Source organism: Pseudomonas sp. SW-3, assembly GCF_016615645.1.
GTDB classification, from domain to species: domain Bacteria; phylum Pseudomonadota; class Gammaproteobacteria; order Pseudomonadales; family Pseudomonadaceae; genus Aquipseudomonas; species Aquipseudomonas mandelii.
Genome location: NZ_CP067098.1, coordinates 1657065 through 1713024 on the forward strand (window position 1 = coordinate 1657065; position 55960 = coordinate 1713024).

A 55960-nucleotide genomic window follows, 5' to 3' on the forward strand; every position below is an offset into this window, starting at 1 on the left:
GCGCGACGGTGGTCCGTGAAGAACTCGGCGGCCTGGATGGTATGGGCCGGCCATTGGCCAAAGGCGCGCCGTTGAGCTATCGCGGGAGTGCGCTGTTATTACTGCGGGAGTTACCGGCAGAACACCGGCCTAATTTCAAAGTCGATTCGCCACTGGATGTGGTCCTCGGCGCGCAGATCGGTGAGTTCAGCGGGCAGAGCCTGTTCGATGCGTTCAACAGCGTCTGGACCCTCGACAGCCGTGCCGATCGCATGGGCATTCGCTTGCTGGGAACGCCGTTGCAGTATCAGGGCCAGCCGATGATTTCCGAAGGCATCCCGCTAGGCGCGGTCCAGGTCCCGCCGGACGGGCAGCCGATTGTGTTGCTCAATGATCGGCAGACCATTGGCGGTTATCCGCGATTGGGGGCGTTGACGCCGTTGGCACTCGCGCGGCTGGCGCAGTGCTTGCCGGGGGTGAAAGTGCGGTTGCGGCCGGTGGTGCAGGAGGTGGCGCATCGCGAACAGGTCGAGTATTTGCAGCGATTTTCAAACCGCTAAAAGCTTCGCGGGCAAGCCTCGCTCCTACAGGGTTGGTGCACGATGCACGAACACAGAAACCTGTAGGAGCGAGGCTTGCCCGCGAAGACGTTTTCACAGACAACAAAAATCTCTATTTGGAAAGAAACCTCATCCCTTCCTCCAACCCCCGCAACGTCAACGGGTACATCTGGTCGTCAATCAAGTCCCGCACAATATTGGTCGACGACGTATACCCCCACGTATCTTTCGGATAGGGGTTGATCCAGATGACCTTCTTGTACTTCTCCATGAACCGCTGCATCCACACATAACCGGCTTCTTCGTTCCAGTGCTCGACGCTGCCGCCGGCCTGGGTGATTTCATACGGTGCCATCGCAGCGTCACCAATGAAGATCACTTTGTAGTCGGCGCCGTACTTGTGCAGCAGGTCCTGGGTCGACGTGCGCTCGGAAGTGCGGCGCATGTTGTTCTTCCACACAGACTCATAAATGAAGTTGTGGAAGTAGAAGTACTCCAGGTGCTTGAACTCGGTCTTGCAGGCCGAGAACAGTTCCTCGCAGATCTTCACATGGGCGTCCATCGAGCCGCCGATGTCGAATAGCAGCAACAGCTTGACGGTGTTACGCCGCTCCGGCCGCATCTGGATATTCAGCAGGCCGGCATCGCGCGCGGTGTGGTCGATAGTGCCGTCGATGTCCAGCTCTTCCGCCGCACCCTGACGGGCAAATTTGCGCAAGCGGCGCAGGGCGACCTTGATGTTGCGCGTGCCCAGTTCCACCGAATCGTCGAGGTTCTTGTACTCGCGCTGATCCCACACCTTGACCGCTTTGCCCTGGCGCTTGCCGGCATCGCCGACGCGAATGCCTTCCGGGTTGAAGCCGCCGGAGCCAAACGGACTGGTGCCGCCGGTGCCGATCCATTTGTTACCGCCGGCATGGCGTTCTTTCTGTTCTTCGAGGCGTTTCTTGAATTCTTCGATCAGCTTGTCCAGACCGCCGAGGGACTGGATCGCGGCCCGCTCTTCTTCGGTCAGGGAGCGTTCGAACTCCTTGCGCAACCAGTCTTCAGGAATCAACGCCTGAAGGTGATCGTCGAGTTTCTCCAGGCCATTGAAGTAGGCGCCGAACGCGCGGTCGAACTTGTCGAAATGCCGTTCGTCCTTCACCAGAATCGCCCGGGACAGGTAATAGAACTCGTCCATGTCGGCGAAGGTCACGCGTTGTTTCAGCGCATTGATCAGGTCCAGAAGCTCACGCACCGAGACCGGCACCTTGGCTGCGCGCATTTCATTGAACAGGTTGAGCAGCATGGCGATCAGCCTCTTAGCGGGTGCCGCGACGGCTCATGAACGCCAGGCGCTCAAGCAATTGAACATCCTGTTCGTTCTTCACCAGGGCGCCTGCCAAGGGTGGGATCGCTTTGGTCGGATCGCGTTCGCGCAGTACGGCTTCGCCGATGTTGTCGGCCATCAGCAGCTTCAGCCAGTCCACCAGTTCCGAGGTCGACGGCTTCTTCTTCAGGCCCGGCACCTTGCGCACGTCGAAGAACACGTCCAGCGCTTCGCTGACCAGGTCTTTCTTGATGTTCGGGTAGTGCACGTCGACGATTTTCTGCAGCGTCACGCGATCCGGGAACGCGATGTAGTGGAAGAAGCAGCGGCGCAGGAAGGCGTCCGGCAGCTCTTTCTCGTTGTTGGAGGTAATGATGATGATCGGGCGTTTCTTGGCCTTGATGGTCTCGTCGATCTCGTAAACGTAGAACTCCATCTTGTCGAGTTCTTGCAGCAGGTCGTTCGGGAACTCGATGTCGGCCTTGTCGATTTCGTCGATTAGCAGAATCACTCGCTCTTCCGACTCGAACGCTTCCCAGAGCTTGCCCTTTTTCAGGTAGTTGCGAACGTCGTGGACTTTTTCCGTGCCCAGTTGCGAGTCACGCAGGCGACTGACCGCGTCGTACTCGTACAGGCCCTGATGCGCCTTGGTGGTGGACTTGATGTGCCAGGTGATCAATTTCGCACCGAAGGACTCGGCCAATTGCTCGGCGAGCATGGTTTTGCCGGTGCCTGGCTCGCCCTTGACCAGCAGTGGACGCTCCAGGGTAATGGCGGCGTTGACCGCCAGCTTCAGGTCATCGGTGGCGACGTAGGCCTGGGTGCCTTCGAACTTCATCTGCTAATCCTCGAACGGTAAGCCGACCTGAATCAGGCAGGGCGGGGCGCAATAAGTGTAGTGCCCGACTATAACGCGCAGGCCGGTCGACTGTGAACGCAGACGGCTTATTCAGTCTCTGAATGGGGCGTCACTTGGTGACTTAACCCTGATCCGGTTTCGGCCGCTCATACCTGGCATTGAATGCCTGAACGAAACCATTGCGTAAAATCTGCAAAAACGCCTGGAACGCGCTGATATCTTGTCGATGCACGTTGCCGCTCAGTTCTACGCGAGTGGCAAACTGGTTCTTGCCCTGGTTTTTCAGCACGGTTTCGGAGCCGCCGACAATGGCCTCCCAGATGGACCGGAACAGCCCTTTGTCCTTGTTTTCCACGTCCTGCTGCCAGTTGAACACGTCCACGTCTTTGAGCAGCGGCTTGATATAGCCGGTCAATTGGGCTTTTTTGGCTTGCGCTTCAATGACCACATCGCCGTGACCGGCGTTGAAGTCGAATTTGCCATAGGCCGAGGCGAAGTCGTTCATGCGCTTGAGCTCGATATCCTTGGCGCGCAGACGGAATTCGAAGTCTTCGAAATTGCTCAAGGGGTCGAAGGTGGCCGTGGTTTCCAGTGGGGCGTGGCCCAGCAACAGGGCCTTGCCTTCAAAGCGCGCGTCGCGCTTGCCTTCGGTGTCGACCACGTTGGTCAGGTTATAGAGGCTGGCGTTGACCTGAGTGGCGTTCATGTTGACGGGGGGCTTGGAATTGAAGTTTCGAAAGTTGATCTTGCCGTCGTAGATGCGTATTTCGTTAAAGGTGAACGGCGCCAGTTTGCTCAACTGTGCGCGCCAGTCGGTGCCTTGACCGGTCTGGGAGTTTTGTTTGTTGGCGCCGCCGTCGACGAAGTTCACCTCAGGGTTGAAGAACTGCACTTCGGCCACCACAGCGCGGTCGGACCAGAGTGAGTGCCAACTGACAGACAGGTCGATTAGCGGTGCATTGACGAAAGGCACCGGGACCTTGCCGTCGACCTTGACGATTTTCAGCCCGTTGATCTTGTAGGCGCCGCGCCACAGCGCGAGGTCGACGTCGGTGACCTGGCCCCGGTAATCGCCCATGTCCGCCAGTTTCTCGTTCAAGTAATCGCGCACCAGGTAGGGCAGGGCGAAGTGCAGGGCAATCAGTAGCACAACGAGACCGGCGAGGGTCCACAGGGGCCAACGGTATCGACGTTTCATGGCGGCAAATCTCTGACGATGTAAAGCCATTGACTGCGGTGTTTACCGGACGTTCGACCTGACTGGACGACCACTGGCAACAGGCATACCTTTGGGGGCTTATTCAACGCTGTACAAGGACCCAGCCATGAGCCGTATATACGCTGACAACGCCCATTCCATCGGCAATACGCCGCTGGTGCAGATCAACCGCATTGCCCCGCGCGGTGTGACCATCCTGGCCAAGATCGAAGGGCGCAACCCGGGTTACTCGGTCAAGTGCCGGATCGGCGCGAGCATGATCTGGGACGCCGAAAGCTCCGGCAAACTCAAGCCTGGCATGACCATCGTCGAACCGACGTCGGGCAATACCGGCATTGGCCTGGCCTTTGTTGCCGCGGCCCGTGGTTACAAGTTGATGCTGACCATGCCGGCGTCGATGAGTATCGAGCGACGCAAAGTCCTCAAGGCACTGGGCGCCGAACTGGTGCTGACCGAACCGGCCAAAAGCATGAAAGGCGCCATTGAGAAGGCTGCCGAGATCCTGGCCAGCGATCCGGCCAAATACTTCATGCCGTCGCAGTTCGACAACCCGGCCAACCCGGCCATTCACGAGAAAACCACCGGTCCGGAAATCTGGAACGATACTGACGGCGCAGTCGATGTGCTGGTCGCGGGCGTTGGAACCGGCGGAACCATTACCGGTGTTTCGCGGTATATCAAGAATACCCAGGGCAAACCGATTATCTCGGTAGCCGTGGAGCCGGTGGTGTCGCCGGTGATTACCCAGGCGATAGCCGGTGAAGAGATCAAGCCGAGCCCGCACAAGATCCAGGGGATCGGTGCCGGTTTTGTCCCGAAGAATCTGGACTTGTCGATCGTCGATCGGGTTGAGTTGGTCACCGATGACGAATCGAAGGCCATGGCGCTGCGCCTGATGCAGGAAGAAGGGATTTTGTGCGGTATTTCCTGTGGCGCCGCGATGGCGGTGGCGGTGCGTCTGGCCGAAACACCGGAAATGCAGGGCAAGACCATCGTGGTGATCCTGCCGGACTCCGGTGAGCGCTACTTGTCGAGCATGTTGTTCAGCGACCTGTTTACCGAGCAGGAAAATCAGCAGTAGGCGCTGCCTGCGATGGTTTCATCTTTTGGTGAGAGGGCTGATTCAGGTCAGCCCCCGTTCAGGAACCTTATGTTAATAAGTGCTTTATTGCACAAACCTTAATACTGAATGTCGAGTTTTGCGGGTTTTTCCCGAGGCCGGTAGTGTTTATCATGGCCGGCTGCCACGTCGGGTAAATGGCGTTGTGCGAAGAGCCTAACCTCAAGGAGCCGTAGATGACCTTTTCCTTTGCCGCGAAAGCGTCAGTGTTGCTGCTATTCCTGGGCAGCACCCTCTATGTGCATTTGCGCGGGAAGGCGCGATTGCCGGTTCTGCGTCAATTCGTCAATCACTCGGCCTTGTTTGCGCCTTACAACGCCTTGATGTACCTGTTCTCCGGGGTGCCGTCCAAACCCTATCTGGACCGCAGCAAGTTTCCGGAACTGGACGTGCTCAAAGACAACTGGGAAGTCATCCGCGACGAAGCCATGCACCTGTTCGACGAGGGTTACATCCGCGCCGCCGAAAGACACAACGATGCGGGGTTTGGTTCGTTTTTCAAGAAAGGCTGGAAACGTTTCTACCTCAAGTGGTACGACAAACCCCTGCCATCCGCTGAAGCCTTGTGCCCGAAAACCGTGGCGCTGGTGAGCAGTATTCCCAACGTAAAGGGTGCAATGTTCGCGTTGCTGCCGGGTGGCAGCCACCTCAACCCGCACCGCGACCCGTTTGCCGGTTCGCTGCGCTATCACCTGGGGCTGTCGACGCCGAACTCCGACGATTGCCGTATCTTTGTCGACGGCCAGGTGTATGCCTGGCGTGATGGTGAAGATGTGATGTTTGATGAGACCTACGTGCATTGGGTCAAGAACGAATCCGAGAAAACCCGCGTCATTCTGTTCTGCGACATCGAACGACCGCTGAGCAACCGCGTCATGACCTTCATCAACCGCTGGCTCAGCGGCTTGCTCGGTCGCGCCACCGCACCTCAGAACCTTGATGATGAACGTGTCGGCGGGATTAACCAGGCGTATGCCTGGAGCAAGAATTCCAGCGACAAGGTCAGTGGTGTGGTCAAACGCTGGAAGCGTCGTAATCCCAAGGCGTACCGCGTGCTGCGGCCGGTGTTGGCGGTGGTGGTGCTGACGTTGTTGGGGTATTGGTTGTTTGCGTGACTGGATTCAAAAGAAAACCGCTCCTTGGGAGCGGTTTTTTTATGAGCAGAATTTAAATGGCGCGCCCGCGACGAGGTGTCGTGACTGGCCCTTTGTCCAAGTCATTGCAATCCATGTCCGCCGCTGGTTATAGTCGGCGCTCGGTGGTTCTCTTACCCACCGCCCACCCCATCAAAAAAGATCAGCCCATGCCAGCTTCCCTCATCAATGCGGTAGTCGATTCAGCGGTCAACGCTGGCGTCGTGCCGTGCGGGAATAAGCAGCCTGCGCAGATCAGTCATTACCCCCCACCTGTCAGTAGCACGCCGGTGTACGCAGTCGTATCACCGCCGGGCGTTGGCGTTTCGGGCTGATCAGCGTTCTTTGCTGTTCTGCGCGCCCGCCTGAAAAAAACTACTGAATTTCAGCTTCGGCTGAGTTGGCTTCTTGCCTGACTACAGGTGGTATCCATGTTTGTCCTGTCGAAAAAATCCGCGCTCGCGGCGGCGTCCACGAGCCTGTTCGTTCTGCTGTGGAGCAGCGGTGCGATCTTCTCCAAATGGGGCCTGGCCCACGCATCGCCCTTTGCCTTTCTGCTGATTCGCTTTGCCATCGCCTTGTGCGGATTGATGCTGCTGGTGCCGTTGCTCAAGCTGAAATTGCCCAAGGGTGGCAAAGCGATGTTGTATGCGATGGCCACGGGCGTGGTGTTGCTGGGGGCTTATCAGATTTTTTATCTGCTGGCCCTGGACCTCAAAGTCACACCGGGCGTTATGGCAACCATCATGGGTGTGCAGCCGATTCTCACGGTGGTGATCATGGAGCGTCAGCGCTCGGCCAGCCGGATGTTCGGTCTGGCGCTGGGCCTGGTCGGGTTGATCATGGTGGTTTACCAGGGCATCGGTCTGGCCGGCATGTCTTTGGCCGGGATGCTTTTTGGTTTGCTGGCGTTGGCGAGCATGACCTTTGGCTCGATCATGCAGAAGCGCATCACCGACAATCCCCTCGGCACACTGCCGGTGCAGTACCTCGCGGGGCTGCTGCTCTGCGGGATCTTCGTGCCGTTCCAGCCGTTTCATTTCGAACACGGCAGCGGGTTTATCGTGCCGGTGCTGTGGATGGGATTGGTGGTGTCGGTGCTGGCAACGTTGCTGCTGTACCGCTTGATCGCCCGGGGCAATCTGGTGAATGTCACCAGTCTGTTTTACCTGGTGCCGGCCGTGACGGCGGTGATGGACTACCTGATTTTCGGTAATCGGCTGGCGGTATTGAGCATGCTCGGCATGCTGCTGATCATCGTCGGGCTGGTATTTGTGTTCCGTAAAGCAGCGTAAAGCAGCGTGAAAATGAAAGGCCCGGAGCATTGGCTCCGGGCCTTTTTTATTTGGTCAGCGCGTGCTCGGCCCGCACCGAATTCATGAACGCCTGCATCGCTGACGATTGAATGCGGTGACGGCGGGTAATCAGCCCGTACGGCGGCAGCCGTGCTTCAAACTTGATCGGCAACACCGCCAGCAAATCACGGCCCGGGTAATCCTCCACCACCGACACCGGTGTGACGCCCAGCATGTCGGTCTGCTGGATCAAGGACAGCAAGGTCATGATCGAGGTGGTTTCGACGATGCTGCTGGGGATGTCGACCCGCGCATTGTGGAAGACCTGATTGATGATCGCGCGCATCGGGCTCGGTTGCTGTTGCAGTACCCAGGTCATGTTCTGCAACTCGGCCCAGCTCAGGTTTTTCTCTTTCGCCAACGGGTTCTGCGCGCCGGAGATGACGCACAAGGCTTCTTCGCCGAGGCTGTCGAACAGCAACTCTTCGGCCCGTGCGCCCGCTGGAATCCGGCCCAATACGATATCCAGCTGGTCCTGCAACAGCGCTTGCACCAGCACGTCGCTGGTGTCGACCTGAATGCTCATCGACAAGCGTGGATGGCTTTGCTTCAAGGTCGCGATGGTGCGGGTCAACAGCCCCGAGGCCAGCGCCGGAATCGCACCGACCGCAACCCGGCCAAGGTTGCCGGATTCGAGCGCGACCAGTTCTTCACGCATGCCGCTCAGTTCAGCAAACACCATGCGCGCGTAGTAGATGACGGTTTCCCCGAACGGGGTCGAGCGCATGCCCCGGGGCAGACGCTCGAAGAGTTCGACGCCGAGCAAGTCCTCGGCTTCGTGCAACATCTTGGTGGCTGCCGGCTGGGTCATGCCGATGTGGTCGGCGGCGCGGCGCAACGAGCCGAATTCCTGCAATGCCAGCATCAGCCGCAGTTGGCGCAGACGCAGTCGACTGTGGATCACATTGGCAGCAGGAATTCGGGTCATGGGCCGTGCTCGCAATTAGGACTGCGGCAAGCCTGACAACAAATGCCAGGCGTTGCCAGCATTGCCGTGTTACAGCACCGATTTAGGCTTGGCGACCTGGGGTTTGCGCAGCCCCGTCAGGGTGCCCAGCGCCTTGGAAATCAACGGCCAGAACAGCATCAGCAACGCCGCCGTGGTCAGGCAGCCCACTAACGGGTTGGACCAGAAAATCCCCACGTGGCCGTCGGAGAACAGCATCGACTGACGGAACGCATCTTCAGCCTTGTCGCCCAGTACCGCCGCCAGCACCAGCGGCGCAATCGGGTAACCGAGTTTCTTGAACAGATAACCCAGCGCGCCGAAGCCCAGCATCAACACCACGTCGACGAACGAGTTGTGCACCGAGTAGGCACCGATGGCGCAGACCATGATGATAATCGGCGCGATGATCGAGAACGGAATGCGCAGGATCGAAGCGAACAGCGGCACGGTGGCCAGCACCACGATCAGGCTGACCACGTTCCCGAGGTACATGCTGGCGATCAGGCCCCAGACGAAATCGTGCTGCTCGACGAACAACGTCGGGCCAGGATGCAGGCCCCAGATCATCAGACCGCCGAGCATGACCGCCGCAGTGGCCGAGCCGGGAATGCCGAGGGTCAGCATGGGCAGCAGGGCGCTGGTGCCTGCGGCGTGGTCGGCGGTTTCCGGGGCGATTACGCCTTCGAGTTCACCCTTGCCGAAGTTCTCGCGGTTCTTCGAAAAGCGCCGCGCCAGACTGTAGCTCATGAACGAGGCCGCCGTCGGGCCACCCGGTGTGATGCCCATCCAGCAACCGACCAGGGTGCTGCGCAGGATCGTCCACCAGTAACGCGGCAACTTGGCCCAGGTGCGCAGGATGACCATCGGCGTGATGCGCGCATGCTCGCCGCGAAACACCAGGCCTTCCTCGACGGTGCAGAGAATTTCGCCGATCCCGAACAAGCCGATCACGGCCACCTCGAAGCTGATGCCCGTCATCAACGCGGGCTGATCGAAGGTCAGGCGCAGGTTGCCGGAGACAGTGTCCATGCCCACGGCGGCCATGGCGAAACCAATCATCATCGCCACCACGGTTTTCAGCGGCGGATTCTTGCTCATGCCGATGAAGGTGCAGAACGCCAACAGGTACACCGCGAAGAACTCCGGCGAACTGAAAGACATGGCGAATGCGGCAATCTTGGTCGACAGGAAGGTCAGCAACAACACCCCGGCCAGCGCGCCGATCAGCGCCGAACTGAATGCGGCCGTCAACGCTTCGGCAGCGCGACCTTCGCGGGCCATCGGGTAACCGTCGAACGTGGTCGCCACCGATGAGGGCTCACCGGGGATGTTGAACAGAATCGAGGTGATCGAACCGCCGAACAGCGCGCCCCAATACATGCACGACAGCAAAATGATTGCCGACACCGGCGACATGGTGAAGGTCAGCGGCAGCAACAACGCCACGCCATTGGGGGCGCCGAGGCCGGGCAATACGCCGACCAGAATGCCCAGCAGCACGCCGATCACCATCAGGCCGATGTGGCCCGGGGTGAGGATCAGGTTCATGCCTTGCAGCAGGGAATCGAACTCGCTCATTTGAAACTTCTCCCGGCCAGTGCAATCCAGTCGCCCATCGGGCCGGCATCCAGCGGGACCTTGAACCACAACGCGAAAATCAGGTAGCTGGCCAGCACCGCGCCGAGGGACACGGTGCCGATCATCCATTTGCCGTAAGGCTTGGCGCGCACCTTGTCACGCCACATGAACCAGGCGATGAAGCAGGCCGAGGCCACATAAATGCCGGTGAACGGCATGGCGCCGACGAACAGCGCAATCGGGATGAACACCGACAGCACTTGCTTGAATGCGCTGCGGCTGACGAATGCAATGCTCAGGGCGTGCCAGCGCACCACGGTCAACACGCCGTTGCCCACGCTCGCGGCGCTCAACAGCAATCCGATGTAGAAGGGGAAGTAACCCGGCTCGGGGCCTGAATCGCCCCAGCCGATACCTTGTTCGAGACTGCCGAACATCACCACCGCGCCGATCAGCGTGGTGAAGAGTGTCAGGCCGAGTTCGACCCAGCGGGTACCGACCAGCGCCGGTGAATCCGAAGAATGGGACATGAAAGCACCTCCAGAGGTGACGGCCGTGCGCACGCGCACGGCCGTGAACAACTCAGTTTTTCAGCCAGCCGGCTTCTTTGAACACCGGGGTGACGCGGGCGGTGTCTTTCTCAATGTAGGCAGTCAGCGGCTCGCCTTCGAGGAACGTCGGCACCAGCGCGTTCTGCTTCACGTAGGCCTTGAACTCTGGAGTCTCGGTGACTTTGCGCATCAGCTCGACATAGAACGCCCGCTGTTCGGCGGTGACGTCGCCGGGCATGAACACGGTGCGCGGGAAGCGGTATTGATCGATACCCAGGCCTTGTTCGTGGCAGGTCGGAACGTCGGCCCAGGATTTATCACCCGCGACTTTCTCGGTGTAGCTCATGCGTTCCTTGCTGAACACGCAGAGCGGTTCGACCTGGTCGCCGCGCCATTGGCTGATGCTTTCGCTGGGGTTGTTGACGTTGGCGGCGATGTGTTTGCCGGCCAGTTGGGTCGCGGCTTCACTGCCGCTCTTGAACGGGATGTACACCAGTTTGCTGTTGTTGGTCTGGTTCAGCAGCAGGGTCAGGGTCTGGTCGACATCCTTGGACTGACTGCCGCCCATGCGCAGTTTCGACGGATCAGTCTTGGCCGCTTCGTAGAAGCCTTTGGCGTCTTTCCAGGGGGCATCCTTGTAGCTCCAGAGAATGAAGTCGTCCTCTGCAACGGCCGCCACGGGAGTCAGCTCCTGCCATTGATAGCCAAGCTTGGAAACCAGCGGCAACAGGTAGATGTTGTTGGTGCCGATCACCAGTTTTTCCGGGTCGCCCTTGTTCATTTTCAGGTCAAGGAACGCTTCGGCACCGTTGCCGCCGCCCTTGTTGAGGACGATGGTATTCACGTCGAGGAACTTGTGTGTGGTGATGATCGACTGGATCAGCCGACCGAGCTGGTCAGTACCGCCGCCGGGGCCGCCGGCAACGAGGATTTCGACGTTCTTGTCCGGCTGCCAGGCAGCGTTGGCGAGTGCGGGGAGGGCGCCGGCGGCGACCAGTGTGCAGCCAAGAAACAGACGGGATGTGCGACGGACGAATGCATTTCGCATGGAAGGGCCTCGTTTTTTGTAATTGTTATGAATGACTTGTCGGTGCTCAAAAGCTGCAAGCCTGGACTGAGTGTGGGAAGCCTCCGCTTCGGCGTCTAGTCAAAACAATACATACACCGATAGCCTGCGGTTATAGGTCATCAGGGGCAAATACGTGACGAGGGCTGGAAACTGTGTGCCAGAGCGTTTTGAGAGGAAAGTCAGTCATGGTGGCCGGCGATGAAAGCCCCCTGAAAGCGCGGTATGCCATAACCCGAGGCTATCGCCGTATCTCAATCATTGATTAGACGGTTATCACCGAGCCTTCGATATTGCTCATCAGCGCGGCGAACCGACCACGCACGGCATTCACAACAATAAGAAACGAGGTACGCACCATGGCTCGTCCCAGTGCTTCCCTGCATCTGCCTGGCGCAGCTGCCCAACCGATCAACGCGGCCACACCCCTGGCCGGCACCACCAAAGCCAGCAACGTGCGCTGGCGGATCTTTGCGATCGTCTTCGCGCTGACCATGGTCAACCTGATCGACCGGGTCTCGCTGTCGATCGCCATGCCGACCATTGCCCATGAATTTTCCCTGTCGCCAAGCATGCAAGGGCTGATCCTCAGCAGTTTCTTCTGGGCGTATGCGCTGTTGCAGATTCCCGGCGGCTGGCTGATCGATCGCTTCGGCCCGCATCGGGTCATCAGTTGGTCCACCGGGTTGTGGGGCACCTTTCAAGTGTTGGCGGCGTTTGCGACCGGCGGCTTGTCATTGCTGTTCGCCCGCGTTGCACTCGGGGCCGCCGAAGCGCCGTTGTTCCCGTCCGGTGGCAAGCTGATTTCCCTGTGGCTGGCGCCGAGCGAACGCAGTCGCGGCGCGGTGCTGATGGACAGCGGCAGCCCGTTGGGCGTGGCGCTGGGCGGGTTGATCATTGCTTACCTGATTGCATCCCTGGATTCGTGGCGCCTGGCCTTCGTGATTGCCGGTATCGCGACCCTGGTGCTGGCCTGGCTGGCCCGGCGTTATCTGCGCGATGACCCGGCCACTCACCCGCAAGTGAATGCCGAAGAACTGGAGAAGATCAACGCCGGGCGCGCGACGCCGGCTGCCGAAGCCGCCCGTGTGCCGGTCAAAGGCCTGGGCATCGCGGCCCGTTCCCTGAGCGGCTTGCTGATCGGCCGTGCCAGTTGGGCGATGGTGTATTTCGGTTTGCTGACCTGGGGCCCGAGCTATCTGGCCCAGGCTCGCGGCTTCGATATCAAAGGCATCGGCGCGGCCACCTTCGTGATTTTCGTGTGCGGGGCCCTGGGTTCGTTGACCGGTGGTTTTCTCTGCGACGGGCTGATCCGCAAGGGTGTCAGCCGTGGCGTGGCGGTCAAGAGCCTGCTGGCGTTTTCCGGTGTGGTCGCCCTCGGCGCCTTTCTGTTGTTGCCGACGCTGAGCAATCCGTTTGCCGCCGTGGCGTTGTTGGCCATGACCGCGTTTTTCCTGATGTGGGGCAGCCTCTACTGGAGCTTCCCGGCATTGCTGGCGGCACCGGCGCGGGTCGGGTTGATCGGCGGCGTAATGAACATGGCCGGCAGCACCGGCGGGATCGCGGTGCCGATCCTGGTGGGCATCATTGTGCAAATGACCGGAGGTTTTGCGCCGGTGCTGGGGTTCTTTGCCGTGTGCTCGGCAGTCTTTGTGCTGGCGACGTTGTTCATCAGTCTCGACGAGGTGCGCCATGGCTGAACACTTATCTGGCGAAGCATGGAACGGTCCGATCATCGATGCCCATCATCACTTCTGGGACCCAACGATCAATGACCATCCGTGGCTGGCGCCCGAAGCCAATATCCCGTTCCGCTACGGCGACTACAGTGCGATTAAACGGCGCTATTTTCCTGAGGACTATTTCGCTGACGCCGGCCCGCACCGTGTGGTGCAAACGGTGTACGTCGAGACCGAATGGGACCCGCAAGACCCGATTGGCGAAACCGTTTTTATCGAAAGTCTGACGGCCCGTTACGGCGTACCCAATGCGGTCGTGGCGCAGGCCTGGCTCGACCACCCGGACGCCCTCGCGGTACTGACCGAACAAGCGAGTTTCAAATGCGTGCGCAGCGTGCGTCACAAACCGGGTGGAGCGACTTCACCGGCGCAGGTTGGTCATGTGCGCAGCCTGATGAGCGACGAACACTGGCGGCGCAGTTTTGCCGCCCTCGAAGGGCTGGGGTTGCACTTCGATTTGCAGACCCCCTGGTGGAACCTGCACGAAGCCGAACGGCTGGCTCGGGACTTTCCCGGCACTACGCTGATTCTCAACCACGCAGGGTTGCCCAATGACCGCAGCGCCGAAGGCCTGGCCGGTTGGCGCCTGGCGATGGCTCGGCTGGCCAAATGGCCAAATGTGCAGGTGAAGATTTCCGGCCTTGGCCAGAGGGGCCAGGCATGGCGCGCCAAGGACAACGCCTGGATCGTGCGTGAAGTGATCGCCATGTTCGGCACTGACCGGGCAATGTTCGCCAGCAACTTCCCGGTGGACAGCCTGTGCGGCTCGTTCGACGACATCTACAGCGGTTTCAAATCCATCGTTGCTGATCTGCCGAGCGCCGATCAGGAGCGACTGTTCTACAGCAACGCGCAGCGGGTTTATCGCTGCGAGCCTTGCGCCGTTGATCGCCAATGGCCTGAACCCTTGAGGAGTGAAGCATGAACAAAACAACCATCGCGATGGTGCTGGGGGACCCGGCAGGCATCGGCCCGGAACTGATCGCACGCCTGCTTGCGGAGCCTGAAGTGCGCAGCCAGGCCAATGTGATCTTGATCGCCGACGAGGCCGAAATGCGTCGCGGCATGCGCATCGCCGGGACGGAGTTTCCTTACCGTCGCGTCGAGTCGCTGGATCAGTTGGAGTTTCATGATGACACGCCGCTGTTCTATGACTTTCGCGGAGACACCGTCGGTGAATTTCCACACAGTGAAGCCAGTGTCATCGGCGGTCGCTACAGCCTCGACACGCTGGAACAAGCCCTGCGCCTGACCGAGGCCGGGACCACCGACGCGGTGTTGTTCGGGCCGTTGAACAAGACCTCGCTGCACATGGCCGGCATGGCCCACAGCGATGAGCTGCACTGGTTCGCCGAGCTGCTGGATTTCCACGGGCCGTTCTGTGAATTCAACGTGCTCGACAACCTCTGGACCTCCCGCGTGACCTCCCACGTGGCATTAGCGCAAGTGCCAGGCATGCTGACCCAGACGCGGGTAGTGGAAGCGATCCAGTTGATCGACACCGCGCTCAAGCGCAACGGCCTGGAAAAACCGCGCATTGGCGTGTGTGGGCTGAACCCGCACAACGGCGACAACGGCTCGTTCGGACGCGAAGAACTGGACATCATCGGCCCGGCGGTTCGTTCGGCCCAGGCGCTGGGGATTGCGGCCGAAGGGCCATACCCGGCGGACACGATTTTCCTCAAGGTCCAGGGCGATGCCAGTGCCTTTGACGCGGTGGTGACGATGTATCACGACCAGGGGCAGATCGCGATCAAGTTGATGGGCTTCTCCCGAGGCGTGACGGTGCAGGGTGGCTTGCCGATCCCGATCACCACGCCGGCCCACGGCACCGCCTTCGACATCGCGGGGCAGGGCAAGGCCAACGTCGGCGCGATTCGTCAGGCCTTCGAAATCGCCTGCCGAATGGGCACCAACAACTACTGACACAACACTGATCCCCTGTGGGAGATTCTATGTTTGGGGGGAACACCCAAACATAGAATTTGGCTTGTATTCGGTTTGGTTTTTCATCAGGGCAAACATCACTCTGGCCAGCTTGCGTGCCAGGATAACCAAGGCCTGAGTGCCTTTTAGACCTCTGGCCAGATAGCGTTCGTAGTACGGCTTCCAGGTCGGCGAACGGCTGGCAGCCATAGCGCTATTGTGAAACAAGCGCCGGAACTCCGAGTCCCCTCGTTTAGAGAGTCGGCGCTTTTGATCCTTTTGTCCTGACTGCCTCACACGCGGATCCATGCCGAGGAAGGCGACGTACTCGTCGCTGTTGGCAAATTCCCCACGCATAAAAGCAGTGGCCGCTGCGGTGGCCGTCAGGAGCCCTACGCCCTCGATGGCCTGGCAACGCTTCACCTGATCATCAATCCCACCTTCCTCAGCAATTTCCTTGAGCGTTTTCTGAATCATCTTTTCGAACTGGGCAATGGCGGCCAGAAGCTGGTTGAAGTGCTCTTTCAGCAAGGATTCGTTTTTCCAGCTCTGCTTGAGTGCAACACAGGCCCGGACCAACTGAGCCCGACGGCGAAGCAGGCTTTTCATTTGTGTGTAAGCCTTCGGTGGCGGATTCCAGATCCTCAATCTGTCGGATTCGCGGCTCAAGTAACGGGCCAGCAGTTCGGCATCCAACGTATCTGTTTTCGCCCTCATGCCTATTCCATCGCGGTATTTGTTGAGGCGACTGCCATCGATGACGTAAACGTCATGGCCCATTTCATGGGCCATTTCCGTTGTATCAAGGTGATAGATATTGGTCGCTTCTAGCGCGATAGCGCTGTGCGCTGGCAGCGTCTTGAGCCATTGCTTCAAGGTTGATCGCTTGTTCGCGATATTTAGGGTCTTTTCCAGGTCGGATCGATAGATAACGATCTCGTCCTTCGCCACATCCACACCGACGACCACCTGCGAATCCAGGATTGTCATGGCACACCCTCCGAGCTAGGGTTTAGATACTTGACGGGGTTCACCGTTGCGCTGGCTTGTTTCTATCGTCGGTCCGAGCCGATGCATTCCTTATCGGCGCATTAGGTGAAGGGGTGGGACGAAGTCTCCCACGGTCTGTACTGGTCAGAGTCAGATGACGAGCTTTAGTCCCACCCACCCCTTCAAGTCTAAACATACAAGCGAGCCTGCTCGCGATAGCGGTCTGACAGTCACTAAAAAGGTGGCTGCACTACCGCTTTCGCGAGCAGGCTCCCACATTTGTTTTGTGTGTGGCTGATAACCCTATCCACTCACTATTCCATTTTTCCTATCACCGCAGGTTATCGCCGGATACGCATAAGTGATTATCCGCACCCCCGAGCGCTGGCTAAAGTCGCTCCATCGAATGCCGGAACTCGCCCCCCGTGCGGTTTTGTGCAGCGACCCGACAACTACAAAAAGCCGGCAGCGCAAGGAACTGTATTCATGAAAATAAAAGCCATCCGTACCCGCGTTTTTGAGTGGAAAGGCAAAGTCGTTCCGCCTCAAGCACACTTCTGCACCAACGCCAGCGACATCCTGTTCGAACGTGGCGACGCCATGGGCTCGTTCCGTTTCCATGGCTGGCTGGTGGTGGAAGTCGAGACCGATACCGGCCTCGTCGGCATCGGTAACTGTGCCCTGGCGCCGCGTGTGGCCAAGGAGATCATCGACACCTACCTGGCGCCGATTGCCATTGGCGAAGACCCGTTCGACAACGAATACATCTGGCAGAAGATGTACCGCCAGAGCCACGCCTGGGGCCGCAAAGGCATCGGCATGGCGGCGATCTCGGCGATCGACATCGCGATCTGGGACATCATGGGCAAAGCCGTGAACAAGCCGGTGTTCAAACTGCTCGGCGGCCGGACCAAGGAAAAGATCTGGACCTACGCCTCCAAGCTCTACGCCAATGACAACCTCGACCTGTTCCTCGAAGAGGCCCAGGGCTATCTGAACCAGGGTTTCACCGCGCTGAAAATGCGTTTCGGCTACGGCCCGAAAGACGGCCCGGCGGGCATGCGCAAGAACATCGAGCAAGTGCGTGCCCTGCGTAACCTGGCCGGTCCCGACATCGACATCATGCTCGAGTGCTACATGGGCTGGACCCTGGAATACGCCCGCCGCATGCTGCCCAAACTTGCTGAATTCGAACCACGCTGGCTGGAAGAGCCGGTGATTGCCGACGACATCGAAGGCTACATCGAGCTGAAGAAGATGGGGATCATGCCGATCTCCGGCGGCGAGCATGAGTTCACCTCCTACGGCTTCAAAGACCTGCTGGAACGCCGCGCCGTCGACGTGATCCAGTACGACACCAACCGCGTGGGCGGTATCACCGCAGCGCGGAAGATCAACGCCATGGCCGAAGCCTGGTCGGTGCCGGTGATCCCGCACGCCGGGCAGATGCACAACTACCACCTGACCATGTCCACCACCGCCTCGCCGATGGCCGAGTTCTTCCCGGTATTTGACGTCGAGGTCGGCAACGAACTCTTCTACTACGTGTTCAAGGGCGAGCCGCAACCGGTCAACGGCTACATCCAGCTCGACGATGACAAGCCCGGCCTGGGCCTGGAAATCTCCGATGAGTACTTGAGCGACTTCAACATCATCGAGTGATCCGGTGGTGAAGGGCGGTGCGACGTTTCGCTAATCCCCTCCCACACATCCACGACTTTCTGGAGGCCGTCATGCGCCTGATTCAATTTGAAAACACTGCCGGTGAACGCCAGGTGGGTCTCGTCGAGGGCTCGCAGGTAAAGGTGCTGCAAGGCACCCGTAGCACCCGTGAACTGGCCCTCGCGGCGATTCGTGCCCAACGCAGCCTGCAAGAAGAAGTCGCACTGCGCGGCACCGAACCGGGACCGGATTACGCCCAGCTGTTGCAGCAGGGCAAAGTCCTGCCACCGCTGGACCACGAAGACCCGGCCCATTGCCTGATCAGCGGCACCGGACTGACCCATTTGGGCAGCGCCTCGGCGCGGGACAAAATGCACCAGCAGGAGGGCGCGGTCGAAGCCGGCATGACCGACACCATGCGCATTTTCAAATGGGGCCTGGAGGGTGGTAAACCGGCGGCCGGGCAGGTCGGCGCGCAACCGGAATGGTTCTACAAAGGTGATGGCAGCATCGTCGTGCGCCCCGGCGCGGATTTCCCGGTGCCGCCGTTTGCCGAAGACGCCGGCGAGGAACCCGAGCTGACCGGCCTCTACGTGATCGGCGACGACGGCCAGCCGTACCGCGTCGGTTATGCCTTGGGCAACGAGTTCTCCGACCACGTGATGGAGCGGCGCAATTACCTGTATCTCGCCCATTCGAAACTGCGTTTCTGCGCCTACGGTCCGGAGCTGCGCGTCGGCGAGTTGCCCAAGCACCTTGCAGGCACCAGTCGGATCAAGCGCAACGGCGAAACGATCTGGGAAAAGGAGTTTCTCAGCGGCGAAGACAACATGTGCCACAGCCTCGCCAACCTCGAATTCCACCACTTCAAATACGCGCAGTTTTCGCGTCCCGGCGATGTCCACGTGCATTACTTCGGCACCGCAACGTTGTCGTTTGCCGACGGGATAAAAACCCAGCCGGGCGATCGCTTCCAGATCAGCCTCGATGAGTTCGGCGCGCCCCTGGAAAACGGCATCGGCGAAAGTGCCCAGCCGTTGGCCATCGGCCAGGTGCGCACGCTTTAAGTCTTCAATCACCGGCGTTGTCGGCCGGTCAAGGGATCACTCATGACCACGCTACTCGGACACAACTACATCGGCGGTCGCCGCAGCGCCAACGGTACGCAACAGCTGCAAAGCCTCGATGCCACGACGGGCGAAGCGCTGCCCGGCCGTTTTTTCCAGGCCACTGAAGCGGAAGTGGACGCGGCAGCCAGCGCTGCGGCCGCTGCCTACCCGGTTTACCGCAACCTCAGCGCGGAAAAACGTGCGCTGTTCCTCGACGCTATCGCCGATGAAATCGATGCTCTGGGCGATGACTTCGTCGCCACTGTGTGCCGCGAAACCGCGTTGCCGGCCGGGCGTATCCAGGGTGAGCGCGGGCGCACCAGCGGCCAGATGCGCTTGTTTGCCAAGGTCCTGCGTCGCGGCGATTTCTACGGCGCGCGCATTGATCGGGCACTGCCGGATCGCCAGCCGTTGCCACGTCCGGACCTGCGTCAGTACCGCATCGGCCTGGGGCCTGTCGCCGTGTTCGGTGCCAGCAACTTTCCGTTGGCATTTTCAACCGCCGGTGGCGATACCGCTTCGGCGCTGGCCGCCGGTTGCCCGGTGGTGTTCAAGGCGCACAGCGGGCACATGGCGACGGCCGAGTGGGTCGCGGACGCAATCATCCGCGCCGCCGAGCGCACCGAAATGCCGCCCGGCGTCTTCAACATGATCTACGGCGGGGGTGTCGGCGAATGGCTGGTCAAGCATCCGGCGATTCAAGCGGTGGGCTTCACCGGTTCGCTCAAGGGCGGCAATGCCTTGAGCCACATGGCCGCGACCCGGCCACAGCCGATTCCGGTGTTTGCCGAGATGTCGAGCATCAACCCGGTGTTCCTGCTGCCCGAAGCGCTCAAGGTTCGCGGTGAGCAAGTCGCTGCGCAACTGGCCGGGTCGGTGACCCTGGGCTGCGGGCAGTTCTGCACCAACCCGGGCCTGGTCATCGGTTTGCGTTCGCCGCAGTTCAGCCAGTTCCTGGAAACGTTTTGCGCCAGCATGAACCAGCAACCGGCCCAGACCATGCTCAATGCCGGCGCGCTGGTCAGTTACAGCCGAGGCCTTGGCGAGTTGCACGAACATCCGGGGCTGACGCACTTGGCGGGCAAGCCGCAACAGGGCAATCAGGCACAACCGCAGGTGTTCAAGGCTGACGTCAGTCTGTTGCTCAAGGGCGACGAGCTGCTTCAGGAAGAGGTGTTCGGACCGACCACCATCATCATCGAGCTTGAGGACCGGGCGCAGCTGGCGGCAGCGTTGCACGGTCTGCGCGGGCAATTGACGGCGACGCTGATTGGCGAGACGGACGAGTTGCTGGAGTACCGTTGGCTGGCGGAGTTGCTGCAGGAAAAGGTCGGGCGGATTCTGCTCAATGGCTACCCGACCGGGGTCGAGGTGTGTGAGGCGATGGTGCACGGCGGGCCGTATCCGGCGACGTCTGATTCACGCGGCACATCGGTTGGCACCTTGGCGATTGACCGGTTCCTGCGGCCGGTGTGCTTCCAGAATTACCCGGATGCGTTGTTGCCCGAGGCGTTGCAGAACGCCAATCCGCTGGGGATTCGACGGTTGGTGGATGGGGAGGTGAGTCAGGCAGCGTTGTAGTCTCTACCGCCTTCACGAGCAGGCTCCCACATTGGATTTGCGGTGAACACAAAATCCTGTGGGAGCTAGCCTGCTCGCGAAGGCGTCATCAGCCACACCGCCAAACTACTTGGCAGTCACCTCAGCCACTTTCACCACCGCCGGCTTCAACACCAGCCACAACGCCGCCGCAATCAACACCCCACCATAGATATGCGCCATCGACAACGGCTCATCCAGCAACAGCGCTCCCCACAACACCCCGAACGGCGGGATCAGGAAGGTCGTGGTCATCGACCTCACCGGCCCGATCGAGCTGAGCAGGCGGAAGTAAATGATGTACGCCAGTGCGGTACACATCAGTCCCAATCCAAGCAACGACAACCAGACGTTCCAGCCGCCCCAGCTTGCCGGTGGCTGGCTGATCACGCTGTAGCCGAACAACGGCAACAGGAACAGCGTCGCCCCGAGCATGCTGCCCAGCGCTGAAAGACGGCTGTCGAGACCGCCGGCGTGGTCAAGCCAGCGGCGGGCCAGGAACCCGGCAAAGCCATAGCAGGTGGTGGCGAGCAGGCAGGCGGCGGCGCCCATCAACAATTCCATGTCGAACGCCACCGGACCGGCACGGGTCAGCACGCCTACGCCAAACAGCCCGAGGAACACCCCGCCAAGCTTGGCCGCGGTGAGTTTTTCATGGAAGAACAGGCCGCCGATCAACACGCCCATCAGCGGCGTGGTGGCGTTGAAGATCGCTGAGTAACCGGCCGGCAGCACTTGGGCGGCCACGGAATAGAGGGTCGCCGGAATCCCGGAGTTGATCACCCCGAGCAGCATCACCGTCTTGAGTTTGCCTTTGAAGTCCCAGCTGATGCGCATCAGGCCGAGAATCACTAGCAAGCCGACGGCGGCAATCGACACGCGGAAAAAGGCCGTGGGGATGGTGCCAATCACCGGGGCGATGATGCGCATGAACAGAAAGCTCGCGCCCCAGATCGCGGCCAGCGACAGCAATCGGAAAATATCGACAGGACTCACGGTGCACTCCTTCCTTGATGGGGACGAGAGTGTTGCCGAGCGCCTTATCCATGGCAACCGAAAAACGAGCATTTAACTCGAGCCGAAAATTACGCTTCTCCTGCACCCGGTTCACTGGCTAAGCTCAGGGCTCACGAATTCCCGCAGAGGTCTCACCCATGCCGCAGCAATGGCCAGCCGCCGACATCGCCCGAATGATCCTCGATGGCTTTGACGATTACCGCGAGCATTTCCGCCAGATCACCGACGGCGCTCGGGCCCGCTTCGAGCAGGCCCAGTGGCAGGAGGCGCAGGTCGCGTCGGCCGCGCGGATCAATCTGTACGAAGAAAAAGTCAGCGAAACCGTGGAACGGCTGCGCGTCGCGTTTGACAGCGACACACTGGACGTCAGTTGCTGGCCTCTGGTCAAAAGCGCTTACATCACGCTGATCGACCTGCGTTTCGATGATGAACTGTCCGAGACTTGGTACAACTCGATTTTTTGCGGGCTGTTCAGCCATGACCTGATCAGCGACGGCTGCATGTTTATCCACACCACCCGGCCCAGCCTGCGCCGGGCCCGCGCCGCGCAAACCCGAACCTATAAGCCCCAGGGCCAGTTGTCCGGCATGCTCGCGAGCATTTTTGCCGATTACAGCTTCAGCGAGGATTACGCCGACCTGGCCGGCGACCTGCACCGCCTCGAAGCCCAACTGCGTGAGAACCTGCCGGATTGGGTGTGCAAGGACCCTGAACTGAGCGTCGAGCTGTTCTCCTCGGTGCTCTACCGCAACAAAGGCGCGTACCTGGTGGGGCGCATCTATACCCGGGACGAACAATGGCCGCTGGTGATTCCGCTGCTGCACCGTGAAGGCCGCGGGATTCAGATCGATGCGCTGATTACCGACGAAGCCGATGTGTCGATCATTTTTTCGTTCACCCGTTCGTATTTCATGGTGGATGTGCCGGTACCGGCGGAGTTCATCGGCTTCCTCAAGCGCATCCTGCCGGGCAAGCACGTCGCCGAGTTGTACACCTCCATCGGCTTCTACAAACACGGCAAGTCCGAGTTCTATCGGGCGCTGATCAATCACCTGGCCAACACCGACGACCAATTCATCATGGCTCCCGGCGTGCGCGGCATGGTGATGAGCGTGTTTACCCTGCCGGGTTTCAACACCGTGTTCAAAATCATCAAGGACCGTTTCTCGCCGTCGAAAAACGTCGACCGTGCCACGGTGATCGAAAAATACCGTTTGGTGAAAAGCGTCGATCGCGTCGGACGCATGGCCGATACCCAGGAGTTCGCCGATTTTCGCTTCCCGTTGAGCAAGTTCGACCCGGCGTGCCTGGAAGAGCTGCTTGAGGTGGCGGCGTCCACGGTGTCGGTGGAAGGCGACACCGTGCTGATCCGTCACTGCTGGACCGAGCGGCGGATGACGCCGCTGAACCTGTACCTGGAAAACGCCAACGAGGCGCAGGTCCACGAGGCCCTGGAAGATTACGGGCTGGCGATCAAGCAACTGGCGGCGGCGAACATCTTTCCCGGCGACATGCTGTTGAAGAACTTCGGCGTCACCCGGCACGGGCGGGTGGTGTTTTATGACTATGACGAGATTTGCTTCCTGACCGAAGCCAACTTCCGCCACATCCCGGAACCGCGTACGCCGGAAGACGAAATGGCCTCCGAGCCGTGGTATTCGATCGGGCCGCTGGATGTGTTTCCCGAGGAGTTTCCGCCGTTCCTGTTTGCCGATTCCGGGCAAAGGAAGCTGTTTGACCAGTTGCATGGCGAGCTATACAACGCCGATTACTGGAAAAGCCTGCAGGAAGCCATTCGTGCCGGCAAAATCATCGACGTGTTCCCTTATCGCCGCAAAGGCCTGGATAACGAATAAACCCCTGAGTGAACCCCCTGTGGCGAGGGAGCTTGCTCCCGCTGGGTCGCGAAGCGACCCCAAAACCATCCACCGTCGTGTTTCAGATACACCGCGATGACCGGATTACGACTGCCGCGCAGCCGAGCGGGAGCAAGCTCCCTCACCACAAAGGCAGGTTGAATTCGTCGCCGAGCCCCCAAATCTGCGACAATCCGGCCCCTGCGCCACTAGACGACTTTTGCGTACCTGATGACTGACGAATCGCCTTCCATCGACAAACTGCTGAAAAACCTCGATCACGCCATGCTCGCCGACCGCCACCGGCTGCGGCGGCAGTTGCTTGAGCTGCGCAAGAAACCTGACGAGGCCAAGCTGGCCCAGTGGGTCACGCGCATGCAGGCGTCCTGTGACCAGGTCCTGGCGCGGCGTGCCAGCCTGCCGGTGATTCGTTACGACGACAGTTTGCCGATCGCCGCCAAGCGCGACGAAATCAAGGAAGCGCTGCTCAAGCATCAGGTGCTGATCATCGCCGGCGAAACCGGCTCGGGTAAAACCACCCAGTTGCCGAAGATCTGCCTGGAAATCGGCCGCGGCCAGCATGGCTTGATCGGCCACACTCAACCGCGTCGAATCGCTGCGCGCAGCGTGGCCAGCCGGGTTGCCGAAGAACTGGCGACGCCATTGGGCGCGCTGGTCGGCTATCAGGTGCGGTTCGAGGATCAGAGCGACTCCAACACCCTGATCAAATTGATGACCGATGGCATCCTGCTGGCGGAAACCCAGAACGACCGTTACCTCGAACGCTACGACACGATCATCGTCGACGAAGCCCACGAACGCAGCCTCAACATCGACTTCCTGCTCGGTTACCTGAAAACCCTGCTGCCGCGTCGCCCGGACCTGAAAGTCATCATCACCTCGGCGACCATCGACCTGGAACGCTTCTCCAGGCATTTCGATGACGCACCCATCGTTGAAGTTTCGGGCCGGACTTTCCCGGTTGAAACCTGGTATCGCCCGCTGACGCTTGAGCAGGACGAGGAGGGCAACCGCGTCGAGGACGACTTGACCGTGGATCAGGCGATCCTCGCCACCCTCGACGAAATTGCCGCGTTCGAACGTAGCGAGCGCAAGAGCCCCGGCGACGTGTTGGTGTTCCTGCCCGGCGAGCGCGAGATTCGCGACGCCGCCGACATGCTGCGCAAGGCCCAGCTCAAGCACACCGAGATTCTGCCGCTGTACGCGCGCTTGTCGCCGGCCGAACAGCAGCGGATTTTCCAGTCGCACCCTGGCCGTCGCGTGGTGCTGGCGACCAACGTCGCTGAAACTTCGCTGACCGTGCCGGGCATCCGTTACGTGATCGACAGCGGCACCGCGCGCATCAGCCGTTACAGCTACCGCGCCAAGGTCCAGCGCCTGCCCATCGAAGCCATTTCCCAGGCCAGCGCCAACCAGCGTAAAGGTCGATGCGGTCGGGTCGAGCCGGGTATTTGCATTCGACTCTATGGCGAAGACGACTTCATCGGTCGCCCTGAATTTACCGACCCGGAAATTCTGCGCACCAACCTCGCCGCCGTGATTTTGCAGATGCTGCACTTGCGCCTCGGCGAGATCACCGACTTCCCGTTTATCGAACCGCCGGATGGCAAGGCGATCAGCGACGGGTTCAACCTGCTGCAAGAACTCTCGGCCGTGGATCGCAACAGCCAGCTGACCCCGCTCGGCCGCCAGTTGGCGCGCCTGCCGGTGGACCCGCGCATGGGCCGCATGCTGCTGGAAGCGGCGAAACTCGGCAGCTTGCAGGAAGTGTTGATCGTCGCCAGCGCCATGTCGATTCAAGACCCGCGCGAGCGTCCGCCGGAGCGCCAGCAAGCGGCGGATCAGGCCCACGCACAGTGGAAGGACGTGGACTCGGATTTCGCCGGGCTGGTCAATCTGTGGCGTGGTTTTGAAGAGCAGCGGCAGGCCCTGACCGCCAGCCCGCTGCGCAATTGGTGCCGCAAGAACTTCCTGAATTACCTGCGTCTGCGCGAATGGCGCGACTCGCACCGTCAGTTGAGCCTGATCTGCCGCGACATGCAGTTGAGCCTGAACAAAGAGCCGGCGGACTACCCGAAGCTGCACAAAGCCGTGCTCTCGGGCCTGCTCAGCCAGATCGGCCAGAAAACCGATGAAGGCGATTACCTCGGCGCCCGTCAGCGGCGTTTCTGGATTCACCCGTCCTCCGGGTTGGGCAAGAAGCGCCCGCAATGGCTGATGACCGCCGAACTGGTGGAAACCACCAAGCTCTATGCGCGGATGGTGGCCAAGATCGACTCGGACTGGATTGAGCCGCTGGCCGGGCACCTGATCAAGAAAAACCACTTCGAACCGCACTGGGAGAAAAAGCGCGGCCAGGTCGTGGCCTTCGAGCAGATCACGCTGTTCGGGCTGATCGTGGTGGGTCGTAGGCCGGTGCATTACGGGCCGATCGATCCCGTGGTTTCTCGTGAGTTCTTCATTCGCGAAGGCCTGGTACGCGGCGAGATTCAATCCAAGGCCAAGTGCCTGACGGCCAATGCGCAACTGCTGGAACAACTCGACGAGCTGGAAGCCAAGGCTCGGCGTCGCGACATTCTCGCTGACGAAGAAACCCTGTTCGCTTTCTACGATGCGCGATTGCCGGCGGAGATCCACCAGACCGCAACGTTCGACAGCTGGTACCGGGTCAACAGCCAGAAAGACCCGCAGCTGCTGATCATGCGCGAAGAAGACGTGCTGGCCCGTGAGGCCAGCGAAGTCACCGCCCTGCATTACCCGGACACCTTGCACATCGGCGATCTGGAACTGGCCCTGAGTTACCACTTCGAACCGAACCACCCCCGCGATGGCGTGACCCTGCGTGTGCCGGCGCCGCTGTTGCCGATGCTGCCGCCGGAACGTCTGGAATGGCTGGTGCCGGGCGTGATCGAGGCCAAGTGCATCGCGCTGGTGCGCAACCTGCCCAAGGCCCTGCGCAAGAATTTCGTGCCGGTGCCGGACTTCGTCAAAGCCGCGTTGCAGCGCATGACCTTCGCCGAGGGCTCGTTGCCGCAGGCGTTGGGCCGCGAGCTGCTGCGCATGACGGGCGCGCGGGTCAGCGATGAGGCGTGGGCGGAAGCTTCACAGCAAGTCGACAGTCATCTGCGCATGAACCTGGAAATCGTCGACGGCCAGGGCAAGTTCCTCGGCGAAGGGCGAGATCTGGCCGAGTTGACCGCACGCTTTGCCGAAGCCAGCCAAGCCGCGTTGGCCGTGCCGCAAACCGCGAAAAACCAACAGCCGGTGGAGCCGAAAGTCTTTGCCGCCGTCGCCGAGAAAACCCAGCAGAAGATCGCCGGGTTGTCGATGACGGTGTATCCGGCGCTGGTGGAAGAGAGCGGGACAGTCAAGGAAGGGCGTTTTTCGACCCCCGCCGAGGCCGAGTTCCAGCATCGCCGCGCCTTGCAGCGATTGCTGATGCAGCAGTTGGCCGAGCCGGCGAAGTTCCTGCGCGGCAAGCTGCCGGGGCTGACCGAGCTGGGGCTGATGTACCGTGAACTGGGGCGCATTGATGCGCTGGTGGAAGACATTCTGCTGGCCAGCCTCGACAGTTGCATTCTTGAGGGCGAAGACCCGTTGCCACGGGATGGCGCCGGGCTGGCCTCGTTGGCCGAGCGCAAGCGCGGTGGCTGGACCGAGCACGCCGAGCGCCTGGCCAAGTTGACGCTGGAGATTCTCAAGCACTGGCACGGCCTGCAAAAACGCTTCAAGGGCAAGATTGATCTGGCGCAAGCCGTGGCCCTGAACGACATCAAGCAGCAGCTCAGTCATCTGGTGTATCCGGGGTTTGTCCGGGAGACGCCGATGCAGTGGCTCAAGGAATTGCCGCGTTACCTGAAGGCTGTCGAGCAACGCTTCGAGAAGATTGGCGCACAGGTGCAGAGGGATCGGGTCTGGAGTGGCGAGCTGTCCGGTCTCTGGACCCAATACCAGACCCGCGCCAACAAACACGCCCAGGAAGGCAAGCGCGATCCGCAACTGGAGCTCTATCGCTGGTGGCTGGAGGAATACCGGGTTTCGCTGTTCGCCCAGCAACTGGGGACCAAAGTGCCGATCTCCGACAAGCGCCTGAACAAGCAATGGACCCAGGTCGAACCCTGACCCCGAGACTTGTGCAATACCTGTGGGAGCGAGCCTGCTCGCGATGGCGGCATCACAGTCGACATAGATGTTGGAGGTGATGGCCCCAAACATAGAATCTCCCACAGGTTTTTGTATTGCCTGGCAGGTGGGAGTCATCGAGCAAAATGGCGCCAAAACCCAATGTTTATGGCAAACTTCGCGCCTATAAACGCCGGTCCCGCAGTTTTGAGCCTCTCAAGGTTCGGGCGGTACGGAATAAAGCGATGCCAGGTGTGCTTTCCGTGACGGGAACAGACCCTTTGTGTGTTGGTACGTCGGTGCCAACGCTTTCTGCCTGAACAGATTAGAGAAACGACCATGCATAACGTCGTCATCAGCGGCACCGGCCTGTACACCCCGGCCAACAGCATCTCCAATGAAGAGCTGGTGCAGTCTTTCAACGCTTACGTCGCGCAATTCAACGCCGATAACGCCGACGCCATCGCCCGTGGCGAAGTCGAAGCGTTGACCGAATCCAGCGCTGCGTTTATCGAAAAAGCTTCCGGTATCAAAAGCCGCTTTGTGATGGACAAGGATGGCATCCTCGACCCGCAACGCATGGCGCCGCGCCTGCCTGAGCGTTCCAACGACGAATGGTCAGTGCTTTGCCAGATGGCCATCGGCGCGGCCGAACAGGCCTTGCAGCGTGCCGGCAAGACCGCCGCCGACATCGACGGCGTCATTGTGGCGTGCTCCAACCTGCAGCGCGCCTACCCGGCCATCGCCATCGAAGTCCAGGAAGCGCTGGGTATCCAGGGCTTTGGTTTCGACATGAACGTGGCTTGCTCCTCGGCGACCTTCGGTATCCAGGCGGCCGCCAACAGCGTGCAACTGGGCCAGGCCCGGGCAATCCTGATGGTCAACCCGGAAGTTTGCACCGGTCACTTGAACTTCCGCGACCGTGACAGCCACTTCATTTTTGGCGACGCGGCGACGGCGGTGATCATTGAGCGTGCCGACCTGGCGACCTCCCCGTACCAGTTCGACATCGTCAGCACCAAACTGCTGACCAAGTTCTCCAACAATATTCGCAACAACTTCGGCTTCCTCAACCGCGCGGCGGAAGAGGGCATCGGAGCCAAGGACAAACTGTTCGTGCAGGAAGGCCGCAAGGTGTTCCGCGACGTCTGCCCGATGGTGGCCGAGCTGATCGCTACGCACCTGGAAGAGAACAAGCTCAACGTCAGTGACGTGAAACGTTTCTGGTTGCACCAGGCCAACCTCAGCATGAACCACCTGATCGTGAAGAAACTGCTGGGCCGCGAAGCCACCGAAGAAGAAGCCCCGGTGATTCTCGACACCTACGCCAACACCAGCTCCGCCGGGTCGGTGATTTCCTTTCACAAGCATCAGGATGATCTGCCCGCCGGTTCCCTGGCCGTGCTCAGTTCGTTCGGCGCGGGTTACTCGATTGGTAGCGTGCTGTTACGCAAGCGTTGAGGGGAAGGCTGTCGCTATTTCCGTTGATTTGCGGTGGTTTTTCCTACAGCCGAAGCAGTCGGGACGCTGTAGTTTTCGGAAATGACAGCAGGACGTTGCCGACGGCGACGCCCTGCTGACTCATTTTTCGAGGTCAGGACAAGGGGTTTGTGAATGGCGGCTGACGACGCGCAACTGCTGCAACGATTGCTGGCAGGTGAACAACAAGCCTTCAAAGAGTTGGTCAGCACTTACCAGAGCCCGATGCGTGCAGTCGCTTATGCGATCGTCGGCAACCGGCATGCTGACGAAGTGGTGCAGGATGCGTGGCTGTCGGTCGTGCGTAATCTGAGCAAGTTCGAGGCGCGTTCGAGCCTCAAGACCTGGTTGCTGACCATCACCGCCAATGCGGCGAAGGGCCGTTACAAGCAGAACCGTCGCGAGGTGCTGCTTGATGACCTTCCATCGCCCCATGGCACGATTGATGATGATCGTTTTTCGTCCGCTGATGGCCATTGGCTTGTGGCGCCGTTTGCCTGGCACCAGGACACCCCGGAGGCGTTGCTCACCGAACGCGAGTTGCGCGAATGCCTCGAACACACATTGCTCAGCCTGTCGGAACTGCAACGCAGCGTCTTGCTGTTGCGCGAGCGTCAGGGACTGGAACTGGAAGACATCTGTAATCTTCTGGACATATCGCTCTCCAATGTTCGCGTGCTGCTGCATCGGGCACGGTTGAAGGTCTTTGCGACCGTGGAGCATTTTGAGGAAACCGGCGAATGCTGACCTGTAAGGAGCAAGTGGCACGCGCCAGTGATTATCTCGATGGCCAGTTGAGCTTTAGGGAGAAGTTGCTGGTGCGGCATCATTTAATGTTCTGCCCCAATTGCCGGCGGTTCATTCGTCAGATGCGTTTGATGCAGCAGACGCTGCGCGTCTTGCCGGAGGAGGCTGTGCCGGAGGTCGATGCACTCGCCGAACGTCTCGCTGCGGAGCGTCGCAAGGACATTCCGTAAAGTCGTGGCGTTATCGCAGGGGACAGAAGCAGGCCGGCGTGGATGCATCGAACGGATGATGGGGATCGATCCATCCACGCCAGACTGTAAAGCGCCTCAAGCGTCCATGACCTGAGGCGTGGAGCGGTACTGCTTAGAACTTGGCTTCGGCGTCCAGTTGCAGAGTGTTGATGTCCGAATCCTTGAGGTTGGCGTTGGTGTAGTCAGAGTTAGCCATGAAGTACGTCGCGCCCAGGGCGAAGTTCTTGTCCAGCTCGTAACTCACTTTCAACTTGCTGCCACGCGAACCGGTGAAACCGTTGGCGAAGTCGGAGTCGGTGAAGGCGCCGACCACGGCGTTACGCTGCACGTCGCGGTAGTTGTAGTCCACGGCGAAGCCATAGAACTTGGTCTTTACACCGGCCAGCCAGGCAGAATCCTGATCGTTGCTGGCGTCTTTGTTGTTGACGTACTGACCGTACAGCGAGAGCGGCAGTGGCAGGCCGGTGATGTCGAGCTGACCAAAGCCTTCGTACAGTTTGAATTGCTCGTTCGGGGTGTTGCCGTTGGTGGCCAGTACGGACGGGATGCTGGTGCCGCCGGCGGTGATGTCGTCGTCGTTGTCGTAGCCGTAGACGCTGCCACCCAGAGTCAGTTTCAGGTTGTCGGTGAGGGCGAAGCGCGCGCCCAACTGGCCGGCGTACAGACGCAAGTCGTGCTTGAACTGTACGCCGTCGCCGTCGACGTTGTCCTTGAGGGTGTAGTGGCCGGCGCTACCGAACACCTCGGTGCTGGCGCCCAGCGGGTATTTATACGACACGGACAGACCTTCAGGGCTGATGTCGCTATCCCAGATGATGTCGCCCATGCTCACCCATTGCTGTGGCATCTTGCCGCCAACGATGTGCAGGTTCTTGATCGCGTCCGGGTGGTAGTCGAGGTAACCCAGGTCCAGCCAGATCGACTTCTTGTCGAAGTAGTTGTCCAGGCTCTGGTTGGTGGAGCGCGCGTCGTCGTTGTTGCCGGTGGCGATACGGATACCGGTGTCGACTTGCGGGTTGATCTCGGTGTAGGCACCCAGACGGGCACGAACGCGCTGACGGTCCTGGTCCCGGTTGTTCGAGACACCATCGTTCTTGACCGTTTCCTGACGGAAACGCACGTCGCCCTTGAATTGGGTCTTGGCAGCCCAGGCCAGTTTCTGGTCGAAGGTGCTCAGCTCATTGGTTTTCTTCGCGGTGGCCGCGATCTGCTCGTTGGTCTCTTGCTGAGCCTGACGGGCGATTTGCTGATCTTTTTGATCCCTGGCCAGCTCGGCTTGCAGTTCGCTGTATTGCGCATTGGTAATCGAGCCGTTTGCCTTAAGCATGTCGAGCAGTTTGGCGTCGACTGCGGCACTGGCCGGAACACTCATGGCCAGCAGCAGACCGCCACACAGGGCCGCCGCAGTTTTCGTGGAAGCAAGACGCATATCAATCTCCGAAGATGTAAGGGGATGACTGAGCCATCCGGGACACAACCGACCGTTGAGGGACGGAAACAGTGGCCGGGTAGAACCCGACGCTCTAAAAACTGGCGCCAGTATCGCGATGGTTTATTACAGAGCGGTGGCAAAGTGATGGCGTCTCGATGACGATACAAAGACCGTATGAACTTTTGATCCAGAACCCTGTCAGGCGGTTTTGACGGATGTGTAATGGCGGGCGATAGGCGATACTCGCCGGGCTGTTACGCGAAGAAGTCGAGAGGGTGTCAATGCCGCTGCAACGTCTGGAAAGCCTGTCCGATATTGGTCCGCGCACGTGGGATGCCCTGGTGCCGGAGAATCAGCCGTTTCTACGCCATGCCTTCCTCAGTGCACTGGAAGAAAGCGGCAGCCTCGGCCCCCATTCCGGCTGGCAGCCCGAGCATCTGTTGCACCTCGAAGAAGGGCGTCTGATCGCCGCGTTACCCAGTTACCGCAAGTGGCATTCCTACGGCGAGTACGTGTTCGATCACGCCTGGGCCGATGCCTGCGAGCGTGCCGGCATCGACTATTACCCGAAGCTGTTGACCGCCGTGCCGTTCAGCCCGGTCAGTGGGCCACGGTTGCTGGCGCGTAATGTCGAGGACGGTTTTGAACTACTGAAGAGCCTGCCGGGCTACCTTGAAATCGAAGAACTCTCCAGCGCCCACATCAACTTCACAGACCCTTTCACCGATGCGGCATTGGCCGAACAACCCGGCTGGTTGCAGCGGATCGGCTGTCAGTACCACTGGCAGAATCGCGGATATCGGGACTTTCAAGACTTCCTCGACGTCCTCAGTTCGCGCAAACGCAAACAGATGCGCAAAGAGCGCGAGCAAGTGGCGGGGCAGGGTATTGAGTTCGAATGGCTGGAAGGCAAGCAACTGGATCAGGCGCAGTGGGATTTTGTCTATGCCTGCTACGCCAATACCTACGCAGTGCGTAGGCAACGGCCCTATTTGACGCGGGAATTTTTCAGTCTGTTGGCCGAGCGCATGCCCGAAGCCATTCGCGTGGTGCTGGCCAAGCAAGGTTCACGACCCGTGGCCATGGCCTTCAGTCTGGTGGGCGGCGACAGTTTTTACGGGCGTTACTGGGGCTGCCTGGCGGAGTTCGACCGCCTGCATTTCGAGACCTGCTTCTACCAGGGCATGGACTACGCAATTGCCAATGGCTTCCAGCGTTTTGACGCCGGCGCCCAGGGCGAACACAAGCTGATTCGCGGGTTCGAACCGGTGATCACCCATTCCTGGCACTATCTGCGTCATCCGGGACTGAAAGCCGCGGTCAAAGACTTCCTTCACCAGGAGCGTCTTGGGGTGTTGGCCTATGCCGAGGAAGCGAGGACCGCGTTGCCTTATCGGCAAGCATGATCCTCGCCCGTGGCCTCAAGTGCCTTCCTTGCCTAGCCAGCGATAGGTCACGCCGCCGATCACCGCGCCCAACAGCGGTGCCACCCAGAACATCCACAATTGCGCGATGGCCCAGCCACCGACCATCAGCGCCGGACCGGTGCTGCGGGCCGGATTGACCGAAGTGTTGGTGACGGGAATCGAGATCAAGTGAATCAGCGTCAAGGCCAGGCCGATGGCAATCGGTGCAAGCCCGGCGGGCGCGCGTTTGTCGGTGGCACCGAGGATGATCAGCACGAACATCGCAGTCATCACCAGTTCACAGACAAAGCCCGCGGCCATCGAGTACTTGCCCGGGGAGTGTTCGCCGTAGCCGTTGGACGCCAGGCCGGCGGAGAGGTCGAAGCCTTCCTTGCCGCTGGCGATGTAGTAGATCAGCGCGGCGGCGATAATGGCGCCAATCACCTGGGCGATGATGTACGCGGGCAACTCCCGCGCCGGGAACCGACCGCCGACGCACAGGCCGACGGAGACGGCAGGGTTGAGGTGGCAACCGGAGATATGGCCGATGGCGAAGGCCATGGTCAACACGGTGAGACCAAACGCGATGGCCACACCCAGTACCCCGATTCCGAGGGGCGAAGACGCAGCAAGCACCGCACTGCCGCAACCCCCCAATACCAGCCAGAACGTACCTAACAACTCAGTGACAGAACGTTTGAACAGCGACATGAGAGCGTCCTTGATAGGCGACCTATCGAGACTGTATCGCGTGATGCATCCTGCAGACTTACGACAGGCTCATCTCCAGAACCTTGGCTGAGTACAGCAGGGTTTCTGCGGATTTCCAGCGGCCACAAAAAACCGCCAGGGCCTGTGGTTAGCAGGCTGTGGCGGTTTTTTGTGGATTTAGAGGGCGCTTGTGGCGAGGGAGCTTGCTCCCGCTGGACAGTGAAGCTGTCCCCATGGCAAAAACTCCACTGTGTCAGAAAAACCAGGCCGCCTGAAATTACGACTGCTGCGCAGCCGAGCGGGAGCAAGCTCCCTCGCCACAAAAGCTCACTCCCACAGGTTCGGTGGTGATCTCACGATATCAATCGATACCGACAAACCCACCCGTCTGGTGCTGCCACAGCCGCGCATACAACCCGCCATGCGCCAGCAGTTCGGCGTGGGTGCCGGTTTCGGCGATCTTGCCTTTTTCCAGCACCACCAGCCGGTCCATCCGGGCGATGGTCGAGAGTCGGTGGGCGATGGCGATCACGGTTTTGCCTTGCATCAGGGTTTCCAGGCTTTCCTGGATCGCCGCTTCGACTTCCGAGTCCAGCGCCGAGGTCGCCTCGTCCATGATCAGGATGGGTGCGTCCTTGAGCAGCACACGAGCAATCGCAATCCGCTGACGCTGGCCGCCGGAGAGTTTCACCCCGCGCTCACCCACGTGCGCATCGAAACCGGTACGGCCTTCGGCGTCCGACAGCAACGGAATGAACTCATCGGCGCGCGCCTTGTGCACCGCTTCCCACAGCTCGGCGTCGGTGGCATCGGGTCTGCCGTAAAGCAGGTTGTCGCGAATCGAACGGTGCAGCAACGAGGTGTCCTGGGTGATCATGCCGATGCGCTCGCGCAGGCTTTCCTGGCCGACTTCGGCGATGTTCTGCCCATCGATGAGGATTCGCCCGCCCTGCACGTCATAGAGGCGTAGCAGCAGGTTGACCAGGGTCGATTTGCCGGCGCCGGATGGCCCGATCAAGCCGATTTTCTCACCGGGCTTGATCGTCAGGTTGAGGTCGCCAATGATTCCGCTCTTCTTGCCGTAGTGAAAATCCACGTGCTCGAAACGCACTTCGCCTCGGGGCACGGCCAGCGGTTTGGCCTGATCGCGGTCAGTGATGCTGACCGGTTGGGCGATGGTCCGCAAACCGTCCTGGACCATGCCGATGTTTTCGAAGATGCCGGTGACCACCCACATGATCCAGCCGGACATGTTGACGATGCGAATCACCAGGCCTGTCGCCAGGGCAATCGCGCCCACCGAGATCAGCGACTGCGTCCACAGCCACAGGGCCAGGCCGGTGGTGGTGACGATCAGCAGGCCGTTCATGCTGGTGATGGCCACGTCCATGCTGGTGACCACGCGCCCGGCCAGTTGGGCTTTTTCGGTTTGCTCCTTGATGGCTTCCTTGGCGTATTGCTGTTCATGGTTGGTATGGGCGAACAACTTCAAGGTGGTGATGTTGGTGTAGCCGTCGACGATCCGTCCCATGAGTTTGGAGCGCGCATCGGAGGATTGCACCGAGCGGTCCTTGACCCGCGGCACGAAGTAATAAAGCGCGCCGATGAACCCGGCGATCCAGGTCGTCAGCGGGATCATCAGGCGCCAGTCGGCTTCGGCAAACAGCACCAGCGCGCTGATGGCGTAGATCAGCACATGCCACAGGGCATCCACCGCTTGCACGGCGGAATCGCGCAGGGCGTTGCCGGTCTGCATGATGCGCTGGGCTATGCGCCCGGCGAAGTCGTTCTGGAAGAAGTTCAGACTCTGTTTGAGGACATAGCGGTGGTTCTGCCAGAGAATCAGGCTGGTCATGCCAGGGTTCAGCGTCTGGTGCACCAGCAGGTCGTGCAGGCCGAAGAAAATCGGTCGCAGAACCAGGGTCACTACCACCATCCAGGTCAGTTCAAGTGCGTGGTCCTGGAAGAAATCGGGGTTCGGCGTGCCTTGGGCCAGGTCGATGATGCGGCTCAGGTAGTTGAACAGCGCGACTTCGATCAAGGAGGCGAACAGGCCGACAATCAGCAGGGCGGCGAAACTCGGCCAGACCTGCTTCAAGTAATAGGTATAGAAGGGGAGAACCCGATCTGGCGGAGCCGCCGTCGGAGCGTCGCGGAATATGTCGATCAGTTTCTCGAAACGGCGATAAAGCATCAGTTCTACGCCCGCGCGCGGGCTCTCCTTTAAACGATATGAGCGGCGCCGGATGCCGGCAGCCGCTCAAGCACTCCTGTGCAGATTAGTTGATCACTTTGGCCGACTTGATGAAAACAGAGTCGGCCGGCACATCTTTCATGCCGCCTTTGGTGGTGGTCGGGGAATTGACGATGATGTCCACCACATCCATGCCTTTGACGACTTTACCGAACACGGCATAGCCATCGCCTTGGTCGAGGAAATCGTTGTCCTTGACGTTGATAAAGAACTGGCTGGTGGCCGAATCCGGGTTCGAGGTGCGGGCCATGGACAGCGTGCCACGCACGTTATGGAGGCCGTTTTTGGATTCGTTCTTGATCGGCGCCTTGGTTTCTTTTTGCTGCATCTGTTGAGTGAAACCACCGCCCTGGACCATGAAGCCAGGAATCACGCGGTGGAAAATCGTGTTGTTGTAAAAGCCGCTGTTGACGTAATCAAGGAAGTTTTTGGTACTGATCGGTGCCTTGACCGGGTCCAGTTCGATTTCGATCTGGCCGTTGGTGGTTTCCAGCAATACGTGCGGCGCCTTGGCGGCGGGCGTTGCGGCCATCAGGTTGGCGGCAAACAGAACGGAGCCGGCGACGAGGGCAATTTTTTTCAGCATGGGTCAGTGATCCTGAGTGAGGGGGTGTCGACTGCGGTGAGAAACTCGAGCAGGGTTTGGTTGAAGCGTTCGGGTTGATCCAGCGGGGTGGCGTGGCGGGAATCGGCGATCACCACCAGCCGCGCATCGGGCAGCAGTTTTACGTAGGTTTCCTTCAGCGAGACCGGCGTGTAATCGCGGTCGGCGGTGACGATCAGGGTTGGACAGGCGACTTTGGAAAGTCGTTCCTGAACACCCCAGCCAACAATGGCATCGAAGCTGGCGAGATAAGCATGTTTGTCGTTTTTTGCCCAGCGCTCGGCCATTTTCTGGCGCAAATCAGCTTGTTCGGGTTTGGGGAACAGCTTGGCACCCAAGGCCTTGCCGATGGCGCCCAGACTGAGGGCACGCATCAGGCTCCAGCGTTTGAACCACTGCCAGTAATCGTCGCGGGTGCGCAGCTTGACCTCCGGCGCACTGTTGACGATGCACAGGCTTTTAAGCATGTGCGACTGATCCACGGCCAGTTGAAAACCGATCATGCCGCCCATGGACAAGCCCACGTAATGCGCGGGGCCGAGGTTCAGGTGTTCCATCAGGGCGACCAGGTCGGCGCTGAACCCGGCAATGCTGTAACGCTCCCGGGGTTTGTCGGAGCGACCGTGACCGCGCACATCCGGAACGATTACACGGTAATGGGCTGACAGCGCCGGGATCTGCTTTTCCCAGTCCAGGGTACTGGAACCCAGCCCGTGGACCAGCAGCAACGGCGTGCCGTGACCGTATTCCTCATAGTGCAGGTTGCAACCTTCATGTTCGAAATAGGCCATGCGGATACTCCGTGTCAGGCTTGTTCAGGGGCGGCGAACGGCGCATCCAGCGGCGCGGTGTCGAAGGTGCGCAGCAGTTCGATCAGGATTTGCGTCGCCGGGCCCAAGGGTTTGTCCTTGTTCGAATACAGATAAAAACTCGGGTTGCGGCTGCCGCCCTGGTCCAACGGTAGCAGCTTGAGCGTGCCTTCCTTGAGTTCGCGTTCGATCATGTGCCGGGGCAGCCAGGCGAAACCCAGGCCACTGCTGACAAACGTCGCCGCGGTGGCCAGGCTGCCGACGGTCCAGCGCTGTTCGGCGCCGAGCCAGCCGACGTCTCGTGGCTGCTGGCGACCGGAGTCGCGGATGACCACTTGCAGCTGGCTTTCAAGGTCCTGGAAATTCAGTTCGCGGTTGAGGCGATGCAAGGCATGTTCGGGGTGGGCGACCGCGACAAACTCGACGTCGCTCAACTCCGCGCCCAGGTAGCCCGGAATGCTGAAACCACTGATGGCCAGGTCGGCCACGCCTTCGAGCAGTACTTCTTCAACGCCCGACAACACTTCTTCGCGCAGACGCACCCGGCAACCACGGCTCTGCGGCATGAACGCGGTCAACGCGCGGACGAGGCGGGCGCTCGGGTAAGCCGCATCGACCACCAGTCGCACTTCCGCTTCCCAGCCTTGCTCCATGTGGTGGGCCAGGTCTTCCAGCTGGCTGGCCTGTTTCACCAGTTGCCGCGAGCGGCGCAACAACACGCCGCCGGCTTCGGTCAGCACCGCTTTGCGGCCGTCGATGCGCAACAGCGGCACGCCGAGCTGGTCCTGCATACGCGCCACGGTGTAGCTCACCGACGATTGCGAGCGGTGCAGCGCTTCGGCGGCCTGGGCGAAACCGCCGTGGTCGACCACGGCTTGTAATGTTCGCCATTGATCAAGGGTCACGCGGGGCGCTTTCATGAATAGCTCCTCTTGTCCTAAGCTGGCAGTCCTTATTGGAGACTGCTGAATGAAAAAATTCTGTTGTTTGGTGCTGGCGCTGCTGCCGCTGACTGCGTTTGCTTACCCGATCGATGTGGAGAAAAACCTCAACGGCATGAAGATCGACTACAACGCCTACGACACGGATAACGACATCGCATCCATTCAGGTCAACAACTACGGCGATACCGATGCGATCTGCAAGGTGGTTTTCAACAATGGCCCGGAAGCGCCGCGCACCCGCTCTATCGAAGTGGCCGCTGGCAAACACAAAAATGCCACCGCCAAGTTCACCCGCACCATTATCAAGATGCGCATCAACCTGAGCTGCACCCCCAAATGACATAAAACCCTGTAGAAGCGAGGCTTGCCCGCGAAGACGGTGTGCCAGTCGACATGGATGTTGAATGACACCGGCCCCTTCGCGGGCAAGCCTTGCTCCTGCAGGTGCAGGGCATGATCAGCTTATAAACGAATTTATTGATGGGTTATAGCAGTTATTTGCGCTTTTTCATCGATATGACTCTGTTTAACCTTCACTCCATCGCCTTACAGCATTCTCAGATGGAGCCTACATCCCATGTCACGCGTTCTGATCATCGAAAGCAGCGCACGTCAGCAAGACTCGGTTTCCCGTCAGTTGACCCAGACGTTTATCAGCCAGTGGAAAGCCGCTCACCCGAACGACCAGATCACCGTGCGTGACCTCGCTGTCAACCCGGTGCCGCACCTGGACATCAATCTGCTGGGCGGCTGGATGAAACCCGCCGAACAGCGCAGCGACATTGAACAGGTCTCCCTGGAACGCTCCAACGAGTTGACCGACGAACTGTTGGCCGCTGACGTACTGGTCATGGCCGCGCCGATGTACAACTTCGCCATCCCCAGCACCCTCAAAGCCTGGCTCGACCATGTGCTGCGTGCCGGCGTGACTTTCAAGTACACCGAGACCGGCCCGCAAGGTTTGCTCAGCGGCAAGCGCGCCTACGTGCTGACCGCTCGCGGCGGGATCTACGCCGGTAGCACCGCCGATCACCAGGAACCGTACCTGCGTCAGGTGATGGGTTTCATCGGGATTCACGACGTGACCTTCATTCACGCCGAAGGCATGAACCTGGGCGGTGACTTCCAGGAGAAAGGCTTGAACCAGGCCAACGCCAAGCTTTCCCAGGTGGCCTGAGGCTTTAATCGCCAGATAATCCCTTGATGTTCAAGTGGCCTGGCGCAACCCCTTCAAGGCTTTACGCGCATCGAACCTCCCTTTGCACTTGTTGCTCCTGAGTGCTGTCGCCCGATTGAACGCTTTAGCGAGATCGGGCTTTTTTTTGCCTGGGATTTTTGGGGTTGAACACGAACCTGGAGCGAAGCTTGCTCGCGAAGACGATGTCAGATCCAACATAGATAGCGGCTGACACAGCATCTTCGCGAGCAAGCTTCGCTCCTACAGGGATCAATGTGTTCTCGTGATCGCCTGCAAAACCCGCTATCGTCGCCGCCATTCGAAACGAGGCGAGCATGGGCTATCTACTTTTTGTCACGCTGATCCAGGCGTTTTCCTTCAGTCTGATCGGCGAATACCTGGCCGGTCATGTCGACAGTTACTTCGCGGTGCTGGTGCGGGTTTTGTTGGCCGGGCTGGTATTTATCCCGCTGACGCGCTGGCGTTCGGTCGAGCCGGCGTTCATGCGCGGCATGCTGTTGATCGGCGCGTTGCAGTTCGGCGTGACCTACGTCTGCCTGTACCTGAGCTTCCGGGTGCTGACCGTGCCGGAAGTGTTGCTGTTCACCATCCTCACGCCGCTGCACGTGACCCTGATCGAAGATGCCTTGAATCGGCGCTTCAATCCGTGGGCGCTGGTGGCCGCACTGGTGGCGGTGCTCGGTGCGGCGGTGATTCGTTACGACCGGATCAACCCGGATTTCTTCATGGGCTTCCTGCTGCTGCAACTGGCCAACTTCACCTACGCCGCCGGGCAAGTGCTTTATAAACATCTGGTGGCGCGCCATCCGAGCGATCTGCCGCATTACCGACGCTTCGGCTACTTTTACCTGGGCGCGCTGGCGGTGGCATTACCGGCATTCCTGATGTTCGGCAAACAGAATTTCCTGCCGGAGGCGCCGCTGCAATGGGGTGTGCTGGTGTTCCTCGGCCTGGTCTCGACCGCGTTGGGGTTGTACTGGTGGAACAAGGGCGCCTGTATGGTGAACGGTGGAACATTGGCGGTGATGAACAACCTGCATGTGCCGGTGGGGTTGCTGATCAATCTGTTGATCTGGAATCAGCATGAAGAGCTGGGGCGGTTGTTCTTCGGCGGATCGGTGATTTTGATGGCGGTGTGGATCAGTCGGTTGGGTGTACGCAGGCCAGCTATCGCATGATCATTCCCACGCGGAGCGTGGGAGCGATCAGTTCGGTGGGCTACATGATGTGTTTTTCGGGCTCGGGTATATGGCCCGCGCCTAAAACCGCCGGAAGTAACCCGCTCCGCAAGTCCCCACCACTCGGCTGCTGATACAGGCTCAATCCGAACTCCGGCAGCACCGCCAGCAGGTAATCGAAAATATCCCCCTGAATCCGCTCGTAATCCGCCCACGCCGTAGTGCGAGTGAAACAGTAGATTTCCAGCGGAATACCCTGCGCGGTGGTTTGCATCTGGCGGACCATGCAGGTCATGCTCGGCTGAACTTCCGGATGACTCTTCAGATAGGCCAGCGCATAGGCGCGGAACGTCCCGATGTTGGTCATCCGCCGACGGTTGGCCGACATCGCCGCGACGTTGCCCTGCGCCTCGTTCCAGGCCTTGAGTTCAGCCTGTTTGCGGCCGATGTAGTCGGTGAGCAGATGCACCTGGCTCAGTTTCAACTCTTCGTCGTCGCGGACGAATCGCACGCCGCTGGCATCGATGAACAGGCTGCGCTTGATCCGTCGTCCGCCGGACTGCTGCATGCCGCGCCAGTTCTTGAACGACTCGGACATCAGGCGCCAGGTCGGTATCGAGACGATGGTCTTGTCGAAATTCTGCACTTTCACCGTGTGCAGCGTGATATCCACCACGTCACCGTCGGCACCGACTTGCGGCATCTCGATCCAGTCGCCGACCCGCAGCATGTCGTTGCTGGTCAGTTGCACGCTGGCGACGAACGACAGCAGCGTGTCCTTGTAGACCAACAGAATCACTGCCGACATGGCGCCCAGGCCTGACAGCAGCAACAGGGGCGAACGGTCGATCAGCGTGGCGACGATGATGATCGCGCCAAACACGTACAGGACCATTTTCGTCAGTTGCACGTAGCCTTTGATCGACCGGGTACGGGCATGTTCGGTGCGCGCGTAGATGTCCAGCAGGGCACTGAGCAGGGCGCTGACCGACAGCATCAGGAACAGAATGGTGAACGCCAGCGCGACGTTACCGAGGAATATCAGGCTGGTCTTGCTCAGCCCCGGCACCAGGTGCAGGCCGAACTGGATCACCAGCGACGGCGTCATCTGTGCCAGGCGATGAAAGACCTTGTTATGCCGAAAGTCGTTGACCCAGTGCAAGGCCGGTTGCCGGCCGAGCATTTTGGTCGCATGAATAATGAGGTAGCGCGCCACTCGTCCGAGGACCAGCGCCACCACCAGCAGCAGGATCAGTGCCAGGCTGGAATGCAGGAGCGGGTGCTGATCGAGGGCACCCCAGAGGTCTTGGGCGTTGAGCCAGAGCTGTTTGATATCCATGGGTAAAAACGGTTCTTCTGTAGGACGCGACGGGGCGATTAGAGCATCTAAGACGCTTTGCATGACGTTTTGAGACAAATCAGGCAACAAAAAAGCCACTGTTTACCGCCGTTTGCATAAAGAAACTCGGCCTCGGCGCTCGAAACCGTTACCCTATGCAGCTGTTTTTTTGTATTTCTTCGAGGTAGCACCCGTGTTTTCCCAATTCGCCCTGCACGAACGCCTGCTCAAAGCCGTGGCCGAGCTTAAATTTGTCGAGCCAACGCCTGTGCAAGCAGCGGCTATTCCGCTGGCGCTCCAAGGGCGTGACCTGCGGGTGACAGCGCAAACCGGTAGCGGCAAGACCGCTGCATTCGTTTTGCCGATCCTCAACCGTCTGATCGGCCCGGCCAAAGTCCGCGTCAGCATCAAGACCCTGATTCTGCTGCCGACTCGCGAGCTGGCCCAGCAGACCATCAAGGAAGTCGAGCGCTTTGCGCAGTTCACCTTCATCAAGTCCGGCCTGATCACCGGCGGTGAAGATTTCAAGGTCCAGGCCGCGATGCTGCGCAAAGTGCCGGACATCCTGATCGGTACGCCGGGCCGGATGATCGAGCAACTGAACGCCGGCAACCTCGACTTGAAAGAAGTTGAAGTGCTGGTCCTCGACGAAGCCGACCGCATGCTCGACATGGGCTTTGCCGAAGACGTGCAGCGTCTGGTGGAAGAGTGCACCAACCGTCAGCAGACCATGCTGTTCTCCGCCACCACCGGCGGTTCGGGCCTGCGCGAGATGGTCGCCAAGGTCCTGAACAACCCGGAACACTTGCAGCTGAACAACGTCAGCGATCTGAACGCGACCACCCGTCAGCAGATCATCACCGCTGACCACAACCAGCACAAAGAACAGATCGTCAACTGGCTGTTGGCCAACGAGACCTATCAGAAGGCTATCGTGTTCACCAACACCCGGGCCATGGCCGACCGTATCTACGGCCGCCTGGTGGCGCAGGAATACAAAGCGTTCGTGCTGCACGGTGACAAAGACCAGAAAGACCGCAAGCTGGCCATCGACCGCCTGAAGCAGGGCGGCGTGAAAATCCTCGTGGCCACCGACGTCGCCGCTCGCGGTCTCGACGTGGAAGGCCTGGACCTGGTGATCAACTTCGACATGCCGCGCAGCGGCGACGAATACGTTCACCGCATCGGTCGTACCGGCCGCGCCGGCAACGATGGCCTGGCCATCTCGCTGATCTGCCACGGCGACTGGAACCTGATGTCGAGCGTCGAGCGCTACCTCAAGCAGAGCTTCGAGCGCCGCACCATCAAGGAAGTCAAAGGCACCTACGGCGGACCGAAAAAGGTCAAGGCCTCGGGCAAAGCCGTTGGCGTGAAGAAGAAAAAAGTGGACGCCAAGGGCGACAAGAAGAAAACCGGCGCCAAGGCCCCGACCAAGCGCAAGATCGCCAACCGCCCGAAGACCGACGCCCTGTCGCTGGTCAGCAAGGACGGCATGGCGCCGCTCAAGCGCCGCAAGCCGGAAGCACCGGCTGCTGAATAAGGCGTTGTCAGGTCAGTTAGGGTAGGTATGGCGAACACAAAACCTTGTGGCGAGGGAGCTTGCTCCCGCTGAGGCGCGAAGCGGCCCTGAAAAGAAGGGACTGCTGCGCAGTCCAGCGGGAGCAAGCTCCCTCGCCACAGGATCCGTGTTGCTTCTGACTGACTGGTTTTAGCCGTAGCGATCCAATAAAAACCCGGACAAGTGTCCGGGTTTTTTATCTCCAGCGTTTGTCAGCTCCCCAACAGCCCACTGGTGTCCGCATCAAAGCGTTGTTTGGCTTGATCAGCCTTCGGTTTGAGTAGCGTGAGCAGCTCGGCCTCGCCGTACAACCGTGTGACCGCCAGTTCCTTTGGCGTCGGCTCAATCGGGATCAGCACGTCTTCAGTGTCGGCATGCAGCCAGATCGCCACCAAGTGCAGCGCCGAAACAAACAGCACCCGCAGCTCAACGGTTTTACCCTGCAGTTGCGGCGACTGTTCCGCCAGTTTCAACGCCCCGACCGTCGCAGCGGCGATGGCCCCATGGTTCAGCGAGGCGAACTCGACATGGCCGCGGACGTCGGCCAATTGCGCATCGGCAATCGTCACGCCATTGGAAAACACCAGGTAATGCCAATCGCCGACTTTGGCGTCTTTCAGGCCTTTGCCCTGGCTCACGTCCTCCAGGCTGAGCGAGTAACCACGGTAGGCCTCGCTCAGGCTGATGTTGCCGGGCGTGGCGTTGGCAAACTGGCGATTGACGCCGAAGCCTTGGGTTTGCAGGGCGGCTTGAAGCGCCGGACGCAATGTCTGCACGCCGTTGGAAGGCGCCTTTGGATAAGTCAGTTGCATGATGTCGCCCTCCTAGTTTTTAACGGTGAAGTAAGTGTTGGTCCAGTTGCCGCCGCCGTTGTAAGAACCGGGGAAGGAGTTCAACGCTCGGGTCGAGTAGCCGTAGATCGAGTCTGCGACCAGCACGTAGTTGCCGTTGGTGCCATAGATCGTCAGGAAGTGCGCACCACCACCGAACCAGGCACAGCGCAAACCGATCGGTCGGCCCATGTTGATCTGGTTCTGGATGGCCGACATCTGCAGCGAACCCTGATTCATGCCGTTGAAACTGCGGGTGATTCTCAGGGCTGTATCCAGATAACCATACACATTGCACGGCCCCGGTTGATTACAGCAGTTGCGGTCCAGCGCAGTGGTGGCCACGCCGCATTGGGTCCAGGACCCGGTGCCGTAATAGTTGCCGACCGAGGCGGAAACCGCCGCCCAGCACCAGTTGGTCTGGGTTTGCTTCTGCATTGTGAAGTTGAGGCTGGCAGCAGCCAGTGCGCTGAGGGGGGCAGCCGATTCGACATCGGACAGTTGCGGGTTGAGCAGATGACCGGTCAGGCACCTTGGCAGGGTTTCGCCGGTGAATGACGTGGCTTCAGTGGTTAACATTTTCAATCCTCCATGAGTGAAAACTAGCGTCCAGCTAGTGGGTATGTAGCGGTGTGGCTGAGCGATCGGCGTATGCGGTTTGCCATGTTGGATGGCCGGCTCCGATTCGGGCTCGGGGTAACCTTAGGCAGATATATGCGTCTGTGCAAATAATTAAATGCACTAGTGCAAATTCCGGATCGAAAGGACGGCGCCTTTGGCAGCGCCGGAAGAAGCGTCATTTTTGCGTAGGAGTGACCGAAGGCTGCAATCCCTGGTTTCAGCTCTCGGCCTTTTTATCCGCCGTCTTCAGCTCTTTCAGCCGCTGATCAATCAGCTGGCATTTGTCGGGAAGATCCGCGCTGGCGGTGCCCAAATCCATCTTCTGCAGCTCGGCGTTAATTTCTTTGGCCTTGGCCGGGTTCTGCTCGGTGAGTTTGGTCACTTCCTTGGCCAGTTGTTCGCGCTTGGCGGTAGCTTCTTCGGGAGTGCAGGCCCAGGCAGGGAGGGCGCAGGCGAGAGTGGTGACGAGGGTGAGTTTCAGCAGGGTTTTCATTGTGAGCCTCAGTCCGGGTTAAGACGGGTTAACCGGTTGAGGGCCGAAGTACGGCAAAAGTTCAGTGGCGCAGTGGTGGATCGACCGGGATTTCGTGGATGCTTAGCCTTTCTCCCCTTTTTCCTGTGCCCAAGGATCGAACATGCTTCCAAAAGTAGTGTTGATGGTACTTTTCCTGTCGCTATCAGCTTGCGGACCTTCTCGTTCGGCATGGATCGACAGCGCCAACAGCCTGGTCGGGCAGCCGATGCCCGATCTCGAAAACAAACCTTGCGATGCTCGCTGTCAGCTCATGCTGTGGTCCCCAAACAATCACGAACACCGCTATGAACGAGTGGTCGAGGGCGATGGCAATCGTTACTACTTCAACTGGCTATTCGATTGCAGCTACTCGGTGTACACCACGGCCGATGGTGTGATCCGGTCGTGGCGGTTCGAGACATCGCGGCCTGAAAGTTGTTATGTGTTCTAACGCGCACTATCCCCCATGGCAGCAGCTTCCTGAAGCCTTGTCGTCATACCGATCGTGGTGTTGCACCCATTCCATGATTTCCTCTTCGTTGCGGCCCTTGGGCGTCAGGTCAAGGTAGTTATAGGCCCCTACCAACATGTCTAGGCCACGAGCATAAGTGGAGTAGGTATGAAAAATTTCGCCCGCTTCATTGCGATAAAACACGCTGAGCCCCGGGAGTTCTTCCTCGGCGCCGTCGGATTTTTCGTAGTTGTAGGTGGCTCTGCCGGCAGCGACATCTTCGGCCCGGGCAGAGACGCCAAAGTCGTAGTTGAAATCGCAGCCTTCTGACGACACCCAATCAAACTTCCAGCCCATGCGCCGTTTGAAAGCCTGGAATTCGGCGAACGGTGCGTGGGAAACGGCCACCACTGCAACGTCGTGATGAGCCAGATGCTGGTTGGCGCCGTCGATGTGGTCGGACAGGAACGAGCAGCCGGGGCAGCCTTCGTCCCATCCTGCCGCGAACATGAAGTGGTAGATGACCAGTTGGCTACGGCCGCCGAACAGGTCCGCGAGTTTCAGTTCGCCGTTAGGGCCCTGGAAGTGGTAGTCCTTGTCGATTTTCACCCAGGGCAGGGCGCGGCGTTCGGCGCTGAGTTTGTCCCGTTCCTTTGTGAAGGCTTTTTCGTGGGCCAGGTGTTGTTTGCGGGCGGCGAGCCATTCTTCGCGGGACACGACGGGATGATTCTGAACGTTCATCAGGTTTTCTCCTTCGCAAGGCTGGGAGGTGACTTACAGAGCCTAGTCGTTTGACTTGCGTCCAATTCGACATGCCGTCGGTCGGCAGCCGCAAAAAAACTCGGCTGAACGGCTGAGCAGCGTGTAGGTCACAACTTAAGAAGGCCCTCTCTCACAGGCTTTGGAGGTTGAATCAGGATGACCACTTACAACTGGGATTTGATTGAACGCTTGCTGCACGAAGTGCAACGCGGTGAGGCCAGTTTCACGCCGCGCCCGTATGCCGAGCAGCATGCGGCGGAGAAAGCGTCGGAAGGCGAACAGACTGAAAATCTGGATCACCTGAAAGCGGTGGCCGGCGAGTATGAAAAATTACTGCTGGAGCGCGGCTATATCGAGTCTCGACCCGAAGAGCAGGGCGGCACCGGCTCCAATTACATTTTGACGCCGCGTGGCTCGAGCTTGTTGAGCCTGATCGACAGCAGCATTCCGGGTAATGACCACCCGCGGCAGGTGTTGGATGAGCAGGAAGATGCGCTGGATGAGCTGACGTTTGATGAGGTGGCGTCGAAGGCGCAGATTGCCTGAAGACCACCTGAAACCAATGTGGGAGTGAGCCTGCTCGCGATTGCGGAGTGTCAGTCGACATCGTCGTTGTCTGATACTCCATCATCGCGAGCAGGCTCACTCCCACATTTTGACCTGTGTTGGGCTTAGCCTTGTTGCGCGGCTTTCAGGCATTTCAAATCGTTGAAGTCCTTGCGCACCCCTCCAATTTTTTTCAACAGCCGCTGACGTTGAGGCGGCGTACTCTCGGCCATCAAATCCACAAACAATCCTCGTGCTTGCGCTTCAGTGTTGGCATAGGCCTGACGGTACGCCGGCGTCCATAAACTCTCGCGATTCACCAGAAGCGTCTCGATTCTCTGTGGGAATTCCGGACTCTGACGCTGCGCAACGGCCGCACTGAATTGCTTCTGCCAATGCGCTCGGTTAGCGATCCATTGCGTGTTCTGGTCACCCAAGGCGTTCGACCATGTCACCACCCGTTGTCTCTGAGTCGGGCTGAGCGGGCCCAGCCAGTCATTCAGGCGTTTTTGCATGCGCTCGCTACGTTCCTTGATCTGCTGATCGAGCGTCGGTTTGACGTAATCGTCTTGGCGCTTGCGCTGATCCTTGGCGAAGGCGTCGTTCATTTCAGCGACTTGCTTGTCATCCAGCCCCTGTAACAATTCGATGGCCGAAGGGGTGATTTCCCGGGCGGTCTGTGCGATGGCGTCCTTGGCTTCCTGAGTGCGGGTTTGCAGCGCGTCGTCGGTGACCTGGTTGGTCTCGACCATCGCCTGCAAGCGGTCCAGCCAGTCAAGGTAGCCCGGCAGTTGCGTGGTGCAGTGCCAGCTCAGGTGTTCCTTGAGGCGCTCGTTGAACCAGCCTTTTTGTTCGCCGTTCATGTCCAGGTAATCGCTGAGCGTCCACGGAATGATCACGTCGAGGTTGCGATAGGCCAGGCCCACGCGGCTACAGGCGCCAAGGGCCAGGCTGAGCGTGATGATGAGGGCTAGATACTTTAACCAGCGCGACATGGGCGAATCCTTGCGAAGATCTGGCTTCTTTAGTGGATTCTTATGTGAACGCAGAATGGGCCCGGCAGTTCAGCCGATCAATAGAAGGGGCGCTCGGCCTTGAGGGTGACCAACCCGTCGCACTGGCTGTTGTGCCCGGAGTAGGCGGAACAGTCGCTGCCGCTGAGGCTTGAGTCGCTGTAGATCAGGTTGAGGTCGACACCCATGAACGGCCGGGAAAGTTGCACCGACCAATCGGTAAAACTGCCGATATAGCCGCCGTCGACGGACGCTGGCGTGTTGAGCTGATGGGTGGTGTATTTCATGCTGATCCCGATGCCGAACGGCTGATTGCCGCCCAGGTCGGCGAAGACGGTGCTGTTCTGTTTGTCCGGGTCGTTGCTGAACGCGGCGCCGAAACGGCTGCCGAGAAAGGTCAGGCCGCCGAAAAACTCCTGGCTGTCGAGGGTGTCCACTTTCGGGTAGCTGTAATGGATCATGCCGACTTCGTACCCGAGGGTATTATCGAAAGGCTGTTTAAAGCCCAGGTAGGAGTCGACTTCAAGGTTGGCCCCAGGGGATAAACCCATGCTCGGCGCCCATTGCCCCGCGTAAAAGCCACTGTCATGGCTCAGGTCGAGACCACCGTGGAACGAACCGGTGCTGGCGGGCTTGACCAGCCCTTGGGCCATGCTGCGGCTGGGGGTGGTGCCGAGTTTGAGATCGAAATCGCCCAATTCACGCTGGAAGATTTGCGCGTTGGCGACCGAACACGACAGCAGGGTGCCGAGCAATAAATGGGAGGGTTTGAGCATGCGTCACTCCATGACCGCGAGGAGCAGGAACAAAAACCTACTGAAACGCTTGATCTAGACGTGTGCAAGCATACCGGCGAATGCTCGGCATTGAAGGCCGTTCGTCGATTTTTGAAATATTGATGTGTTTGGCGGGGTGTTGCGGGGAGGTTCCAGTCCAAGCGCTTCGAAGCTCAAAGCGCTTACGGACCAGGTGACGCGGCGGATCTTTGGGGGAGTGTTACTTCTTGCCCAAAGTGATCTGCTTGGACGGGCCGAACGTCTGGCCGCTCACGCCTTTGGCAATTTGCTGGATCTCGCCGCCGGACTTGAGGAACGCAGCGATCTGGTTGTTGATCGATTCGCTGGTTTCAACGGCTGGAGCTGGCTTTGCTTTGCTGTTGGATGCTTTTACACGCATGGCGGCCATTAACCTGTAGAAAATTAACTTGGCCAGGCATCGTACAGGAAATACTTGACAATTGCTTGGCTAATATCCCCTCAAAATACACATTGCAGGGGCGGCATTAATCACAAGCTGTTATTCGAAATACGTTCCTAAGCTGCTGTTTTAAATAAGAACGACGGTAGAAAAACACAGGTTTCAGATCCGCGGGCGAGGGTGACGATCGCCCGTTCGGCCTGACGAGCGGCCAAATACCCAAGGCAAAACCCAGGAAAATTAAGGCCTTCAGAAGAATTTCTGGTGTCACCGGGCTGGCCACGGGAACGCCGCACGGAAAAACGGGTAGAATGCCGCCCACGCAATGAGGGTATTGGAAATGGCTTTAGTCGGGCGCTACAACAGTTTGCAAGTGGTTAAACACACTAACTTCGGTTTATATCTTGACGGTGGCGCGGATGGCGAAATCCTCCTGCCTAATCGTTATATTCCCAAAGATATTCCCAGCGAAGATGAAGATTGGCTCAACGTTTTTGTTTATCTGGACAGCGATGACAAACTCATCGCAACTACCGAAAAGCCGAAAGTTCAGGTCGGTGAATTCGCCAGTTTGAAAGTCGTTGAAGTCAACAGCATCGGTGTCTTCCTGGATTGGGGCCTGCCGAAGGATTTGCTGCTGCCGTACTCCGAAGAAAAGCGCCAGATGACGGCCGGTGAATATGTCGTGGTGCACGTCTACCTCGACAAGCACACCCGCCGCATCACCGCGACGGCGCGCCTGGACCGCTACCTCGACAAGACCCCCGCCAGTTACACCCCAGGCCAGGAAGTTGATCTGCTGGTGGCCGAAGCGACCGACATGGGCTTCAAGGCAATCATCAACAACAAGCACTGGGGCCTGATTCACAAGAACGAAATCTTCAAGTTCATGCGCGCCGGCAAGGAAGAGAAAGGCTTTATCAAAGAAGTCCGTGCCGACGGCAAGATCAGCCTGAGCCTGCAACCGGTGGGCGAAGAAGCCGCCACCAGCCTCAACTCGAAGATCCTCGCCAAGTTACGTGAAAACAACGGCACCCTGCCGGTCAGCGACAAGAGCGACCCGACCGTGATCACCAGCCTGTTTGGTGTGAGCAAAGGCAACTTCAAGAAGGCTATCGGTGCGCTGTACAAGAACGGCCAGATCGTCATTCATGCGGATCGCATTGAACTAAGCTGACCTCGCTCCGGCCCCATATAGAACGATTACAGAGGGGCGGGTTATGAAAAAAGGGCTGTTTGCCTACGCGGGCACCTTGCTCGCGTTTCTCGTGCTCGACGGCCTATGGCTGGGCGTGCTGATGGCGCCGACTTATCGGGCGCTGCTCGGTCCGCTGATGCTCGACCAACCGCTGCTGGCCCCGGCAGCGGTGTTCTATCTTCTTTATGTCTTGGGTTGCGTGGTGTTCGTGGTGTTGCCGGCGAAGACCTGGCGACGAGCTTCGGCGCTGGGCGCGCTATTGGGTCTGGTGGCTTACGGCACGTATGACCTGAGTAACTGGGCAACCTTGAACGGATGGTCGGCGCAGTTGGCGTTGATGGACATGGCCTGGGGCACGTTGGCCACCTGCATTGCCTGCACGGTCGGGTATTGGGTCGCGCGAAAAGTGCAGTGATCCTGGTTGCCTGCAATGACGCAATCGGGAATTTAAACGTCCCGTCCAGGCGGCATTTTCTGGCCGTTTGGTTAATAATCGACAGCATAACTTTTCGCCCCGACACCGTTTGTTCAGCAAGCAGGCCGGGGCTTTGTTTTTACTGTCGAGTCACTGCCATGTTTGTTGTTGTCGAGGTGTTCCGGTGAGCGCCAGCCGGCGTAGCGCCGATGGGTTTGCCCTGCAAGTGATGGTCGGGTTGTGCCTGATCTGGGGCGTGCAGCAGGTGATGATCAAATGGGCGGCGCCCGACATCGCTCCGGTCATGCAAGCGGCGGGGCGGTCGGGTATTTCCGCGTTGCTTGTAGGACTGTTGATCTGCTGGAAGGGTGGCTGGGACCAGGTCAGCAGCACCTGGCGCGGTGGCTTGTTGGCCGGTGCGTTGTTTGGTCTGGAGTTCTTTTTCATTTCCGAAGGTTTGCAACTGACCACGGCAGCGCATATGTCGGTGTTCCTTTACACCGCGCCGATTTTTACCGCGTTGGGCGTGCACTGGCTGCTGCCGAGCGAACGTCTGAGGCCGGTGCAATGGCTGGGGATTTTCCTCGCCTTCGTCGGGATCGCCATCGCGTTTGCCGGCGGCGTGTCCTGGGACAACCTCGACCACCGCATGTTGATGGGCGATGCGTTGGGCGTACTGGCCGGGGCTTCCTGGGGCGCGACCACGGTGGTGGTGCGTGCCTCGCGACTGTCGGAAGCCCCGGTCACGCTGACCCTGTTTTACCAACTGATCGTCGGTTTCGTTGGGCTGCTGCTGATCGCGATCCTCAGCGGCCAGGTAACCCACGTCAGCCTGACCACCGTGGCGGTGGCGAGCGTGCTGTTCCAGGGATTGGTCGTGTCGTTCTTCAGCTACCTGACGTGGTTCTGGCTGTTGCGCCGTTACCTGGCCGCGAACCTGGCGGTGTTTTCGTTCATGACACCGCTGTTCGGTGTCACATTCGGCGTGGTGTTGCTGGGTGAAGAGTTGAGCCTGAACTTCGTCATCGGTGCCGTGCTGGTGCTGCTGGGCATCACCTTTGTCAGCGCTGAGCAGTGGGTGCGCCGTCGTTTGCGCAAAGCCCTGGGGCAGCAGTGACCGGACGCAACAGCAGGCCGCCAGCGACAAGCAAGCCGCTGCCGGCAACCACCAGCGCTGGCTGCAAACCACCACTGAAATGGCTGCTCAGCGCTGCCAGCAACGGTCCGGCGAGCTGACCCACGGCAAAGCAGGCCGTTAGCATCCCGGCGTTGCGTTGAGTAGCGTGGGGCGCCTGTTCCCGGGAGCGTTGCATCACCAATTGCATGCAGGCCAGGAACGGCGTGCCGCACAGAATCACCCCCAGCGCCAGGCCCGAGCCGCTGCCCAACAGACAGGCAAAGACACCAGCGGCTTGCAGCCACAACGTCACCATCAGCCAGTGGCGGGTGCCATTCGGGGTTTGTCGACGCAGGCTGACCAGCACCACCCCGATAGCCGACGCCAGACCGAAGCACGGCCAGAACAGGTCGGCCTGCCATTGGCCATGGAACTGTGCGCTGGCCATTTGCGAAAGGAACGTGGCGGGGATGATGTAGCCCAAGCCGTACAACCCGTAGATCACACCTAGACGGCCAATGCCTTGCTGGTTCGAAGTGGCTGTGCTCGGTGCGGCAACCGCAGTCGCGGTCGATTGCGGCAAAAACGGCAGCATCCCCAGCAGCATTGCCAATGCGACACCGGCATACACCAGCCACAGGGTTGCAGACGTCTGCCCCAGCAGGTGCGAGCCCAACGCCAACATTCCTGTGAGAAAAATCCCCAAACCAGGTCCGGCAAATACCTGGGCGCCCAGTCGTGGGCGGCCGGCTGCCGCTGCCAGTGGCTGGCTCAACGCCGTGATCATCACCAGCACCCAGGCGCTGGCCACGCCGGTACCGAATCGCAGCACCAGGTGCGACCAGAACCCGTTGGCCCAGAACGACGCCAGCGTCAGCAGCACACACAGCCACAACCCACCGAGCAGGCGCCGACGAACTTGTTCGGGACGGCGAGAGAACATGGCGTCCACGGCGCCGACGAAGTAGCCGAGGTAGTTGGCGGCGGCAATCAGACCGGCGGCAGTCAGGTCGATCTGACCTTCGCTGAGCAAGTGCGGCATTTGCGGCGTGAGGGCGAAACGCCCGATGCCCATGGCAATCATCAGGGCAATAAAACTGGCGAGTAAGCGAATCAAGGGAGACATGGTCTGGATTCCGGCAAAGGATCAATGACCGTCAGGCTAGGACTGATTGACTTTCTTTAAAAATGAATAATAGTGAGTAACTTGTTCTGATTTGGAGAAGATCGTGGAGTTCAGCCAGTTACGAATCTTCCAGGCCGTGGCGCAAGAGGGCTCGATCACCCGTGCTGCCGAACGGTTGCACCGGGTGCCGTCTAATCTGTCAACGCGGCTCAAGCAACTTGAAGAGCAGCTCGGTGTAGAGCTTTTCGTCCGCGAGCGTCAGCGTTTGCAACTGTCACCTGCGGGAAAAGTCCTGCTGGACTACACCGCCAAGCTTTTTAACTTGCGCGACGAAGCTCAGGCGGCGGTGCAGGGCGGGCAACCGGCCGGGGACTTCGTGTTGGGCACCATGTACAGCACGGCGGCGATTCATTTGCCGGGACTACTGGCGCGTTATCACCGCACGTATCCGGCGGTGAACCTGCAAGTGCAGTCCGGGCCCAGCGGTGAATTGCTTGAGGGTTTGCTCACCGGTCGTCTCGATGCAGCCTTGGTGGATGGCCCGCTGGAGCTGGCCGGTCTGGACGGTGTGCCGTTATGCGACGAGCGGCTGGTGCTGATCAGCGAGGCCGATCACCCGCCGGTCCGCAGCGCCATGGACGTGGAAGGACGCTCGGTGTTTACCTTTCGTCAGGGCTGCTCCTACCGCATGCGTCTTGAAGCCTGGTTTGCCCATGACCACGCGGCCATGGGCCGGGCGATGGAGATCGAGTCTTACCCGGGCATGCTGGCGTGTGTGATTGCTGGCTCGGGCGTGGCGCTGATGTCGGAGTCGATGCTGGCAAGCCTGCCGGGCCGTGAAAGCGTGGGGGTGCACCCGCTGGCGGAGCCGTTTGCCCACGCGACGACCTGGTTGATGTGGCGCAAAGGCATGGTCGGGGCCAACCTGAACGCGTGGATTGAACAGCAACAAGCGGTCTATCCATCGGCGCCGATGCAGGCTTCGGCGATTGCTTGAACTATCGGTCAGGTATTTTGATCAATTCAGTAACAGATCATTGCGGATTTGGCCGAGCATTGCGTAGGACTTCAGACTATTATCAGTGCGAAGGGGCTACAGAATTTCAGCCGCTCGGCACTACCCTGAAGGGGGCACCATGAAAGAGAAAATTCAAAACTGGCTGCACGATCTGGGTGTTGCACTCGGATTGATCGAACCGCCTCTGCAACCTGTTCCTATTCGCACCGACGACGAACAGCGTCGACGCCAGCCGCGCCGTCGGTAAGTCTGACCCGCACTGGCTCAAACCTGGCAAATCCTCTGTGGCGAGGGAGCTTGCTCTCGCTGGGGCGCGTAGCGCCCCTTGGTAGCCTCAGAATTGTCAGGGAATACTCGGACAGGATTGGCGACTGCTGCGCAGCCGAACGGGAGCAAGCTCCCTCGCCACAGTTCACCACGAGCGTGCGTTTGGCATTCGGACTCAATGCCGTCCAATCTCCACCAAAAACCGACTCAAATCATTCGCCGTCCTGGCATCCTTGAGCATACGGTCTTCTTCCGCCGTAAACGCCGTCAACCCCAGCTCATCCTCCAGATGGAAGATCAGCTCTTCGATATCCTGTTTATCCAATCCCAACTGCGCCAGGCTGGCGTTGTCGTCGAAGTCATCCTGACCCTCCAGCAGGCGGCTGATGAAACGATGCACGGCGGCACGAACGGCAGCTCTTTTCATGGCGGTTCTTCGAGGGCGTTATTGTTATTCCTGAGCTTGAGTACAGCAGGCTTCAGGTGTGTGAGCGCTGCCACTCGTCAATCATCGTGCGCAAATGCTCCCCGGAAAAACTCCCGAAATGCCCGCCGTGCACCGTACGGATCGGCAACGCGCGCAAGCGCTGCAGGCTGCGAGCGTAGTCGTCGAGATTGGAGTGGTAGGCGTCTTCGATCAGCGGGCCGTCGTAGATGATGTCGCCGCTGAACAGCGTCTCGGTTGCCGCTTCGTACAGGCTGATGCCGCCCGGTGAATGCCCCGGCGTATGCAGCACCTGCAGCACGCGATTGCCCAGATCCAGCACGTCGCCTTCTTCAATCATCCCCGTGGCCGGCGCGGCTTTGACGCGATATTCGGCGTAGCACAACGGGCAGTCCGGGTGCGCCTCGAACATCTCGTCGCCGACAAACGCCCGGCTCAAATCGTTTTCGCCGTCGGGTGCCGCCAGGATGTCGGCCTCGGCCGGATGCACCAGGCGCTCGGGAAATTCGTGATGACCGGCAATGTGGTCGAAATGGCAATGACTGGCCACCGCCACCAGCGGCCGCTCGGTGATCCACGGCAACTGCTCGCGCAGGCTCACCAACCCGGAACCGCTGTCCAGCAGCAAGTCCTTGTCGCGGCCCTGAATGTGCCAGAGGTTGCAGCGATAGAAGGGCCGGATGTAAGGCTCGTGAATCAGCCGTATGCCGTCACTGAGCTGTTTGACCTCGAACCACTGATCGCGCGAAACAATCTTCATCAAAGGTTTTCTCCAGACGAAAAAAAACGGGTGTGGCAACCGACGCCA

At 59.6% G+C, this 55960-nt stretch carries 52 protein-coding genes and 1 pseudogene (1 of these 53 running past the window's edge); 27 read left to right on the plus strand and 26 right to left on the minus strand.

Annotated elements, in window-relative coordinates; translation table 11 throughout:
- Nucleotides 1–539 carry the 3' portion of a biotin-dependent carboxyltransferase family protein gene (locus tag JIO00_RS07465; protein ID WP_169856123.1) on the plus strand. It extends 388 nt beyond the left edge of the window, so the window shows 539 of its 927 coding nt (coding positions 389–927); the start codon falls outside the window, past its left edge; the stop codon is at nucleotides 537–539.
- Nucleotides 540–651: 112 nt separating this feature from the next.
- Here JIO00_RS07465 and JIO00_RS07470 read toward each other — a convergent pair whose 3' ends face one another.
- The 3 genes from JIO00_RS07470 to JIO00_RS07480 all read right to left on the minus strand — a co-directional run bounded on the left by JIO00_RS07470 (nucleotide 652) and on the right by JIO00_RS07480 (nucleotide 3908).
- A complete protein-coding gene (locus JIO00_RS07470) occupies nucleotides 652–1830 on the minus strand; it encodes a vWA domain-containing protein (protein ID WP_077749161.1) in 1179 nt (392 codons plus the stop codon).
- Nucleotides 1831–1843: 13 nt separating this feature from the next.
- Nucleotides 1844–2689: an AAA family ATPase gene (locus JIO00_RS07475; protein ID WP_010462104.1), complete on the minus strand. Its 846-nt coding sequence runs from the start codon at nucleotides 2687–2689 to the stop codon at nucleotides 1844–1846.
- Between the two features lie 142 nt (nucleotides 2690–2831).
- The gene (locus JIO00_RS07480) at nucleotides 2832–3908 is read right to left on the minus strand and encodes a DUF748 domain-containing protein (RefSeq protein WP_010462103.1); all 1077 of its coding nucleotides are present in this window, start codon (nucleotides 3906–3908) and stop codon (nucleotides 2832–2834) included.
- A gap of 127 nt (nucleotides 3909–4035) precedes the next feature.
- On the opposite strand from JIO00_RS07480, the gene cysK reads away from it, so the two are divergent.
- The 3 genes from cysK to JIO00_RS07495 all read left to right on the plus strand — a co-directional run bounded on the left by cysK (nucleotide 4036) and on the right by JIO00_RS07495 (nucleotide 7477).
- Nucleotides 4036–5010 carry a cysteine synthase A gene (cysK, locus tag JIO00_RS07485; protein WP_145308112.1) on the plus strand — a complete coding sequence of 325 codons (975 nt, stop codon included), beginning with the start codon at nucleotides 4036–4038 and terminating at the stop codon, nucleotides 5008–5010.
- A 215-nt stretch (nucleotides 5011–5225) separates the two neighbouring features.
- Nucleotides 5226–6164 carry an aspartyl/asparaginyl beta-hydroxylase domain-containing protein gene (locus tag JIO00_RS07490; protein WP_010462099.1) on the plus strand — a complete coding sequence of 313 codons (939 nt, stop codon included), beginning with the start codon at nucleotides 5226–5228 and terminating at the stop codon, nucleotides 6162–6164.
- Nucleotides 6165–6613: 449 nt separating this feature from the next.
- The gene (locus JIO00_RS07495) at nucleotides 6614–7477 is read left to right on the plus strand and encodes a DMT family transporter (protein WP_077749160.1); all 864 of its coding nucleotides are present in this window, start codon (nucleotides 6614–6616) and stop codon (nucleotides 7475–7477) included.
- A 46-nt stretch (nucleotides 7478–7523) separates the two neighbouring features.
- On the opposite strand, the gene JIO00_RS07500 is transcribed toward JIO00_RS07495, so the two are convergent.
- From JIO00_RS07500 to JIO00_RS07515, 4 genes are all read right to left on the minus strand, one after another.
- Complete coding sequence (locus JIO00_RS07500) at nucleotides 7524–8465, minus strand: LysR family transcriptional regulator (RefSeq protein ID WP_077749159.1); 942 nt, start codon at nucleotides 8463–8465, stop codon at nucleotides 7524–7526.
- A 69-nt stretch (nucleotides 8466–8534) separates the two neighbouring features.
- On the minus strand, nucleotides 8535–10064 hold the full coding sequence (locus tag JIO00_RS07505) for a tripartite tricarboxylate transporter permease (protein ID WP_010462093.1): 1530 nt from the start codon (nucleotides 10062–10064) through the stop codon (nucleotides 8535–8537).
- A complete protein-coding gene (locus tag JIO00_RS07510) occupies nucleotides 10061–10594 on the minus strand; it encodes a tripartite tricarboxylate transporter TctB family protein (RefSeq protein ID WP_010462091.1) in 534 nt (177 codons plus the stop codon). The genes JIO00_RS07505 and JIO00_RS07510 overlap by 4 nt, the downstream gene beginning before the upstream one ends.
- Before the next feature lie 52 nt (nucleotides 10595–10646).
- Entirely contained in the window at nucleotides 10647–11663 is a 1017-nt protein-coding gene (locus JIO00_RS07515) for a Bug family tripartite tricarboxylate transporter substrate binding protein (RefSeq protein ID WP_077749158.1), read from the minus strand.
- Nucleotides 11664–12040: 377 nt separating this feature from the next.
- Between JIO00_RS07515 and JIO00_RS07520 the strand changes: the two genes are divergently transcribed.
- From JIO00_RS07520 to JIO00_RS07530, 3 genes are read left to right on the plus strand one after another with little or no spacing between them, the layout of a single operon-like run.
- The gene (locus JIO00_RS07520; protein WP_154503548.1) at nucleotides 12041–13381 is read left to right on the plus strand and encodes an MFS transporter; all 1341 of its coding nucleotides are present in this window, start codon (nucleotides 12041–12043) and stop codon (nucleotides 13379–13381) included.
- Entirely contained in the window at nucleotides 13374–14345 is a 972-nt protein-coding gene (locus JIO00_RS07525) for an amidohydrolase family protein (protein WP_010462085.1), read from the plus strand. The genes JIO00_RS07520 and JIO00_RS07525 overlap by 8 nt, the downstream gene beginning before the upstream one ends.
- A complete protein-coding gene (locus JIO00_RS07530; protein WP_200667896.1) occupies nucleotides 14342–15346 on the plus strand; it encodes a 4-hydroxythreonine-4-phosphate dehydrogenase PdxA in 1005 nt (334 codons plus the stop codon). The genes JIO00_RS07525 and JIO00_RS07530 overlap by 4 nt, the downstream gene beginning before the upstream one ends.
- A gap of 27 nt (nucleotides 15347–15373) precedes the next feature.
- Here JIO00_RS07530 and JIO00_RS07535 read toward each other — a convergent pair whose 3' ends face one another.
- Nucleotides 15374–16336: an IS110 family transposase gene (locus JIO00_RS07535; protein WP_017341458.1), complete on the minus strand. Its 963-nt coding sequence runs from the start codon at nucleotides 16334–16336 to the stop codon at nucleotides 15374–15376.
- 486 nt (nucleotides 16337–16822) lie between these two features.
- Here JIO00_RS07535 and JIO00_RS07540 point away from each other — a divergent pair, with 486 nt between their 5' ends.
- The 3 genes from JIO00_RS07540 to JIO00_RS07550 all read left to right on the plus strand — a co-directional run bounded on the left by JIO00_RS07540 (nucleotide 16823) and on the right by JIO00_RS07550 (nucleotide 20688).
- Nucleotides 16823–17998 carry an L-rhamnonate dehydratase gene (locus JIO00_RS07540; protein ID WP_010462080.1) on the plus strand — a complete coding sequence of 392 codons (1176 nt, stop codon included), beginning with the start codon at nucleotides 16823–16825 and terminating at the stop codon, nucleotides 17996–17998.
- Between the two features lie 71 nt (nucleotides 17999–18069).
- Entirely contained in the window at nucleotides 18070–19065 is a 996-nt protein-coding gene (gene araD1, locus JIO00_RS07545) for an AraD1 family protein (RefSeq protein ID WP_169856121.1), read from the plus strand.
- A gap of 42 nt (nucleotides 19066–19107) precedes the next feature.
- The gene (locus JIO00_RS07550) at nucleotides 19108–20688 is read left to right on the plus strand and encodes an aldehyde dehydrogenase (NADP(+)) (RefSeq protein WP_200667898.1); all 1581 of its coding nucleotides are present in this window, start codon (nucleotides 19108–19110) and stop codon (nucleotides 20686–20688) included.
- 105 nt (nucleotides 20689–20793) lie between these two features.
- On the opposite strand, the gene JIO00_RS07555 is transcribed toward JIO00_RS07550, so the two are convergent.
- A complete protein-coding gene (locus tag JIO00_RS07555) occupies nucleotides 20794–21702 on the minus strand; it encodes a DMT family transporter (protein WP_010462074.1) in 909 nt (302 codons plus the stop codon).
- Between the two features lie 158 nt (nucleotides 21703–21860).
- Here JIO00_RS07555 and aceK point away from each other — a divergent pair, with 158 nt between their 5' ends.
- The 5 genes from aceK to JIO00_RS07580 all read left to right on the plus strand — a co-directional run bounded on the left by aceK (nucleotide 21861) and on the right by JIO00_RS07580 (nucleotide 30178).
- Nucleotides 21861–23579 carry a bifunctional isocitrate dehydrogenase kinase/phosphatase gene (aceK, locus tag JIO00_RS07560; protein ID WP_083374784.1) on the plus strand — a complete coding sequence of 573 codons (1719 nt, stop codon included), beginning with the start codon at nucleotides 21861–21863 and terminating at the stop codon, nucleotides 23577–23579.
- A 231-nt stretch (nucleotides 23580–23810) separates the two neighbouring features.
- Entirely contained in the window at nucleotides 23811–27722 is a 3912-nt protein-coding gene (hrpA, locus tag JIO00_RS07565; protein ID WP_102594232.1) for an ATP-dependent RNA helicase HrpA, read from the plus strand.
- 339 nt (nucleotides 27723–28061) lie between these two features.
- Nucleotides 28062–29183, plus strand: coding sequence for a beta-ketoacyl-ACP synthase III (locus tag JIO00_RS07570; RefSeq protein ID WP_077749153.1), 1122 nt, complete (start codon nucleotides 28062–28064; stop codon nucleotides 29181–29183).
- Between the two features lie 153 nt (nucleotides 29184–29336).
- Nucleotides 29337–29948: an RNA polymerase sigma factor gene (locus JIO00_RS07575; RefSeq protein WP_010462067.1), complete on the plus strand. Its 612-nt coding sequence runs from the start codon at nucleotides 29337–29339 to the stop codon at nucleotides 29946–29948.
- Nucleotides 29942–30178, plus strand: coding sequence for an anti-sigma factor family protein (locus tag JIO00_RS07580; RefSeq protein WP_010462064.1), 237 nt, complete (start codon nucleotides 29942–29944; stop codon nucleotides 30176–30178). Before JIO00_RS07575 ends, JIO00_RS07580 begins: the two co-directional genes overlap by 7 nt.
- 133 nt (nucleotides 30179–30311) lie before the next feature.
- Here JIO00_RS07580 and JIO00_RS07585 read toward each other — a convergent pair whose 3' ends face one another.
- Nucleotides 30312–31628, minus strand: coding sequence for a putative porin (locus JIO00_RS07585; protein ID WP_200667900.1), 1317 nt, complete (start codon nucleotides 31626–31628; stop codon nucleotides 30312–30314).
- A gap of 284 nt (nucleotides 31629–31912) precedes the next feature.
- Here JIO00_RS07585 and JIO00_RS07590 point away from each other — a divergent pair, with 284 nt between their 5' ends.
- Complete coding sequence (locus JIO00_RS07590) at nucleotides 31913–33037, plus strand: GNAT family N-acetyltransferase (RefSeq protein ID WP_200667902.1); 1125 nt, start codon at nucleotides 31913–31915, stop codon at nucleotides 33035–33037.
- A gap of 15 nt (nucleotides 33038–33052) precedes the next feature.
- Here the strand turns inward: JIO00_RS07590 and aqpZ are convergent, their stop codons facing one another.
- From aqpZ to JIO00_RS07615, 5 genes and pseudogenes are all read right to left on the minus strand, one after another.
- Nucleotides 33053–33748: an aquaporin Z gene (gene aqpZ, locus JIO00_RS07595; protein WP_010462058.1), complete on the minus strand. Its 696-nt coding sequence runs from the start codon at nucleotides 33746–33748 to the stop codon at nucleotides 33053–33055.
- A 361-nt stretch (nucleotides 33749–34109) separates the two neighbouring features.
- Nucleotides 34110–35942 (minus strand): ABC transporter ATP-binding protein, encoded by a 1833-nt coding sequence (locus JIO00_RS07600; RefSeq protein WP_010462056.1) that lies wholly within the window; start codon nucleotides 35940–35942, stop codon nucleotides 34110–34112.
- Nucleotides 35943–36027: 85 nt separating this feature from the next.
- Complete coding sequence (locus tag JIO00_RS07605) at nucleotides 36028–36588, minus strand: peptidylprolyl isomerase A (RefSeq protein WP_010462054.1); 561 nt, start codon at nucleotides 36586–36588, stop codon at nucleotides 36028–36030.
- 3 nt (nucleotides 36589–36591) lie between these two features.
- A pseudogene (locus tag JIO00_RS07610) lies at nucleotides 36592–37397 on the minus strand (alpha/beta fold hydrolase).
- Nucleotides 37398–37411: 14 nt separating this feature from the next.
- Entirely contained in the window at nucleotides 37412–38335 is a 924-nt protein-coding gene (locus JIO00_RS07615; RefSeq protein ID WP_010462050.1) for a LysR family transcriptional regulator, read from the minus strand.
- A 49-nt stretch (nucleotides 38336–38384) separates the two neighbouring features.
- Between JIO00_RS07615 and JIO00_RS07620 the strand changes: the two genes are divergently transcribed.
- The 3 genes from JIO00_RS07620 (at nucleotide 38385) to JIO00_RS07630 (ending at nucleotide 40735) form a co-directional block, all read left to right on the plus strand.
- A complete protein-coding gene (locus JIO00_RS07620) occupies nucleotides 38385–38699 on the plus strand; it encodes a 3-phosphoglycerate kinase (RefSeq protein WP_077749151.1) in 315 nt (104 codons plus the stop codon).
- 237 nt (nucleotides 38700–38936) lie between these two features.
- Complete coding sequence (locus JIO00_RS07625; protein WP_010462046.1) at nucleotides 38937–39536, plus strand: FMN-dependent NADH-azoreductase; 600 nt, start codon at nucleotides 38937–38939, stop codon at nucleotides 39534–39536.
- A 335-nt stretch (nucleotides 39537–39871) separates the two neighbouring features.
- Nucleotides 39872–40735: a carboxylate/amino acid/amine transporter gene (locus tag JIO00_RS07630; RefSeq protein WP_010462042.1), complete on the plus strand. Its 864-nt coding sequence runs from the start codon at nucleotides 39872–39874 to the stop codon at nucleotides 40733–40735.
- A 40-nt stretch (nucleotides 40736–40775) separates the two neighbouring features.
- Here JIO00_RS07630 and JIO00_RS07635 read toward each other — a convergent pair whose 3' ends face one another.
- A complete protein-coding gene (locus JIO00_RS07635) occupies nucleotides 40776–42074 on the minus strand; it encodes a mechanosensitive ion channel family protein (RefSeq protein WP_172792407.1) in 1299 nt (432 codons plus the stop codon).
- 193 nt (nucleotides 42075–42267) lie between these two features.
- On the opposite strand from JIO00_RS07635, the gene JIO00_RS07640 reads away from it, so the two are divergent.
- A complete protein-coding gene (locus JIO00_RS07640) occupies nucleotides 42268–43614 on the plus strand; it encodes a DEAD/DEAH box helicase (RefSeq protein WP_008153197.1) in 1347 nt (448 codons plus the stop codon).
- 230 nt (nucleotides 43615–43844) lie between these two features.
- Here JIO00_RS07640 and JIO00_RS07645 read toward each other — a convergent pair whose 3' ends face one another.
- The 3 genes from JIO00_RS07645 to JIO00_RS07655 all read right to left on the minus strand — a co-directional run bounded on the left by JIO00_RS07645 (nucleotide 43845) and on the right by JIO00_RS07655 (nucleotide 45576).
- On the minus strand, nucleotides 43845–44444 hold the full coding sequence (locus tag JIO00_RS07645; RefSeq protein WP_145308088.1) for a hypothetical protein: 600 nt from the start codon (nucleotides 44442–44444) through the stop codon (nucleotides 43845–43847).
- A gap of 12 nt (nucleotides 44445–44456) precedes the next feature.
- Nucleotides 44457–45041, minus strand: a complete 585-nt coding sequence (locus tag JIO00_RS07650) for a papain-like cysteine protease family protein (RefSeq protein ID WP_010462038.1) — start codon at nucleotides 45039–45041, stop codon at nucleotides 44457–44459.
- A 259-nt stretch (nucleotides 45042–45300) separates the two neighbouring features.
- Nucleotides 45301–45576: a hypothetical protein gene (locus JIO00_RS07655; protein ID WP_010462036.1), complete on the minus strand. Its 276-nt coding sequence runs from the start codon at nucleotides 45574–45576 to the stop codon at nucleotides 45301–45303.
- A 142-nt stretch (nucleotides 45577–45718) separates the two neighbouring features.
- On the opposite strand from JIO00_RS07655, the gene JIO00_RS07660 reads away from it, so the two are divergent.
- Nucleotides 45719–46048 (plus strand): hypothetical protein, encoded by a 330-nt coding sequence (locus JIO00_RS07660; protein ID WP_077749142.1) that lies wholly within the window; start codon nucleotides 45719–45721, stop codon nucleotides 46046–46048.
- Between the two features lie 6 nt (nucleotides 46049–46054).
- Here JIO00_RS07660 and JIO00_RS07665 read toward each other — a convergent pair whose 3' ends face one another.
- Nucleotides 46055–46789, minus strand: a complete 735-nt coding sequence (locus JIO00_RS07665; protein ID WP_083374778.1) for a DUF899 domain-containing protein — start codon at nucleotides 46787–46789, stop codon at nucleotides 46055–46057.
- A 177-nt stretch (nucleotides 46790–46966) separates the two neighbouring features.
- Between JIO00_RS07665 and JIO00_RS07670 the strand changes: the two genes are divergently transcribed.
- Nucleotides 46967–47356, plus strand: a complete 390-nt coding sequence (locus tag JIO00_RS07670; protein WP_154503572.1) for a transcriptional regulator — start codon at nucleotides 46967–46969, stop codon at nucleotides 47354–47356.
- Between the two features lie 125 nt (nucleotides 47357–47481).
- On the opposite strand, the gene JIO00_RS07675 is transcribed toward JIO00_RS07670, so the two are convergent.
- From JIO00_RS07675 to JIO00_RS07685, 3 genes are all read right to left on the minus strand, one after another.
- Nucleotides 47482–48351, minus strand: a complete 870-nt coding sequence (locus JIO00_RS07675; protein WP_010462030.1) for a DUF6279 family lipoprotein — start codon at nucleotides 48349–48351, stop codon at nucleotides 47482–47484.
- Nucleotides 48352–48428: 77 nt separating this feature from the next.
- On the minus strand, nucleotides 48429–49145 hold the full coding sequence (locus JIO00_RS07680; RefSeq protein WP_010462029.1) for a TorF family putative porin: 717 nt from the start codon (nucleotides 49143–49145) through the stop codon (nucleotides 48429–48431).
- Between the two features lie 220 nt (nucleotides 49146–49365).
- Nucleotides 49366–49554, minus strand: a complete 189-nt coding sequence (locus tag JIO00_RS07685) for a hypothetical protein (protein WP_017337097.1) — start codon at nucleotides 49552–49554, stop codon at nucleotides 49366–49368.
- A gap of 352 nt (nucleotides 49555–49906) precedes the next feature.
- Here JIO00_RS07685 and JIO00_RS07690 point away from each other — a divergent pair, with 352 nt between their 5' ends.
- The 3 genes from JIO00_RS07690 to JIO00_RS07700 all read left to right on the plus strand — a co-directional run bounded on the left by JIO00_RS07690 (nucleotide 49907) and on the right by JIO00_RS07700 (nucleotide 52296).
- Entirely contained in the window at nucleotides 49907–50743 is an 837-nt protein-coding gene (locus tag JIO00_RS07690) for a CvfB family protein (protein ID WP_010462025.1), read from the plus strand.
- Nucleotides 50744–50786: 43 nt separating this feature from the next.
- On the plus strand, nucleotides 50787–51179 hold the full coding sequence (locus JIO00_RS07695) for a DUF2177 family protein (RefSeq protein WP_010462023.1): 393 nt from the start codon (nucleotides 50787–50789) through the stop codon (nucleotides 51177–51179).
- Nucleotides 51180–51363: 184 nt separating this feature from the next.
- Complete coding sequence (locus JIO00_RS07700; RefSeq protein WP_010462021.1) at nucleotides 51364–52296, plus strand: DMT family transporter; 933 nt, start codon at nucleotides 51364–51366, stop codon at nucleotides 52294–52296.
- On the opposite strand, the gene JIO00_RS07705 is transcribed toward JIO00_RS07700, so the two are convergent.
- Nucleotides 52241–53422: an MFS transporter gene (locus JIO00_RS07705; protein WP_200667904.1), complete on the minus strand. Its 1182-nt coding sequence runs from the start codon at nucleotides 53420–53422 to the stop codon at nucleotides 52241–52243. The genes JIO00_RS07700 and JIO00_RS07705 overlap by 56 nt on opposite strands.
- Nucleotides 53423–53525: 103 nt before the next feature.
- Between JIO00_RS07705 and ptrR the strand changes: the two genes are divergently transcribed.
- Nucleotides 53526–54419, plus strand: coding sequence for a putrescine utilization regulator PtrR (ptrR, locus tag JIO00_RS07710; protein WP_200667906.1), 894 nt, complete (start codon nucleotides 53526–53528; stop codon nucleotides 54417–54419).
- 139 nt (nucleotides 54420–54558) lie between these two features.
- Nucleotides 54559–54687, plus strand: coding sequence for a PA1414 family protein (locus JIO00_RS29930; protein ID WP_003184145.1), 129 nt, complete (start codon nucleotides 54559–54561; stop codon nucleotides 54685–54687).
- Nucleotides 54688–54882: 195 nt separating this feature from the next.
- On the opposite strand, the gene JIO00_RS07715 is transcribed toward JIO00_RS29930, so the two are convergent.
- Together JIO00_RS07715 and JIO00_RS07720 are read right to left on the minus strand one after the other, a co-directional pair.
- Entirely contained in the window at nucleotides 54883–55134 is a 252-nt protein-coding gene (locus JIO00_RS07715; RefSeq protein WP_010462011.1) for a hypothetical protein, read from the minus strand.
- 52 nt (nucleotides 55135–55186) lie between these two features.
- Nucleotides 55187–55912, minus strand: coding sequence for an MBL fold metallo-hydrolase (locus JIO00_RS07720; RefSeq protein WP_083374775.1), 726 nt, complete (start codon nucleotides 55910–55912; stop codon nucleotides 55187–55189).
- Nucleotides 55913–55960: the final 48 nt, after the last annotated feature.

Bases quoted from the DNA above. Each gene is read 5' to 3' on its own strand.
- JIO00_RS07570 (WP_077749153.1), top strand. From the start codon at position 28,062: ATGCATAACGTCGTCATCAGCGGCACCGGCCTGTACACCCCGGCCAAC.
- JIO00_RS07615 (WP_010462050.1), bottom strand. From the start codon at position 38,335: ATGAAAGCGCCCCGCGTGACCCTTGATCAATGGCGAACATTACAAGCC.
- JIO00_RS29930 (WP_003184145.1), top strand. From the start codon at position 54,559: ATGAAAGAGAAAATTCAAAACTGGCTGCACGATCTGGGTGTTGCACTC.
- JIO00_RS07575 (WP_010462067.1), top strand. From the start codon at position 29,337: ATGGCGGCTGACGACGCGCAACTGCTGCAACGATTGCTGGCAGGTGAA.
- JIO00_RS07670 (WP_154503572.1), top strand. From the start codon at position 46,967: ATGACCACTTACAACTGGGATTTGATTGAACGCTTGCTGCACGAAGTG.
- JIO00_RS07590 (WP_200667902.1), top strand. From the start codon at position 31,913: ATGCCGCTGCAACGTCTGGAAAGCCTGTCCGATATTGGTCCGCGCACG.
- JIO00_RS07690 (WP_010462025.1), top strand. From the start codon at position 49,907: ATGGCTTTAGTCGGGCGCTACAACAGTTTGCAAGTGGTTAAACACACT.
- JIO00_RS07505 (WP_010462093.1), bottom strand. From the start codon at position 10,064: ATGAGCGAGTTCGATTCCCTGCTGCAAGGCATGAACCTGATCCTCACC.
- araD1 (WP_169856121.1), top strand. From the start codon at position 18,070: ATGCGCCTGATTCAATTTGAAAACACTGCCGGTGAACGCCAGGTGGGT.
- JIO00_RS07625 (WP_010462046.1), top strand. From the start codon at position 38,937: ATGTCACGCGTTCTGATCATCGAAAGCAGCGCACGTCAGCAAGACTCG.
- JIO00_RS07520 (WP_154503548.1), top strand. From the start codon at position 12,041: ATGGCTCGTCCCAGTGCTTCCCTGCATCTGCCTGGCGCAGCTGCCCAA.
- JIO00_RS07515 (WP_077749158.1), bottom strand. From the start codon at position 11,663: ATGCGAAATGCATTCGTCCGTCGCACATCCCGTCTGTTTCTTGGCTGC.
- JIO00_RS07605 (WP_010462054.1), bottom strand. From the start codon at position 36,588: ATGCTGAAAAAAATTGCCCTCGTCGCCGGCTCCGTTCTGTTTGCCGCC.
- JIO00_RS07600 (WP_010462056.1), bottom strand. From the start codon at position 35,942: ATGCTTTATCGCCGTTTCGAGAAACTGATCGACATATTCCGCGACGCT.
- JIO00_RS07620 (WP_077749151.1), top strand. From the start codon at position 38,385: ATGAAAAAATTCTGTTGTTTGGTGCTGGCGCTGCTGCCGCTGACTGCG.
- aqpZ (WP_010462058.1), bottom strand. From the start codon at position 33,748: ATGTCGCTGTTCAAACGTTCTGTCACTGAGTTGTTAGGTACGTTCTGG.
- JIO00_RS07680 (WP_010462029.1), bottom strand. From the start codon at position 49,145: ATGCTCAAACCCTCCCATTTATTGCTCGGCACCCTGCTGTCGTGTTCG.
- JIO00_RS07550 (WP_200667898.1), top strand. From the start codon at position 19,108: ATGACCACGCTACTCGGACACAACTACATCGGCGGTCGCCGCAGCGCC.
- JIO00_RS07655 (WP_010462036.1), bottom strand. From the start codon at position 45,576: ATGAAAACCCTGCTGAAACTCACCCTCGTCACCACTCTCGCCTGCGCC.
- JIO00_RS07580 (WP_010462064.1), top strand. From the start codon at position 29,942: ATGCTGACCTGTAAGGAGCAAGTGGCACGCGCCAGTGATTATCTCGAT.
- JIO00_RS07665 (WP_083374778.1), bottom strand. From the start codon at position 46,789: ATGAACGTTCAGAATCATCCCGTCGTGTCCCGCGAAGAATGGCTCGCC.
- JIO00_RS07645 (WP_145308088.1), bottom strand. From the start codon at position 44,444: ATGCAACTGACTTATCCAAAGGCGCCTTCCAACGGCGTGCAGACATTG.
- JIO00_RS07585 (WP_200667900.1), bottom strand. From the start codon at position 31,628: ATGCGTCTTGCTTCCACGAAAACTGCGGCGGCCCTGTGTGGCGGTCTG.
- JIO00_RS07525 (WP_010462085.1), top strand. From the start codon at position 13,374: ATGGCTGAACACTTATCTGGCGAAGCATGGAACGGTCCGATCATCGAT.
- JIO00_RS07490 (WP_010462099.1), top strand. From the start codon at position 5,226: ATGACCTTTTCCTTTGCCGCGAAAGCGTCAGTGTTGCTGCTATTCCTG.
- JIO00_RS07495 (WP_077749160.1), top strand. From the start codon at position 6,614: ATGTTTGTCCTGTCGAAAAAATCCGCGCTCGCGGCGGCGTCCACGAGC.
- JIO00_RS07650 (WP_010462038.1), bottom strand. From the start codon at position 45,041: ATGTTAACCACTGAAGCCACGTCATTCACCGGCGAAACCCTGCCAAGG.
- JIO00_RS07720 (WP_083374775.1), bottom strand. From the start codon at position 55,912: ATGAAGATTGTTTCGCGCGATCAGTGGTTCGAGGTCAAACAGCTCAGT.
- JIO00_RS07660 (WP_077749142.1), top strand. From the start codon at position 45,719: ATGCTTCCAAAAGTAGTGTTGATGGTACTTTTCCTGTCGCTATCAGCT.
- aceK (WP_083374784.1), top strand. From the start codon at position 21,861: ATGCCGCAGCAATGGCCAGCCGCCGACATCGCCCGAATGATCCTCGAT.
- JIO00_RS07540 (WP_010462080.1), top strand. From the start codon at position 16,823: ATGAAAATAAAAGCCATCCGTACCCGCGTTTTTGAGTGGAAAGGCAAA.
- JIO00_RS07510 (WP_010462091.1), bottom strand. From the start codon at position 10,594: ATGTCCCATTCTTCGGATTCACCGGCGCTGGTCGGTACCCGCTGGGTC.
- JIO00_RS07530 (WP_200667896.1), top strand. From the start codon at position 14,342: ATGAACAAAACAACCATCGCGATGGTGCTGGGGGACCCGGCAGGCATC.
- cysK (WP_145308112.1), top strand. From the start codon at position 4,036: ATGAGCCGTATATACGCTGACAACGCCCATTCCATCGGCAATACGCCG.
- JIO00_RS07475 (WP_010462104.1), bottom strand. From the start codon at position 2,689: ATGAAGTTCGAAGGCACCCAGGCCTACGTCGCCACCGATGACCTGAAG.
- JIO00_RS07675 (WP_010462030.1), bottom strand. From the start codon at position 48,351: ATGTCGCGCTGGTTAAAGTATCTAGCCCTCATCATCACGCTCAGCCTG.
- JIO00_RS07630 (WP_010462042.1), top strand. From the start codon at position 39,872: ATGGGCTATCTACTTTTTGTCACGCTGATCCAGGCGTTTTCCTTCAGT.
- JIO00_RS07535 (WP_017341458.1), bottom strand. From the start codon at position 16,336: ATGACAATCCTGGATTCGCAGGTGGTCGTCGGTGTGGATGTGGCGAAG.
- JIO00_RS07635 (WP_172792407.1), bottom strand. From the start codon at position 42,074: ATGGATATCAAACAGCTCTGGCTCAACGCCCAAGACCTCTGGGGTGCC.
- JIO00_RS07705 (WP_200667904.1), bottom strand. From the start codon at position 53,422: ATGTCTCCCTTGATTCGCTTACTCGCCAGTTTTATTGCCCTGATGATT.
- JIO00_RS07470 (WP_077749161.1), bottom strand. From the start codon at position 1,830: ATGCTGCTCAACCTGTTCAATGAAATGCGCGCAGCCAAGGTGCCGGTC.
- JIO00_RS07685 (WP_017337097.1), bottom strand. From the start codon at position 49,554: ATGGCCGCCATGCGTGTAAAAGCATCCAACAGCAAAGCAAAGCCAGCT.
- JIO00_RS07500 (WP_077749159.1), bottom strand. From the start codon at position 8,465: ATGACCCGAATTCCTGCTGCCAATGTGATCCACAGTCGACTGCGTCTG.
- hrpA (WP_102594232.1), top strand. From the start codon at position 23,811: ATGACTGACGAATCGCCTTCCATCGACAAACTGCTGAAAAACCTCGAT.
- JIO00_RS07695 (WP_010462023.1), top strand. From the start codon at position 50,787: ATGAAAAAAGGGCTGTTTGCCTACGCGGGCACCTTGCTCGCGTTTCTC.
- JIO00_RS07480 (WP_010462103.1), bottom strand. From the start codon at position 3,908: ATGAAACGTCGATACCGTTGGCCCCTGTGGACCCTCGCCGGTCTCGTT.
- JIO00_RS07715 (WP_010462011.1), bottom strand. From the start codon at position 55,134: ATGAAAAGAGCTGCCGTTCGTGCCGCCGTGCATCGTTTCATCAGCCGC.